The organism is Sphingomonas quercus (assembly GCF_018863195.1).
GTDB classification, from domain to species: Bacteria; Pseudomonadota; Alphaproteobacteria; order Sphingomonadales; family Sphingomonadaceae; genus Solisphingomonas; species Solisphingomonas quercus.
Genome location: NZ_JAHKRT010000003.1, coordinates 402,815 through 459,850, shown reverse-complemented (window position 1 = coordinate 459,850; position 57,036 = coordinate 402,815). Strand labels below are relative to the sequence as shown.

50 protein-coding genes (2 of these 50 only partly in view) are annotated in these 57,036 nt (G+C 69.4%); 35 read left to right on the top strand and 15 right to left on the bottom strand.

What is annotated here, in order from left to right; genetic code table 11:
• Positions 1-629, top strand: the 3' portion of a protein-coding gene (locus KOF26_RS07930; protein WP_216322821.1) for an acyl-CoA dehydrogenase. It extends 583 nt beyond the left edge of the window; only the last 629 of its 1,212 coding nucleotides appear in the window; the start codon falls outside the window, past its left edge; the stop codon is at positions 627-629.
• A 67-nt stretch (positions 630-696) separates the two neighbouring features.
• Here the strand turns inward: KOF26_RS07930 and KOF26_RS07925 are convergent, their stop codons facing one another.
• The 3 genes from KOF26_RS07925 to KOF26_RS07915 are packed head-to-tail and all read right to left on the bottom strand — an operon-like array spanning position 697 to position 4,973.
• Positions 697-2,247, bottom strand: a complete 1,551-nt coding sequence (locus KOF26_RS07925; RefSeq protein ID WP_363182068.1) for a DHA2 family efflux MFS transporter permease subunit — start codon at positions 2,245-2,247, stop codon at positions 697-699.
• Entirely contained in the window at positions 2,244-3,494 is a 1,251-nt protein-coding gene (locus tag KOF26_RS07920; protein WP_216322819.1) for an HlyD family secretion protein, read from the bottom strand. Before KOF26_RS07920 ends, KOF26_RS07925 begins: the two co-directional genes overlap by 4 nt.
• Positions 3,495-3,500: 6 nt before the next feature.
• Positions 3,501-4,973 carry an efflux transporter outer membrane subunit gene (locus KOF26_RS07915; RefSeq protein ID WP_216322817.1) on the bottom strand — a complete coding sequence of 491 codons (1,473 nt, stop codon included), beginning with the start codon at positions 4,971-4,973 and terminating at the stop codon, positions 3,501-3,503.
• Between the two features lie 307 nt (positions 4,974-5,280).
• Here KOF26_RS07915 and KOF26_RS07910 point away from each other — a divergent pair, with 307 nt between their 5' ends.
• Positions 5,281-5,685 (top strand): Ohr family peroxiredoxin, encoded by a 405-nt coding sequence (locus tag KOF26_RS07910; RefSeq protein ID WP_216322815.1) that lies wholly within the window; start codon positions 5,281-5,283, stop codon positions 5,683-5,685.
• Positions 5,686-5,693: 8 nt separating this feature from the next.
• On the opposite strand, the gene KOF26_RS07905 is transcribed toward KOF26_RS07910, so the two are convergent.
• Together KOF26_RS07905 and hmgA are read right to left on the bottom strand one after the other, a co-directional pair.
• A complete protein-coding gene (locus KOF26_RS07905; RefSeq protein ID WP_216322813.1) occupies positions 5,694-6,620 on the bottom strand; it encodes a LysR family transcriptional regulator in 927 nt (308 codons plus the stop codon).
• A gap of 53 nt (positions 6,621-6,673) precedes the next feature.
• Positions 6,674-7,963, bottom strand: coding sequence for a homogentisate 1,2-dioxygenase (hmgA, locus tag KOF26_RS07900; protein ID WP_216322811.1), 1,290 nt, complete (start codon positions 7,961-7,963; stop codon positions 6,674-6,676).
• 117 nt (positions 7,964-8,080) lie between these two features.
• On the opposite strand from hmgA, the gene KOF26_RS07895 reads away from it, so the two are divergent.
• From KOF26_RS07895 to KOF26_RS07775, 25 genes are all read left to right on the top strand, one after another.
• The gene (locus KOF26_RS07895) at positions 8,081-8,569 is read left to right on the top strand and encodes a MarR family winged helix-turn-helix transcriptional regulator (RefSeq protein WP_216322807.1); all 489 of its coding nucleotides are present in this window, start codon (positions 8,081-8,083) and stop codon (positions 8,567-8,569) included.
• Positions 8,570-8,682: 113 nt separating this feature from the next.
• Entirely contained in the window at positions 8,683-9,198 is a 516-nt protein-coding gene (locus KOF26_RS07890; RefSeq protein WP_216322802.1) for an RNA polymerase sigma factor, read from the top strand.
• Between the two features lie 54 nt (positions 9,199-9,252).
• Positions 9,253-10,197, top strand: coding sequence for a FecR family protein (locus tag KOF26_RS07885; RefSeq protein ID WP_253201230.1), 945 nt, complete (start codon positions 9,253-9,255; stop codon positions 10,195-10,197).
• Entirely contained in the window at positions 10,173-12,641 is a 2,469-nt protein-coding gene (locus KOF26_RS07880; protein ID WP_216322800.1) for a TonB-dependent receptor, read from the top strand. Before KOF26_RS07885 ends, KOF26_RS07880 begins: the two co-directional genes overlap by 25 nt.
• Before the next feature lie 72 nt (positions 12,642-12,713).
• Entirely contained in the window at positions 12,714-15,920 is a 3,207-nt protein-coding gene (locus KOF26_RS07875) for an autotransporter outer membrane beta-barrel domain-containing protein (protein WP_216322797.1), read from the top strand.
• 113 nt (positions 15,921-16,033) lie between these two features.
• The gene (locus tag KOF26_RS07870; RefSeq protein WP_253201229.1) at positions 16,034-17,401 is read left to right on the top strand and encodes an L-serine ammonia-lyase; all 1,368 of its coding nucleotides are present in this window, start codon (positions 16,034-16,036) and stop codon (positions 17,399-17,401) included.
• Between the two features lie 124 nt (positions 17,402-17,525).
• Positions 17,526-17,777 carry a hypothetical protein gene (locus tag KOF26_RS07865; protein ID WP_253201228.1) on the top strand — a complete coding sequence of 84 codons (252 nt, stop codon included), beginning with the start codon at positions 17,526-17,528 and terminating at the stop codon, positions 17,775-17,777.
• Positions 17,778-18,301: 524 nt separating this feature from the next.
• On the top strand, positions 18,302-18,772 hold the full coding sequence (locus KOF26_RS17300; protein ID WP_216322794.1) for a division/cell wall cluster transcriptional repressor MraZ: 471 nt from the start codon (positions 18,302-18,304) through the stop codon (positions 18,770-18,772).
• Positions 18,769-19,731: a 16S rRNA (cytosine(1402)-N(4))-methyltransferase RsmH gene (gene rsmH / locus KOF26_RS07855; protein WP_216322791.1), complete on the top strand. Its 963-nt coding sequence runs from the start codon at positions 18,769-18,771 to the stop codon at positions 19,729-19,731. The genes KOF26_RS17300 and rsmH overlap by 4 nt, the downstream gene beginning before the upstream one ends.
• Entirely contained in the window at positions 19,728-20,435 is a 708-nt protein-coding gene (locus tag KOF26_RS07850) for a hypothetical protein (RefSeq protein ID WP_216322788.1), read from the top strand. Before rsmH ends, KOF26_RS07850 begins: the two co-directional genes overlap by 4 nt.
• A 1-nt stretch (position 20,436) precedes the next feature.
• Entirely contained in the window at positions 20,437-22,209 is a 1,773-nt protein-coding gene (locus tag KOF26_RS07845; RefSeq protein ID WP_216322785.1) for a peptidoglycan D,D-transpeptidase FtsI family protein, read from the top strand.
• Entirely contained in the window at positions 22,209-23,624 is a 1,416-nt protein-coding gene (locus KOF26_RS07840) for a UDP-N-acetylmuramoyl-L-alanyl-D-glutamate--2,6-diaminopimelate ligase (protein WP_216322782.1), read from the top strand. The genes KOF26_RS07845 and KOF26_RS07840 overlap by 1 nt, the downstream gene beginning before the upstream one ends.
• Positions 23,621-25,006: a UDP-N-acetylmuramoyl-tripeptide--D-alanyl-D-alanine ligase gene (locus KOF26_RS07835; protein WP_216322779.1), complete on the top strand. Its 1,386-nt coding sequence runs from the start codon at positions 23,621-23,623 to the stop codon at positions 25,004-25,006. Before KOF26_RS07840 ends, KOF26_RS07835 begins: the two co-directional genes overlap by 4 nt.
• Positions 24,994-26,064: a phospho-N-acetylmuramoyl-pentapeptide-transferase gene (mraY, locus tag KOF26_RS07830; protein WP_216322775.1), complete on the top strand. Its 1,071-nt coding sequence runs from the start codon at positions 24,994-24,996 to the stop codon at positions 26,062-26,064. Before KOF26_RS07835 ends, mraY begins: the two co-directional genes overlap by 13 nt.
• Positions 26,061-27,335 carry a UDP-N-acetylmuramoyl-L-alanine--D-glutamate ligase gene (gene murD, locus KOF26_RS07825; protein ID WP_216322773.1) on the top strand — a complete coding sequence of 425 codons (1,275 nt, stop codon included), beginning with the start codon at positions 26,061-26,063 and terminating at the stop codon, positions 27,333-27,335. The genes mraY and murD overlap by 4 nt, the downstream gene beginning before the upstream one ends.
• On the top strand, positions 27,332-28,543 hold the full coding sequence (locus tag KOF26_RS07820; RefSeq protein WP_216322770.1) for an FtsW/RodA/SpoVE family cell cycle protein: 1,212 nt from the start codon (positions 27,332-27,334) through the stop codon (positions 28,541-28,543). The genes murD and KOF26_RS07820 overlap by 4 nt, the downstream gene beginning before the upstream one ends.
• The gene (gene murG, locus KOF26_RS07815; RefSeq protein ID WP_216322768.1) at positions 28,540-29,694 is read left to right on the top strand and encodes an undecaprenyldiphospho-muramoylpentapeptide beta-N-acetylglucosaminyltransferase; all 1,155 of its coding nucleotides are present in this window, start codon (positions 28,540-28,542) and stop codon (positions 29,692-29,694) included. Before KOF26_RS07820 ends, murG begins: the two co-directional genes overlap by 4 nt.
• Positions 29,691-31,094, top strand: a complete 1,404-nt coding sequence (gene murC / locus KOF26_RS07810) for a UDP-N-acetylmuramate--L-alanine ligase (protein ID WP_216322765.1) — start codon at positions 29,691-29,693, stop codon at positions 31,092-31,094. Before murG ends, murC begins: the two co-directional genes overlap by 4 nt.
• Positions 31,052-31,981: a UDP-N-acetylmuramate dehydrogenase gene (gene murB, locus KOF26_RS07805; protein WP_216322763.1), complete on the top strand. Its 930-nt coding sequence runs from the start codon at positions 31,052-31,054 to the stop codon at positions 31,979-31,981. Before murC ends, murB begins: the two co-directional genes overlap by 43 nt.
• Positions 31,978-32,919, top strand: coding sequence for a D-alanine--D-alanine ligase (locus KOF26_RS07800; RefSeq protein ID WP_216322762.1), 942 nt, complete (start codon positions 31,978-31,980; stop codon positions 32,917-32,919). The genes murB and KOF26_RS07800 overlap by 4 nt, the downstream gene beginning before the upstream one ends.
• The gene (locus KOF26_RS07795; protein ID WP_253201227.1) at positions 32,916-33,881 is read left to right on the top strand and encodes a cell division protein FtsQ/DivIB; all 966 of its coding nucleotides are present in this window, start codon (positions 32,916-32,918) and stop codon (positions 33,879-33,881) included. The genes KOF26_RS07800 and KOF26_RS07795 overlap by 4 nt, the downstream gene beginning before the upstream one ends.
• A gap of 23 nt (positions 33,882-33,904) precedes the next feature.
• On the top strand, positions 33,905-35,170 hold the full coding sequence (gene ftsA, locus KOF26_RS07790) for a cell division protein FtsA (protein WP_216322760.1): 1,266 nt from the start codon (positions 33,905-33,907) through the stop codon (positions 35,168-35,170).
• A 108-nt stretch (positions 35,171-35,278) separates the two neighbouring features.
• Positions 35,279-36,727, top strand: a complete 1,449-nt coding sequence (ftsZ, locus tag KOF26_RS07785; RefSeq protein ID WP_216322758.1) for a cell division protein FtsZ — start codon at positions 35,279-35,281, stop codon at positions 36,725-36,727.
• A 97-nt stretch (positions 36,728-36,824) separates the two neighbouring features.
• Entirely contained in the window at positions 36,825-38,321 is a 1,497-nt protein-coding gene (locus KOF26_RS17405) for an SPOR domain-containing protein (RefSeq protein ID WP_216322755.1), read from the top strand.
• The gene (locus KOF26_RS07775) at positions 38,318-39,481 is read left to right on the top strand and encodes a deoxyguanosinetriphosphate triphosphohydrolase (RefSeq protein WP_216322752.1); all 1,164 of its coding nucleotides are present in this window, start codon (positions 38,318-38,320) and stop codon (positions 39,479-39,481) included. Before KOF26_RS17405 ends, KOF26_RS07775 begins: the two co-directional genes overlap by 4 nt.
• Here the strand turns inward: KOF26_RS07775 and KOF26_RS07770 are convergent.
• A complete protein-coding gene (locus tag KOF26_RS07770) occupies positions 39,447-41,006 on the bottom strand; it encodes a spinster family MFS transporter (RefSeq protein WP_216322750.1) in 1,560 nt (519 codons plus the stop codon). The genes KOF26_RS07775 and KOF26_RS07770 overlap by 35 nt on opposite strands.
• Positions 41,007-41,136: 130 nt before the next feature.
• Positions 41,137-41,355, bottom strand: coding sequence for a hypothetical protein (locus KOF26_RS07765; protein WP_216322748.1), 219 nt, complete (start codon positions 41,353-41,355; stop codon positions 41,137-41,139).
• A 79-nt stretch (positions 41,356-41,434) separates the two neighbouring features.
• On the opposite strand from KOF26_RS07765, the gene uvrB reads away from it, so the two are divergent.
• Genes uvrB through KOF26_RS07750 form a run of 3 tightly spaced genes read left to right on the top strand, consistent with a single transcriptional unit; the run spans position 41,435 to position 44,377 of the window.
• The gene (gene uvrB, locus KOF26_RS07760; RefSeq protein ID WP_216322746.1) at positions 41,435-43,636 is read left to right on the top strand and encodes an excinuclease ABC subunit UvrB; all 2,202 of its coding nucleotides are present in this window, start codon (positions 41,435-41,437) and stop codon (positions 43,634-43,636) included.
• Between the two features lie 10 nt (positions 43,637-43,646).
• A complete protein-coding gene (locus tag KOF26_RS07755) occupies positions 43,647-44,177 on the top strand; it encodes a hypothetical protein (RefSeq protein WP_216322744.1) in 531 nt (176 codons plus the stop codon).
• 50 nt (positions 44,178-44,227) lie between these two features.
• Positions 44,228-44,377 carry a hypothetical protein gene (locus tag KOF26_RS07750; protein WP_216322742.1) on the top strand — a complete coding sequence of 50 codons (150 nt, stop codon included), beginning with the start codon at positions 44,228-44,230 and terminating at the stop codon, positions 44,375-44,377.
• A 287-nt stretch (positions 44,378-44,664) separates the two neighbouring features.
• Here KOF26_RS07750 and KOF26_RS07745 read toward each other — a convergent pair whose 3' ends face one another.
• The gene (locus KOF26_RS07745; RefSeq protein WP_216322739.1) at positions 44,665-45,159 is read right to left on the bottom strand and encodes a DUF2721 domain-containing protein; all 495 of its coding nucleotides are present in this window, start codon (positions 45,157-45,159) and stop codon (positions 44,665-44,667) included.
• 169 nt (positions 45,160-45,328) lie between these two features.
• Here KOF26_RS07745 and KOF26_RS07740 point away from each other — a divergent pair, with 169 nt between their 5' ends.
• Entirely contained in the window at positions 45,329-45,607 is a 279-nt protein-coding gene (locus tag KOF26_RS07740) for a hypothetical protein (protein ID WP_216322735.1), read from the top strand.
• Between the two features lie 752 nt (positions 45,608-46,359).
• On the opposite strand, the gene KOF26_RS07735 is transcribed toward KOF26_RS07740, so the two are convergent.
• Both KOF26_RS07735 and uvrA read right to left on the bottom strand, forming a co-directional pair.
• Complete coding sequence (locus tag KOF26_RS07735) at positions 46,360-46,785, bottom strand: OsmC family protein (protein WP_216322732.1); 426 nt, start codon at positions 46,783-46,785, stop codon at positions 46,360-46,362.
• Between the two features lie 269 nt (positions 46,786-47,054).
• Positions 47,055-50,003, bottom strand: coding sequence for an excinuclease ABC subunit UvrA (uvrA, locus tag KOF26_RS07730; protein ID WP_216322729.1), 2,949 nt, complete (start codon positions 50,001-50,003; stop codon positions 47,055-47,057).
• Between the two features lie 189 nt (positions 50,004-50,192).
• On the opposite strand from uvrA, the gene KOF26_RS07725 reads away from it, so the two are divergent.
• The 3 genes from KOF26_RS07725 (at position 50,193) to KOF26_RS07715 (ending at position 52,294) form a co-directional block, all read left to right on the top strand.
• Entirely contained in the window at positions 50,193-50,912 is a 720-nt protein-coding gene (locus KOF26_RS07725) for a hypothetical protein (protein WP_216322726.1), read from the top strand.
• 76 nt (positions 50,913-50,988) lie between these two features.
• On the top strand, positions 50,989-51,768 hold the full coding sequence (locus tag KOF26_RS07720) for a transglutaminase-like domain-containing protein (protein ID WP_216322723.1): 780 nt from the start codon (positions 50,989-50,991) through the stop codon (positions 51,766-51,768).
• A gap of 181 nt (positions 51,769-51,949) precedes the next feature.
• Entirely contained in the window at positions 51,950-52,294 is a 345-nt protein-coding gene (locus tag KOF26_RS07715; protein ID WP_216322720.1) for a UrcA family protein, read from the top strand.
• Between the two features lie 45 nt (positions 52,295-52,339).
• Here the strand turns inward: KOF26_RS07715 and KOF26_RS07710 are convergent, their stop codons facing one another.
• Together KOF26_RS07710 and KOF26_RS07705 are read right to left on the bottom strand one after the other, a co-directional pair.
• Positions 52,340-53,071, bottom strand: coding sequence for a LytR/AlgR family response regulator transcription factor (locus KOF26_RS07710; RefSeq protein WP_216322717.1), 732 nt, complete (start codon positions 53,069-53,071; stop codon positions 52,340-52,342).
• On the bottom strand, positions 53,061-54,248 hold the full coding sequence (locus KOF26_RS07705) for a sensor histidine kinase (RefSeq protein WP_216322714.1): 1,188 nt from the start codon (positions 54,246-54,248) through the stop codon (positions 53,061-53,063). The genes KOF26_RS07710 and KOF26_RS07705 overlap by 11 nt, the downstream gene beginning before the upstream one ends.
• Positions 54,249-54,372: 124 nt before the next feature.
• On the opposite strand from KOF26_RS07705, the gene KOF26_RS17080 reads away from it, so the two are divergent.
• The gene (locus KOF26_RS17080) at positions 54,373-54,708 is read left to right on the top strand and encodes a hypothetical protein (RefSeq protein ID WP_253201226.1); all 336 of its coding nucleotides are present in this window, start codon (positions 54,373-54,375) and stop codon (positions 54,706-54,708) included.
• 153 nt (positions 54,709-54,861) lie between these two features.
• Here KOF26_RS17080 and KOF26_RS07695 read toward each other — a convergent pair whose 3' ends face one another.
• The 3 genes from KOF26_RS07695 to KOF26_RS07685 form a co-directional block, all read right to left on the bottom strand.
• Entirely contained in the window at positions 54,862-55,974 is a 1,113-nt protein-coding gene (locus KOF26_RS07695) for a threonine synthase (protein ID WP_216322711.1), read from the bottom strand.
• Positions 55,975-56,144: 170 nt separating this feature from the next.
• The gene (locus KOF26_RS07690) at positions 56,145-56,849 is read right to left on the bottom strand and encodes a TetR/AcrR family transcriptional regulator (RefSeq protein WP_216322708.1); all 705 of its coding nucleotides are present in this window, start codon (positions 56,847-56,849) and stop codon (positions 56,145-56,147) included.
• A gap of 62 nt (positions 56,850-56,911) precedes the next feature.
• A protein-coding gene (locus KOF26_RS07685) for an NAD(P)-dependent oxidoreductase (protein WP_216322705.1) crosses the window boundary here: on the bottom strand, positions 56,912-57,036 show its 3' end. It continues 757 nt past the right edge of the window; 125 of the gene's 882 nt are visible here — the last part of the coding sequence; its start codon lies beyond the right edge, outside the window; the stop codon is at positions 56,912-56,914.

The following is a 57,036-nucleotide window of genomic DNA, read 5'->3' as shown; positions in this document are numbered from 1 at the left end:
GGCTGGACGGCGTCATCCGCGGCTTCATCGTCGAGGCGGGCACCCCCGGCTTCTCGGCACCGAAGATCGAGGGCAAATTATCGCTGCGCGCGTCGGTCACCGGCGAGCTGGTGATGGACGGGGTCCGCATCGGCGGGGATGCGCTGCTGCCCGGCGCGAAAGGGCTGGCGGGGCCGTTCGGCTGCCTCAACAAGGCGCGCTACGGCATCGCCTGGGGGGCGCTCGGCGCGGCGGAGTTCTGCTGGCACGCGGCGCGGCGCTATGCGCTGGAGCGCCAGCAGTTCGGCCGGCCGCTCGCCGCCAATCAGCTCGTCCAGCGCAAGCTGGTCGACATGCAGACCGAGATCGCGCTCGGCCTGCAGGCATGCCTGCGCGTCGGCCGACTGATCGACGAGGGACGTTGCCCGGTCGCCGACATCTCGCTGATCAAGCGCAACAGTTGCGGCAAGGCGCTGGCCATCGCCCGCGACGCGCGGGACATTCATGGCGGCAACGGCATCTCCGACGAATATCACGTCATGCGCCACATGGTGAACCTGGAGACGGTCAACACCTATGAGGGCACCTACGACATCCACACGCTGATCCTGGGCCGCGCCCAGACCGGGATCGCGGCGTTCGCGAACTGAACGGCATCGGTTCGCTCCGGCGAGGCTGCGGCTCGCTCAGCCTCTGCTCGGGGCGGGCGGAGGCCGCCTAATCGGCCGCGACCGGCCCGGAAGGGGCCGAAGGGCGCCGCGACAGCCAGACCAGCGGCACCATCGCCAGCGACAGCCACGCGCTCGCCGCGAAGATGTCGACCGAGGACAGCAGATAGGCCTGCCCGACCATCTGGCGGGTGATCGCCGCGGCCGCCTGAAGTTCGTTGAGGCCGAGGCCGTGCAGCCCCTCGGTGGCGATGCGATAGCCCTGCGCGAACGGCGTGTGGATGTCGGCCAGCCGGCTCTGGTGCAGCGCCTCGCGCCGGTCCCAGATCGTCGTCACCAGCGAGGCGGCGAAGCTGCCTGCGGTGATCCGCGCGAAGTTGGAGATGCCGGTCGCCGACGGCACCTTGTCCGGCGGGACGCCGTCGAGCGAGATCGTCACCATCGCCACGAAGAAGGTGCTCATCCCCATCCCCTGCACGGCCATGGGCAGCATGAAGTGATAATAATCCGCCTGCATCGTGTAGCCGGCGCGCATGAAGTAGGAGGCGGCGAAGGCGATGAACGAGAAGGTCGCCATCCACCGCGCATCGACCTTTGACGAGATGCGCGCCGCGAACGGCGTGCAGAACACCGCGACGATGCCGCTCGGCGCCGCCACCAGCCCGGCCCAGGTCGCCGTGTAGCCGAGCTGCTGCTGGAGCCACAGCGGCAGCAGCAGCGTGTTGCCGAAGAACACGGCGTAGCCGAGGCAAAGCGCGATCGTGCCGAGCGAGAAGTTGCGGCCCTTGAACAGCTTCAGGTCCACCGCCGGCCGCGCGTCGGTCAGCTCCCAGATCAGCCAGGCGAAGAAACCGATGCCGGAGAGGATCGCCGCAACGGTGATGAACGTCGAGTGGAACCAGTCGTCATTCTTGCCGAGGTCGAGCACCGTCTGCAGCGCACCGACCCAGAAGATGAGCAGCGCGATGCCGACCAGATCGAGCGGGATCTTCATCGTCGGCGTGTCGTGTGCCTTCAGCGCGCGCCACGTGATCGCGGCCGTCAGCAGGCCGACCGGCACGTTGATCAGGAAGATCCAGCCCCAATGGTAATTATCGGAGATATAGCCGCCGAGGATCGGCCCGGCGACCGGCCCGACCAAGGTCGTCATCGACCAGATGGCGAGCGCCGTGCCCCTCTTCTCCGGCGGGAAGACGGCGAGGAGCAGCGCCTGGCTGCCCGGGATCATCGGTCCGGACACTGCGCCCTGGATGATGCGGAACACGATCAGCGACGGCAGGCTCCACGCGATGCCGCAGAGGAACGAGGCGAAGGTGAAGGCGAGCACCGCGGTGACGAAGGTGCGCACGACGCCGAACCGCCGCATCAGCCAGCCGGTGAGCGGCACGGTGACGCCGTTGGCCACGGCAAAGGCGGTGATCACCCAGGTCGAGCTGTCGGTGCTGACGCCGAGATTGCCGGCGATGGTGGTCAGCGAGACGTTGGCGATCGTCGTGTCGAGCACCTGCATGAAGGTGCCCAGCGCCAGCGCGATCGAGGTGACGGCGAGCGCCGGTCCCTTGAGCGTGATCGGCCCGTTCTGGCCGGCGCCGCCACTCACCGCGCGGCCTTCCCGCGATTCTCGGCGATGATCTTGTTGATGCGCGCCTCGACCTCCGGGCCGCCGGTCTGGCTGGCCTGGACGGCGAAGGGCTGGGCGGCGGCCGCGCGGGCGATCGGCGCGCCCGAGTGATCGCGCGTGTCGACCTTTACCGTCACCGACAGGCCGACGCGCAGCGGGTTCTGGCGCAGCTCCCCGGAATCGAGCGCGATGCGCACCGGCAGGCGCTGCACGATCTTGATCCAGTTGCCGCTGGCATTCTGGGGCGGCAGCAGCGCGAAGGCGTTGCCGCTGCCGGCGCCGAGACCGAGCACATGGCCGCGGAACTTCACCTTGCCGCCATAAACGTCGCTTTCGATTGTCGCCGGCTGGCCGACGCGCAGGTCGGCGAGCTGGGTCTCGCGGAAATTGGCATCCACCCACAGCCGGTCGAGCGGCACCACCGCCATCAGCGGCGTGCCCGGCTGCACCTGCTGGCCGAGCTGCACCGTGCGCTGGGCGACGACGCCGTCCACCGGCGCGGTCAGCCGCATATGCCCCTGCACGATCGCCGCGCGGCGCACCGCGGCGATCGCCGCCAGCACGTCGGGATTGGTCTCCACCTTGGTCCCTTGCACCGAGGCCTGTGCCTGCGCGCGTCGGCTGCGCGCGAGCGCCAGCGTGGCGGCCGCGGTGCGCACCTCGTCGGCGGCATGCGCCACCTCCTCGCCGGACACGGCGCCCTCGCGCGCCGCCGACTGGCGGCGACCGAGATCGGCGCGGGCGCGGGCCAGCTCCGCCTCGGCGCGAACGATCTCCGCGCCATATTCGTCCACCTTGGAGAAGTCGGAGCGGACGTTGCGCACGGCGCGCGCCAGCTCGGCCTCGGCCGAAGCCATGGTCGCGTCGGCGGCGGCCGGATCGAGCTCGATCAGCGGCTGGCCGCGCTTCACCGCTTCGGTATTGTCGGCGTGGAGCGCGATGACCGTGGCCGCCTCGCGCGCGGTGATCGCGACCACGTCGCCCGCCACATAGGCGTCGTCGGTGCTCTCGGACGGCGGTTGCATCAATTCATAGGCGCCGAACGCCGCGCCGCCGAGCAGAACGGCCGCGCCCAGCACCAGGAAGCCGCGCTTGCGGGCTCTGGACGCGCCGGCGGGGGCGGCGGGGGCCGGGGGCGGCGCGGCGGGTGCGGAGCGGGTGCTCGCGCCGCCCGCCTCACCGGCGTTGGTGTCGGTGCTGCGATCGCTGGTCTCGTCGAGCTTCATGGAACCTTACCTGTTGCTGACGGCGGCGGAGCCGGCCGATGCGGTCTGCTGGGGTGCTGCCGGCGTGAAGTCGCCGCCGAGCGCGATAAGAAGCTGGATGCGGCGGATCGCGCCGTCGGCGTCGAGATCGACCAGCGACTGGCGGGCCGCCAGCAGCCGGTCGCCCGAGGCGAGCAGGTCGACGCGCGGGGCGAGGCCGGTGCGCAGCCGCACTTCGTTGAGCCGCACGGTCTCGCCGAGGCTGGTGACGACGCCGCGCTGCTCCACAGCCTGGCCGGCGATGCTGTCGATGCTCGACAGGGCATCGGCAGCCTCCTTCACGGCGCCGAGCACGGCGGCGTTATAGTCGGCGATGGCGACGTCGATGCCGGCCACGGCGCCCTGATAGCCCGCCTTCAGCCGTCCGCCCTCGAAGATCGGCAGATGCACCGCCGGCCCGGCGCCGAACGCGGCGGCGCCAGTGCTGAACAGATTGCCGATGCCAAGCGCCTGCAAGCCGATGAACGCCTTGATGTTGACGTCCGGATAGAAATCCGCGCGCGCGACGCGACGATTGGCATCGGCGCTCTCGATCCGCGCGCGGGCGGCGAGGATGTCGGGGCGGCGGCCGATGAGATCGGCGGGCAGCGCGTCCGGCACCGGCAACGCGGCATCGAGCTTCACCTGGGTGGCGGCGATGGTCGGGTAGTAATCGGGGCCGCGTCCGGCCAGCGCGGCCAGCGCATGGACCATCAGCGCCCGCTCGCCATCGGCGCGCACGGCGGCGCGGCGCGCGTCGGCGAGCAGGGTCTCGGCGGTGCGCAGGTCGATGTCGCTGGCCAGCTGGCTGGTGACGCGCGTGCGCGTCAGCCCCAGCGACTGTTCGCGCGAGGCGACGAACTCGTCGGCGATGCGCTTCTGCAGCTCGGCGCGGGCGAGGTTGACATAGGTCTGGGCGATGGCGCCGGTCAGCATCACGCGCGCCGCCTCGACGTCGAGCGCGGCGGCCTGGGCGGTGGCGCGGGCGCCTTCGATCGCCGCCTTCTGCTTGCCGGCCAGGTCGAGCGACCAGCCGAGATTCGCCTGCGCCGTACCCACCCAGCGGCCGGTGCCGCCATAGGGCGGGGGGATGATATATTTCTCGCTCAGCCGCTGCGGCACTTCCTCGGCGTCGATGCCGAGCTGAGGCTGGAGGGCGGCGCGCTCGATGGCGATGCCCGCCTGCGCCTGAGCGACGCGGGCGGCGGCGGCGGCGAGTCGCGGGCTGCCGGCAAGCGCGTCGGCCATGATGCGGTCCAGTTGCGCGTCGCCAAGCGCCGCCCACCAGTTGGTCGCGGGCGGAATGTCCGGTCCCTGCGCGATGCCGAGCTTGTCCGCGCTGAGCGCGGTCAGCCGCGGCCCGTCATCGGGTATCGCGGCGCAACCGGCGAGCAGCAGCGCGGTGATGGCGGCGGCGAAGGCTGGCCGTGCGACGCGCCGGAGCGCCCGGGCATGGGCCATGGATTGTTTCCCCAAATTTGATGCTGCCGCGCCACATAAGCTCTGTTGCGCCGCCGGATTATATAGCGCGCGTGCACAACACTTATGGCGAAGCGGCTCTAATCGGTGGTTTCGCGCCAATTTATATGGGAAGCCTGCCGGAACGCGCCAAGTCCCTGTTCTCGCGCGGATTGGGGCCTTCCGGTCACAAGTGAGTTTTCGGATTGACACTTATCATGGCAGACTTCCTGCCCTATCTGGCACCCGCACCCGTCCGGATATTCCCCTCAACCCTCATTCGGGCGGGTGCACCGGCAGGATCTGAGCCATGACGAAGCTCTATCGTACGCAGGCCACCGCCATTGGTGGCCGCACAGGGTCTGCCGCCAGCGCCGATGGCCGCTTGCGCGTGCGACTCGATCTTCCGCGCTCGCTGGGCGGGCAGGATGGCGAGGGGACCAATCCGGAACAGCTGTTCGCCGCCGGCTTCGCCGCCTGCTTCCTGTCCTCGATCCGCCGCGTCGCCAAGGATGAAGGGCTGGATATCGCCGCCGACGGCAACGTCACCACCAACGTCGAGATCGAGGAAGGCAATCTGCGCGTCGTGCTGCTGGTCGACCTGCCCGGCCTGGATGCGGAAACCGCCCAGCGCGTCGTCGCCGCCGCCGATGCGCGCTGCGTCTATTCGCGTGCGGTGCGCGGCAACGTGCCGGTGGATATCCGGCTGATCTGATTCCCCCCTTAGCGCTCGACGCCGCGCGCCCAGGGCTGGCTCGAGAAATGCTCGCGCAGGAACTCCAGGAACACGCGCACCCGCGCCGGCCGCGCGCGACCCGGCGGCGTCACCACGCAGATCGGCCCGGGCGGCACCGTCCAGTCGGCCAGAACCAGGCTGAGCGCGCCGGCCTCGATCTCCTCCCAGACGAAGAATTCCGGCATCAGCGTGATGCCGAGCCCGGCCTTCAGCGCCGGCAGCATCGCCGCGGCATTATTCACCCTCAGTCCGCCGCCGACATGGACATGGGCCACCTCGCCGGTGATGTTATGGGTGAATTCCCAGTTGCTGCTCCACGGCACATGGGTCGGGATGATCACCCGATACTCGGCGAGCTCGGAAGGATGGCCGGGCACGCCGTGGCGCTGCAGGAAGGAAGGTGCGGCGACCAGCGGCCGGCGCAGCGAGAACAGCCGGCTGATGCGCAGCGAGGAATCGATGTTGCCGCCGATCTGGATGGCGAGATCCCAGCCATCGGCGATGAGATCCACCCGATCCTCGGTCAGGCACAGCTCGAGTTCGATCTCCGGATAGGCTTCCATGAACTCCGGCAGGGCCGGCGCCAGCGCTTCCAGCCCGAAGCCGGTGGTGGAAGCGACGCGAAGCTGGCCGCGCGGCACTGCGGCCTCCTCCAGGATGTCCGCCTCGATCGCAGCGCCGTCGGCGAGGATGCGCAACGCCCGGTCCAGCGACAGCCGGCCGCTCTCCGTCAGCGACAATTTGCGGGTCGTGCGGTGGATCAGCGTCGTGCGCATCTTGGTTTCCAGCCGCGAAATCGACTTGGACACCGTCGTCTTGGCCAGGCCAAGCTCGTCCGCCGCCTGGCTGAACGAGCCGCGCTCGGCCACCTTGGCGAAGATCGCCCAGGCCTCGAAATCCGGCAGATGCGGCATGCGCGTTCCACCTCCCCCTCGCCGCGCGCCTTAGCACGGGGCGGCGCGCGTCTCTAGCCGGGCAGCTTCGCGACCGGGAAATCCGCCCAGCAGGCGTCATAATCGGGCTGGGCGGTCGCGAGCGCGTGGGCGGTCGGGCGATAGGGCCAGCAGCTCTCGACCATGAAGGCAAGCGTTCCCTCCAGCCGGTGCGGGGCGAGGGTTGCCTCGCTGGCCGCGCGCCAGCTCGCCACATCGGGGCCGTGCCCGGCCATCAGATTGTGCAGGCTGAGCCCGCCCGGCGCGAAGCCTTCGGCCTTGGCGTCATAGGTGCCGTGGATCAGGCCCATCGCCTCGCTCATCACATTGCGGTGGAACCAGGGCGGCCGGAACGTGTCCTCGGCGACCATCCAGCGCGGCGGGAAAATCACGAAATCGGCGTTGGCGCGGCCGGGCACGTCGCTGGGCGAGGTCAGCACGGTGAAGATCGAGGGATCGGGATGATCGAAGCTGACGGTGCCCATCGCATTGAAGCGAGCGAGATCATAACGCCATGGCGCCAGATTGCCGTGCCAGGCGACGACGTCGAGCGGCGAGTGGTCGAGCGTCGTCGTCCACAGCGTGCCCATATATTTCTGCACCAGCCCGAACGGCTGGCGCACATCCTCATACCAGGCGACGGGCGTCTCGAAGTCGCGCGCGGCGGCGAGGCCGTTGGCGCCGATCGGACCCAGCTCGGGCAAGCGGAACAGGCTCCCGTGATTCTCCGCGACATAGCCTGCCGCCCGTCCATCCGGCAGCAGCGCGCGGAAGCGCACGCCGCGCGGCACCAGCGCGATCATGCCGGGTCCAACCTCGATCCGCCCCAGCTCGGTAAGCAATGTCAGCCGGCCGGCCTGCGGCACGAACAGCAGCTCCCCATCGGCATCGACGAACGCGCGCGCCGTCATGTCGCGGCTGGCGGCGTAGCGATGCACGGCCACGCCCTCGAGGCTCGCCGGATCGCGATTGGCGAGCATCGTCACCATGCCGTCGATCAGGTCGACACCGTCTTCATCCGGCGGCATCGGATCCCAGCGCAGCCGGTTGGGCGGCAGCGGCGCCTGCTCGGCGCCAGGCGCGAACAGCTGCGCGCCCTCATAACTGCGGAACGGCGGATGTGCCGCACTCGGCCGCAGACGGTACAGCCAGCTGCGCCGGTTCTCGGCCCGCGGCGCGGTGAAGGCGGTGCCGGAAAGCTGCTCGGCATAGAGGCCGAAGGCCGGGCGCTGCGGCGAATTGCGGCCGATCGGCAGGGCGCCCGGAACGGCTTCCGTCGCGACATGGCCGGCAAAGCCGCCGACATAGGCATCGCCCGTGATCATCGTCGCTCTCCTTTTCGTAACAAATGATACTGTCGGCGGGAAGCGTCAACCGCCCCTTTACCCCGGCGGCCTGTTTCGGGCAGGTGGAGGGGTTTAGGGGAGGAAAGAGGGAATGCCATGCAAAGGGCAACCGACGACCAGGACGAACGGCAGCTCATACTCGCGGATTTCATCCCCTATCGTCTTTCGATCGCAACGCATCTTGTGAGCCACGCCATCGCGCGCGCTTACGAAACCCGATTCGGTCTCGGCATCCCGCAATGGCGGGTGGTCGCGGTGCTGGCGGAAAGCGGGCCGTTGATGTCGATCGACGTCGCCCAGCGCACCCGCATGGACAAGATGACGGTGAGCCGCGCGGCGGCGGCGCTCGTCGACCGGCGGCTGCTGGTGCGCGAGGCCAATCCCGGCGATCGCCGCTCGCATTTGCTCAGCCTGTCGCGAGAAGGCGAGGATCTTTATGCCGAGGTCGCGCCGGCAGCGCTCCGTCTTGAGCAGCAGCTCCTCGACGGATGCAGCGACGACGAGGTGGCCGGCTTCGTCGCCATGCTGCATCGGCTGGAGCAAGCTGCCGCGGCGCTCATCAATGCCGGGCTTGAGCCGGTCTGACGCCGCGAGGAGGCGCAGACATGCTCTCGCTTATGGCAATTCGCGTGATTTGCCGCTAACGCGCTCGGCCTGCCCGCGGGCCGTTTGCGGCCGATCGTCTGTTTGGGAAGGATATGGAAGCGAGTGGCCTGGAGGCCGTGTTCCTTGGCAATCGCGCGAGGCTGCTGCGATTCCTCAAGGCGCACGGCGCGGGCGACGCGGCGGAGGACCTGCTGCAGGAATTGTGGCTGAAGCTGCAGGCGAGCCGGCCCGGGCCGGTGGCGCAGCCGCTGTCTTACCTCTATCGCGCCGCCAACAATCTGATGCTCGATCGCCATCGCTCCCTGGCCCAGTCGGCCAAGCGCGAGCGGGATTGGAGCGACGTGACCGGCGGCACCGTGCCGGGCCGATCGGACACGCCGGCCAGCGATCGCGCGATGATCGCGCGCGAGGAACTGGCCCGCGCCCAGGCGGCGCTGAGCGCGCTTGGCCCGCGTGTCGAGGCGGTGTTCCGCCGCCATCGCATCGAGGGCATCGGCCAGAAGCAGATCGCTGCCGAGCAGGGCGTCAGCCTCAGCACGGTCGAGAGCGACCTGCGCAAGGCCTACAAGGCACTGGTCGAGGTCAGGAGGTCTCTTGACGATGGTTGAGCATCCTGTGCCAAGGCACCCGCCCGGCGTCTCCGTCATGTCGATGGAGGCGTGATGATGCAGTTGCAGGGCAATGATCCGATCGGGGAGCAGGCGCTGGGCTGGCTGGTCCGCACCGAAGACCCCGCATTCGAGGATTGGGAGGGCTTCCAGGACTGGCTGGAGGCCGATCCCGCGCATGCCGCGCGCTACCACGCGCTGGCGGGCGATGCCGCGACGATGGCGGAGCTGCTGGCCGAAGCCCCGGCGCCGGCGCGCCCGGTGCCGTCGGCCGCGCCTGCCCGCATCGGCCGGCGCCGCGTCCTCGGCAGCATGGCGGCGGCCATGCTCGCGGTCGCCGGCGGCTGGATGGTGTGGCAGGAACGGCCCGATCGCTATGCGGTCGAGACCCCGTCCGGCGTCCGCCAGACCGTCACCCTCCGCGACGGTACGCGTATCGCGATGAACGGCGGTACCCGCCTGATGCTGGATCGCAGGGATCCGCGCGCAGCCACATTGGAGCATGGCGAAGCGCTGTTCACTGTCGTCCACGACGCCGCTCATCCCTTTCGCGTCGCGGTCGGCCAGGATCGGCTGGTCGATCTCGGCACCGTGTTCGACGTGACGCGGGAGGGTACCGTCACCACCGTTTCCGTCGCCGAGGGCGCGGTGATGTGGAATCCGGAAGCCGAGGCGGTGCGCCTCGATCCGGGCAGGCGGCTGCGCGCTGAGGATGGCGGCGCGCGCGCGGTGGTCGGGGCGGTGCCGCTCGAAGCGGTGGGCGGCTGGTCCCATGGGCGGCTGATCTATGGCGGCGCGGCGCTCGGCGATGTCGCCGCCGATCTGTCGCGGGCGCTGGGCGTGCGCGTGACGGTGGCGCCGGCGCTGGCAGCGCGGCCGTTCCGGGGCACGGTGTTGCTGGATGGGCTGAAGGAGGATCCGGCCCGCATCGGCGCACTGCTCGGCCTCGCCATGCGAAAGCAGGCGGAGGGGGGATGGCTGCTGACCGGCGCGTCCTGAGCCTTTCCTGTGCCGCAGCCCTGCTGACCCTCGCCGCGCCGACCCGGGCCGCGGCGCCTGCCCTTGATGTGCCTGCCGGATCGCTTGGGCAGGCCGTTCTGGCGCTCGGCGCGCAGGCCGGGGTCAGCATCGTCGTCGACGACGCCCGGTTGTGGCGGCGCCCGGTGCCGGCGCTGCGCGGGCGAATGGAGGTGCAGGTGGCGCTGCGCCGGCTGCTCGGCAGCGCGCCGGCCGAAGTGCGCGCCGCTGGCCCGCGCGGCTGGCGGATCGTCGCGCGCGAGGCGCCCGCGCCGATCGCCCGGCCCGCCTCCACCCTCGCCGATCCGGACAAGGCGGAGGCCGAGGTGCCGATCATCGTCACCGCCAGCAAGCGCGACATGCCGCTCCGCGACTTCGCGGGCACGGCGACGCTGATCGAGGGCGCCGATCTGGCGATGGGCGGGGCAGGCGGCACCGACGCGATCCTCGCCCGGCTCGCCACCGTTTCCTCGACCCATCTCGGCGCCGGGCGCAACAAGCTGTTCATCCGCGGCATCGCCGACTCGAGCTTCACCGGCCCCACCCAGTCGACGGTCGGCCAGTATCTCGGCGACATCCGCCTCAGCTACAACGCGCCGGATCCGGATCTGCGCCTCTACGACATCGCCTCGGTGGAGGTGCTGGAAGGGCCGCAGGGCACGCTTTACGGCGCCGGCTCGCTGGGCGGCATCATCCGCACCGTCGGCAACGCGCCGTCCCCCGACCCGGCAGGCGCCATGTGGGCGGGCGCCTCGCTCACCCAGCATGGCGATCCGAGCGGCGATCTCGGCGGCATGGTCAATGTGCCGCTGGCGCAGGGCGTGGCGTTGCGCGCGGTCGGCTACGGCATCGTCGACGGCGGCTATATCGACGATACGCTGACCGGCAAGAAGGACGTCAACCGCACCCGCACCGCCGGCGGCCGCGCCACGCTGCGGCTCGAGCCGGCGGAAGGGTGGACGGTCGATCTGGGCGGCGTCATCCAGGACATTCACGGCGCCGACAGCCAATATGCCGACAAGGGTGCCAGGCGGCTGACCCGGGCCAGCGATGTCGATCAGGGTTTCGATGCGCGCTATCGCCTGGCCCAGCTGGTCATCACCCGGGACTGGGGCGATCTGCGCCTGCGCTCGTCGACCGGCCTTGCCGACCAGCAGCTTTCGGAGCGTTACGACGCCAGTCTGCCGACCGCCCCGGTCATCGCCCAGGTGCGCCTGCTCAATCCGGGCGTGATCTTCTTCCCGCCGACCCTGCCGGCGTCGCCCGGCCAGTCACGGCTGTTCGTCCAGACCAACGACACCCGCTTCTTCAGCACCGAGACACGGCTGTGGCGGCCGATGGCGGACGGGTTCGGCTGGGTGGTGGGGGTCAGCTACATCCACAACCGCACCCGGCTGGGCCGTACCCTCGGGCCGCCCAACCTGCTCATCCCGGTGACCGGCGTGGTCAATCGCATCGGCGAGTTCACCCTCTACGGCGAGGCGAGCTACCAGCCCGCGCCGATGCTGACGGTGACGGCCGGCGCGCGCTACACCCGGGCGCGGCTGGCCGGTGAGGGAATGGACGGCAGCGCGCTGACCCTCAAGCCGGCCGTCGCCTTCAGCCAGGCCGAGATCGTCTCACGCGAGGCGATCGTCGCCGCACGCACCGAGCAGAGTCTGCTGCCCTCACTCGGCATCACCGCCAACGTGCTGCCGCGCGTCACCCTGTACACCCGTTATCAGGAAGGGTTCCGCCCGGGCGGGCTGGCGGTCGAGAGCGACTATGTCACGCGCTTCCGCAACGATCACGTCGCGACGCTGGAGGCGGGCATGCGCCTCGGCGCGACGGGGCGCGACCCGTTCGACCTGACGGCCAGCCTGTCCTATACGCGCTGGAACGATATCCAGGCCGATTTCATCGACTCCTTCGGCCTGCCGACCACTGCCAATATCGGCGACGGACGCATCTGGTCGCTCGCCGCCACCGCCGGCTGGCAGCCCGACGCCAATCTCCATGTCGACCTCGGCTTCGCGATGAACAGCAGCCGCGTCACCGATCCGCAGCCGGCGTTCAGCACGCTGGCGCTGTCGCGGATGAGCCGCGTGCCCAATGTCGCGCGCTATGCCGGCCGCGCCGGCTTTGACTGGCGCCACCCGCTGGACGGGAACGGCACCGACCTCCATGTCAGCGGCTGGGCGCGCTATGTCGGCCGTTCGCGGCTCGGCATCGGGCCGGTGCTGGGCGAGGCGCAGGGAGACTATGTCGACACCGCGCTGAACCTGCGCATCGGGCGGCCGACGCTGGGCGTGACGCTGGGCGTCACCAACCTCGCCGACTCGGTCGGCAACCGCTTCTCGCTCGGCACCCCTTTCCGCGTCGGCCGCAGCCAGATCACCCCCCTGCGCCCGCGCACGCTCCGCCTCGGCGTCGACGCCGCCTTCTAGCTGCCGGCCCCGTCAAGGGCCGTAACGGTCGCCTCCGTCCTATCGCCAGAACATGGCCAAAAGGGACAACGAATGCGCCGTCTGCTCGCTTCCACCTGCTTCCTCGCGATCGCTGCTCCGCTCCATGCCGAGACGACGATCACCACCAAGGTGACGAATGGCGTCCAGACTTCGAAGGCCACCGCCTCCGGCAGCGCCGACGATATCCGCATCACCTCCGACGGATCGGTGATTCCGACCGGCGGCACGCCGGTGCTGATCGATTCCGCCAATAAATTCACCAATCAGGGCACCGTCCAGATCACCAACGTCGACGGCGCCAGTGCCGTGCTCGGCAATGCCGGAACCGGTGGCGACATCCTCAATTCCGCCAAGATCATCGTCAACGAGACCTATACCGCCACCGATACCGACAAGGACGGCGATCTCGACGGCCCTTACGCCGCCGGCACCGGCCGCGCCGGCATCCGCACGCTCGGCGCCTATAACGGCTCGATCACCAACGACAGCGCCGGCAGCATCGCTGTCAACGGCAATGATTCCTACGGCGTGCGGCTCGGCGGCAAGCTCAACGGCAATTTCACCAACAACGGCACGATCACCGTGGTCGGGGATCGCGGCACCGCCATCTCGCTCGGCGAGGTGAGCGGCGCTGTCCGCCTCGCCGGCACCGCCTCGGCGCTGGGCGCGGGGGCGACGGCGGCGCGGATCGGCGGGACGATCGGCGGCGCGCTCGTCGTCCAGGGCACGCTGACCGCGACCGGCTATCGCGACACCACCGGTACGCTCGATGCGACCAAGCTCGATGCGGACGATCTGCTGCAAGGCGGCTCGGCGCTGGTCGTCGCCGGCGACGTCGCCGGCGGCATCATCCTCGCTGTGCCGCCCAAGGACAACAGCACCACCGACAATGACGAGGACAAGGACGGCCTCACCGATTCGACCGAGGGCAGCGCCGCCGTCACCGCCTATGGCGCCGCACCGGCCATAGTGATCGGCGCCGCCGACCGCAGCGTCAGCATCGGGCCGGTCGCCGGCACCGGCACCGGTTTCGGCCTCGTCATCGACGGCGCGGTCACCGGCAGCGGCGTCTATGCGGGCGTCGACGCCACCGGCATTGCCGTGGGCGGGCTCGGCCAGGCCGCGTCGATCGCCGGCGGCATCGGCGTCAACGGCACCGTCACCGCCATCTCCAACGGCGCCAACGCCACCGCGATCAGCATTCGCGCCGGTGGCGCCACCCCAGAGATCCGCATCGCCGGCACTGTCGCGGCGAGTGGCGGAGGGACGGCCGCGACGAAGGCGACTGCCATCGCCGTGGAGGCCGGCGCGGCCGTCCCGACCATTCGGGTCAGCGGCAAGCTGACCGCCACTGCCGGCGCCGGCGGCACGGCGATCGGCATCGTCGACCGCTCCGGCACAGTCAAGCTGATCGAGAATAGCGGCGCCATCGCCGCGACCGGCGCCACCGCCGGCGCCGGCCGCAACCTCGCCATCGATCTCAGCGCCACCACCACCGGCACCATCGTCCGCCAGACCGCCGTCGCCAGCACCGCGACGGCGCCGGCGATCATCGGCGACGTGCGCTTCGGCAGCGGCGACGATGTCTTCGAGCTGGCCGACGGCACGATCACCGGGGACACCAGCTTCGGCGCCGGCAAGGACCGGCTGACGCTGTCCGGCGACGCAGCCTATGCCGGCAGCATCGCCTTCGGTGCGGACGGCGGCGACAGGATGGAGCTGAGCGGCACCTCCGTGTACCAGGGCCGGGCCGATTTCGGCGGCGGCGCCGACACCCTGAGCGTGGGCGGCACCGCCCGCTTCAACGGCCAGCTCGTCAATGCCCAGGCGCTCAACGTCGCGATCACCGGCGGCACGCTGCAACTGACCAACACCGGCAACGTGGCGATCGGCAGCCTCGCCGTCACCGGCGGCGGCACGCTCGCGGTGACGCTCGACCGCAGCAACCAGACCATCGTCAACGTCGCCGGCACCGCCAGCTTCGCCGCCGACTCCAAGGTCGCGGTGAAGCTCACCAGCCTCGACAATGCGGAGGGTCGTTACGTCATCCTGCGTGCCGGCACGCTCACCGGCGCTGCCAATATCGGCTCGACGACGACGTTGCTGCCCTTTCTCTACAAGGGCAATGTCGTGACCTCGGCGGCCAATGAGCTGTCGGTCGACATCATCCGCAAGACCACCGACGAGCTTGGCCTCAATCGCTCGCAGGCGAGTGCCTACAGCGCCATCTACGCCGCGCTCGCCAATGATGGCGATGTCGCCAAGGTCTTCCTCAACCAGACCGACGGCGACGGCTTCCGCGCCCAGCTGCGCCAGATGCTCCCGGAGCATGCCGGCGGCACGTTCGAGGCAGTGACGTCCGGCTCGCGCGCTCTCGCCCGCATGCTCGCTGATCCCAAGGGCCCGTTCAAGGACGAGGGCCGCTGGGGTTACTGGCTCCAGCAGGTCGGCTTCGGCCGCTCCAAGAGCGTCGGCGACACCGCCGGCTACGACGTCACCGGCTGGGGTCTCGCCGGCGGCGCCGAATACAAGACCGGGTTCGGCAATGTCGGCGTGTCGCTCGCCTATCTGTGGGGTCGGGAGGCGGATGCCGGCACCAACAACGAGGTCGATGCCGGTCAGTTCGAGGTGGCCGCCTACTGGCGCGCCAAGTGGAACGGGCTGCAGGCCAATGCCCGCGTCGCGGCGGGGACGATCAACTTCGACAGCGAGCGCGATTTCAACGGCACGGTCGGCTCCGACTCGGTGGCGCGCAATGCCGACGGCAAGTGGAACGGCCGGCTCGTCTCCGCTTCCGGCGCCGTCTCCTATGAGAGCTGGCTGGGCATGATCTCCCTCCGCCCGATCGTGGCCGTCGATTATTATCGGCTGCACGAGGGCGGTTATACCGAGACCGGCGGCGGCAAGGCCTTCGACCTCATCGTCGATTCGCGCAATTCGGACGAGCTGGCCGTCACCGGCAGCGTCGCCGCCGGCCTTGATTTCGGCGGTGCCTATCAGGATGACGGCTGGTTCCGCATCGAGCTGGAGGGCGGCCGGCGCGAGATTGTCGGCGGCGGCCTTGGCGTCACGACCGCCCGGTTCGAGGGCGGCCAGAGCTTCCGCCTGACGCCGGAGGACCGCACCAATGGCTGGGTCGGGCGGGTGCGCGCGATCGGCGGCAATGCCAGCTTCCGCCTCGGCGGCGAGTTCGGCGCCGAACAGCAGCAGGGCCGGCCCGCGCTCTCGCTGCGCGCGACTCTCCAGATCGGGCTCTGACCGGCGGCAGGCGGCTCGCCGGAAAACGAGCCGCCTCGCCGTTTTCGACTCCGATTCCGGCAACTTTGCGCGGACGGGCTGACGAACCCGTCGCGCGCGCCTATTCCACCCGGATGGTGGCCAGCGTTTTCGAGCTCTTCAAGATCGGCGTCGGGCCGTCCAGTTCCCATACCATGGGGCCGATGACGGCGGCGGCGGATTTTGCGGCCGCGCTCGCCGATCTGCCGGTGGCGCGGCTCGGCGTCGCGCTCTACGGCTCGCTGGCGCTGACCGGCCGCGGCCATGCCACCGACCGGGCGATCCTGCTCGGGCTGTCCGGGCACCGGCCGGACACGGTCGACCCGGATGCGATCGAGGCCATCGTCGACGCGATCACGCAGCGGCGCTGCCTCACGCTCGCGGACGGCCGCATGCTCGCCTTCGATCCGGCGACGGATATCGACTGGCGCTATGGCGAGCGGCTCGACTTCCACTCCAACGCGATGCGCTTCTCCGCACTGGACGCGGCCGGGATGCTTCTCGCCGAGAAGACCGCCTATTCGATCGGCGGTGGCGCGGTGCTCGATGCAGACGCGGTGCGCGGCAATGCCGGGCCGGCGATGCTTGTCGATCCGCCGTTTCGCTATTGTTCCGGCGCCGACCTGCTCGCCATCGCGGAGCGCGAGGGGCTGAGTTTCGCCGAGATCCAGCGCGCCAACGAACTGGCGGCGATGGACGACGCCACTCTGGCCGCCCGTCTGGCGGCGATCGCCGCCGCCATGTCCGACTGCATCGACCGCGGCCTGCGCACCGACGGCATCCTGCCCGGCGGCCTGAAGGTGAAGCGGCGCGCGGCCACCGGCCGCCGCCTGATGCAGGAACGCCAGGAGCGCGCGCTTGCCGATCCGCTGTCGGTGGTGGACTGGATCAATCTCTGGGCGCTGGCCGTCAACGAGGAGAATGCCGGCGGTGGCCGGGTGGTCACCGCGCCGACCAACGGCGCGGCTGGCATCGTCCCGGCGGTGCTGCGCTATTATCAGCGGCTGGTGCCTGGCGCCTCGATCCGTGGCGTCGAGGATTTCCTGCTCACCGCCTCAGCGGTCGGCTCGCTGTTCAAGGAGAATGCCTCGATCTCCGGGGCGGAGGTCGGCTGTCAGGGGGAGGTGGGGGTGGCGTGCTCGATGGCCGCGGCCGGGCTCGCCCATGTCCTCGGGGCGACGCCCGCCCAGGTCGAGAATGCCGCCGAGATCGGCATGGAGCATAATCTCGGCCTCACCTGCGATCCGGTCGGCGGCCTCGTCCAGGTGCCGTGCATCGAGCGCAACGCGGTCGGCGCGATCAAGGCGATCGAGGCGGCGCGGCTCGCGCTGCTCGGCGACGGCCACCACCGCGTCAGCCTCGATCAGGTAATCGAGACGATGCGACGCACCGGCCTCGACATGGGCGAAAAATACAAGGAAACCGCGCAGGGCGGGCTCGCCGCCAACGTCGTCGAGTGCTGAATGGTCGCCCGCGAATCGGCGGGGGAGGGCGAGGGCCGGACGCGCCAGTTGCGCGACGGGCCGAGCCGGCGTTACACTGGGGCACATGAACAATCGACGCCGACCCGCCGGAGGCGGAGAAGCGATGATGCAACGGGTCCGGATCGGATTGACCGGACTGGCCTGCGTCTTCCTTCTCGTCGTGCTCGCCGCCTCGCTCTTCGGCCTGGTCGGTGAGGACCGCTTCGCCGACAGCAATGGCAGTGCCGCGGTTTCCGTGAAAAACGAAGCCGCTCCGCCCAAGGAGCCGCTCGCCGAACTGGGCGTCGCCCCTGGTAATATGCCGGACGATACCACCAACTCCGTCCAGCCGCTGGCCCGCGCCGCCCGGCGCTAGGGGACAGCCCCGACACACACCCATAACGTCACGCCGGGCCTGTTCCGGGGTCCGCCTCGCCACGGCCTCCGGCGTGGGGGCCGGTGGATGCGGGAACGAGGTTCGGCATGACGGTGAGGGCGCGCGCGCCGCCCCTGAAGCCCTGAGTCGCCCGGCAACCGTCCCGATTTGCGGCAGGCCATTGTCCCTCACACCCGACACACATCCCCATGCACATCCGCGCACAGAGTTATCCACAGATGTGGAAAGGCGGAACATTCCGTGAATACTGGCTGGTTTCGGGGTTGCCCGGGGCGATAGTCCGCCCCGACATTTAGCTCAGTGGTAAGATTTCCCACTATAGTGGGATTGAGTTCCACGCGTTCCCAGCTTATCCATTGGGCATCCGGGGAAGTCGTATTGGGTGCGCTGCTGGCGTGCCGCCTCACCGGATTGTGCCGGTCCGGGGCGGTCCGCCGGCCCGCGTAACTGGGGTTCCGGGTGTGGAATTGAGGGCATTTTTCCACGGTCGGTTTTTGAACGCGGTGGACGCGAAGGGACGCGTTTCGCTGCCCGCCGACATGCGCGACGTGATCGCCCAACGCGCCCGCCGCATCGCCCAGACCGAGGGTGAATATGTCTCCGACAAGGCGCTCTATGTCGCCGCCCACCGCACGCTGCCCTGCCTGCGCGGGTTCGACATGGGATATCTTCCCACCCTGTTCGCCCAGACCGAGGAAGGCGTCTCCCATCTGACCGGCGCCGAGCGGCTTGCCGCTTCCGAGGCGGAGCAGGCCAGCCTGTTCGCCGATCTGGAGAAGACCAGCTTCGACGATCCCGGCCGCATGGTGCTGCCGCCGCAATCGCGCCGCCTCGCCGGGATCGAAGGCCAGGCGCTGTTCATCGGCGCCGGGCAGACCTTCCAGATCTGGAAGCCGGAGACCTATATCGCCTGCGAGGCGATTCCGGCGATGGATCGCGAGCGCGCCCGCCTGCTCGTCGAGGGCAAGGCATGAGCGCCGCCGCCGCCCCCCACATTCCGGTCCTTCTTGAGGAGGTGATCGCCGGCCTCGCCCCCGCGGCCGGCGAGGTCCATGTCGACGGCACGTTCGGCGCCGGAGGCTATACCCGCGCCATCCTCGCCAGCGGGGCGACGGTCTATGCCTTCGATCGCGATCCCGATGCGATCGCCGAGGGGCGCGCGCTCGAATCGGCAGAGGATCGCCTGACGCTGGTGCCCGAGCGCTTCTCGCGTCTGGACGCGGCATTGGCGGAGCGCGGCGTCGACGCGGTGGACGGCGTGGTGCTGGATATCGGCGTCTCGTCGATGCAGCTCGATCGGGCCGAGCGCGGCTTCTCCTTCCAGTCGGACGGGCCGCTCGACATGCGCATGGAGCAGGCCGGCCCCACCGCCGCCGACTTCCTGAACACCGCCGACGAGGCCGAGATCGCCGACGTCATCTATCGCTATGGCGACGAGCCGAAGAGCCGGCGCATCGCCCGCGCCATCGTCGCCGCGCGCCCACTCAGCCGGACTTCGGAACTGGCCGCGATCGTCCGCAAGGCGCTCGGCCATCGCCCGGGCGCGCCCAAGGATCCGTCGACGCGCACCTTCCAGGCGATCCGCATCCATCTCAACCGCGAGCTTGGCGAGCTGGAGGATGGCCTTGCCGCCGCCGAGCGCGCGCTGAAGCCGGGCGGGCGGCTCGCCGTCGTCACCTTCCATTCCGCCGAGGATCGGCTGGTCAAGCTGTTCTTCCGCACGCGCTCCGGCGCCACCGCCGGCGGCTCGCGCCACCTGCCGGCAGCGCCCGCCAGCGCGCCGGCGCCGAGCTTCGAGGCGGTGGCCAAGCCGGTCCGCGCCGGGGCCGCCGAAACGCACGCCAATCCGCGCGCGCGCTCCGCCACGTTGCGTGTCGCGCGGCGCACCTTTTCGCCCGCTTGGGGCCAGTCCGCAGGAGTATCGCCGTCATGATCGCCAGTCGCTTCCGGGCCGTGGGCTGGGTCGCGGGCGTCGCGGCGGCAGCGCTGTCCTGCTACCTCGTCTCGTTGCAGGTCGCTTCCGAGCGCGCCCAGCTGATGTCGATGGAGCGCAAGACTCTCGGCGCCCGTCAGGACATCCGGCAGCTTCGTACCGAGCTGGACACACGTTCGCGCCTCGTTCAGCTGGAGCGGTGGAACGCCGACGTGCTCGGCTTGCAAGCGCCGCAGGTCAGCCAATATGCGCAGGGCGAGATGCAACTCGCCGCCTATGTCGCGCCGAAGGCGGCGCCGCACGTCATCCAGGCCTCGCTGCAGGCGCGGCCGGCAGCGCCGGTGGTGACGCCGGCCGCCCTCCGGCCCGAAACTGCGCCGGCACCGGCACCGGCACCGCACGTCACGCCGCTGCCTGCGCAGCGCGTCGCGCCGCACGTCGTCCTCGCCTCGGCGAGCATGCCGTCGCGCGGGCTCGCCGAGCTCCAGCCGATGATCCGCCGCGCCACCTACTCGCCGGCCTCGCCGGCGCGCCTCGCCGATCTTGAGCCGCTGGTGCAGAAGGCGGCGCTGGTCGCGCGCGCCGCGCCGCCGGGCTCGGGGGTCGCGAAACTGGCCGGGCAGACCGGCCCCCTGCTCGGGGATGATCTGATGGGTGATATCGGGCGCCGCGCCGCGCTCGAAGCCAAGCCCAAGGGCAGATAATATGGCGTCATTGGCCCAGACCGGTCGGGTGACGCTGGCCGGGCAGCGTCATCAGACGCTGCAGGTCGCGCATTACCGGCTGATGGTGATGATGCTGCTGTTCCTGGGCCTGTCCGGGATCGTGGCGCTGCGCCTGACCTGGCTTGCCGTGTTCACCGATGCCCCGTCGCGCGGCACCGACCCCAACGCGCTGCTGCCCCCGCGCGGCGACATCGTCGATCGCAACGGGGTGCCGCTCGCCGTCACCATCCGCGCCTGGTCGATCGCGCTGCATCCCGACCGTGTCGATCCGGTCAACCGCGTCGAGGTGGCGGAGAAGCTCGCGCGCGTGCTGCCGGAGAAGTCCGCGGCGCAATATCTCGCCATCCTCCAGTCTGGAAAGAGCTTCGTCTATCTGCGCCGCCGCGCGCTGCCGGCCACGGTGGAGCAGGTCAACGCGATCGGCTCGACGGCGATCGAGCTGACGCGCGAGCCCGAGCGCCTCTACCCGCAGACCGGCCTCGCCAGCCACGTGCTCGGCTTCGTTGGCCGTGACGGCATCGGCATGAGCGGCATGGAGCGCGTGCTGGATCATGAGCTGACCGACCCGCTGACCCGCGGCAAGCCGGCGATGCTGTCGATCGACAGCCGCGTGCAGGCCGCCGTCGAGGGTGAGCTTGCCGCCGCCATGGCCAAGCATTCCGCGATCGGCGCTGCCGGTCTGGTGCTGGACGTGCGCACCGGCGAGGTGCTGGCGATGGCCTCGCTGCCCACGTACAATCCCAACGCCGCCGGGCGCGGCGATCCCGAGGCGTTGCGCAACAACGTCACCCAGTCCGTCTATGAGCTTGGCTCGACCTTCAAGGCGATCACCATCGCCAACGCCATCGAGAATGGCGTCGTCACCTCGATGACGCAGAAGTACGACGCCACCGCGCCGCTCCAGATCGGCCGTTACCGCATCAAGGACGACCACCCGGAGAATCGCTGGCTGAACGTGCCGGAAATGATGGTTCATTCGTCGAACATCGTCACCGCCCGCATCTCCGAGCAGATCGGCGAGGAGCGCATCAAGGCGATGTTCACCAAGCTCGGCTTCGACACCCCGCCCGCCATCGAGCTGGTGGAGAAGGGGCGCCCGCTCTGGCCGGTCTATTGGGGTCGGTCCGCGGTGATGACGGTCGGCTATGGCCACGGCATCGCGGTGACGCCGCTGCACCTCGCCTCCGCCTATGCGGCGCTGGTCAATGGCGGCACACTGCGCCCGGCGACGCTGCTGAAGCGCGACGCCGCGCACGTTCCCGAGGGGCGCAAGGTGATCAGCGAGGCGACCAGCTTCCGCGTTCGCCAGCTGCTGCGCATGGTCGTCATTCCGGAGGCGGACGGCACCGGCAAGTCCGCCGACACGCCCGGCTTCCGGCTCGGCGGCAAGACCGGCACCGCAGAGAAGCCGCGTGCCGGCGGCGGCGGTTATGACGGCAGCAACAATGTCGCCACTTTCGCGGGGGTCTTCCCGATGGACGAACCGCGCTATGTCATCATCATGATGCTCGACAGCCCCAAGGGGACCAAGGATACCTACGGCTTCAAGACGGCCGGCTGGACGATCGCGCCGGCGGTGAAGAAGGTGCTCGGCCGGGTCGGACCGATGCTCGGCGTCACCCCCGATCAGGGCCGCGACATCGACCTGACCGAGCTCTTGCCGCTGGTCTGGCATCCCGGCCAGCCGCCGGTGCCGGGGGCCGCCGCCCCGCTCGCCGCGCCGCCCGCCTCGCTTGCCGCCGGGGGGCAGTGATGCGGCTCGGCGATCTTGTCCCCGGCGCCGGTGAGGCGCGCGTCACCGGCTTCGCCATCGATCATCGCAAAGTGGCGCCGGGCACCGTGTTCGGCGCCTTTCGCGGCGCGCGCTTCAATGGCGAGGATTTCGTGTCCGCCGCCGTCGCCGCCGGCGCCGTCGCCATCGTCGCCCGGCCGGAAGTGACGGTGACGGGCGCGCTGCACATCGCCGACGCCGAGCCGCGCCGCGCCTTCGCCGCGCTCGCCGCACGCTTCTTCGCGCCGTTCCCCGCCGTCACCGTCGCCGTCACCGGCACCAACGGCAAGACTTCCACCGTCGAATTGCTCCGCCAGCTGTGGCGGCAGCAAGGCCATCATGCCGCCTCGATCGGCACGCTCGGCGTCACCACCGCCGACGATCAGGTGTCGACCGGCCTGACCACCCCTGACATCGTCACCTTCCTCGCCAACGTCGCCGGCCTGGAGCGGGAAGGGGTCAGCCACCTCGCCTTCGAGGCGTCCAGCCACGGCCTTTCCCAATATCGCACCGAGGGCCTGCCGGTCCGCGCCGCCGCCTTCACCAACCTCAGCCGCGATCATCTCGATTATCACGGCACGATGGAGGCCTATCTCGAGGCCAAGCTGCGGCTGTTCACCGAGGTGCTGGACCGCGACGGCACCGCCGTCGTCTGGGCCGACGATCCCGCCAGCAGCCGCGTCGCCGAGCTTGTCGCCGAGCGCGGCGCGCGGCTGATGACGGTCGGCACAAGGGGCGAGGCACTGCGCCTCGTCCGGCGCGAGCCGACCCAGCTCGGCCAGACGCTGACGGTCGAGGCGGGCGGGCGGACGCATCAGTTGAAGCTGCCGCTGATCGGCGCCTATCAGGCTGCCAACGCGCTCACCGCGGCCGGCCTCGCCATCGCCACCGGCGGTACGGTCGAGCAGGTGTTCCCGTTGCTCGCCCGCGTGCAGCCGGTGCGCGGCCGGCTGGAGCGCGCGGCGATCACTGCCAGAGGCGCGCCGGTCTATGTCGACTATGCCCACACGCCGGATGGGCTGGAGGCCGCGATCGAGGCGCTGCGCCCCCACGCCGCGGGGCGGCTGATCGTCGCCTTCGGCGCGGGCGGGGACCGCGACACCGGCAAGCGGCCGGAAATGGGCGCGGTGGCGCTGCGCCTCGCTGATCAGGTCATCGTCACCGACGACAATCCCCGTACCGAGGATCCCGCCGCCATTCGCCGCGAGGTGCTGGCCGGCGCCCCGGGCGCCATCGAGATCGGCGACCGCCGCGCCGCCATCGCCGCCGCCATCGCCGGGGCGGGCGCGGACGACATCGTGCTCATCGCCGGCAAGGGACATGAGCAGGGCCAGATCGTCGGCGACCGTGTGCTGCCGTTCGACGACGTCACCGTCGCGCGGGAGTGCGCGGCATGACCGCGCTGTGGACCGCCGACGCCATCGCCGCCCAGACCGGTGGCCGCGAGCAGGGTGATTTCGTCGCATCCGGCGTGGCCTTCGATTCGCGCGAGGTTGGTCCCGGCGACCTGTTCGTCGCGCTCAAGGGCGAGACCACTGACGGCCACCGCTTCGTGTCGCAGGCGTTCGCTCAAGGGGCGGCCGGCGCCGTCGTCTCCGAGCCGGTCGACGGCCCGCATGTACTGGTTGACGATACCGATGCCGCCTTGAACGCGCTCGCCCGCGGCGCTCGCCAGCGCATGCGTGGCAAGGTGATCGGGGTGACCGGCTCGGTCGGCAAGACCAGCGTCAAGGAAGCGCTGTTCGCCGCCCTCGAGCGCGCCGCCCCCGGCCACGCCCATCGCTCGGTGAAGAGCTACAATAATCATGTCGGGGTGCCGCTCAGCCTGGCGCGCATGCCGGCGGCCAGCCGCTATGCCGTGCTCGAAATGGGCATGAACCATGCCGGCGAGCTCGCCCAGCTCACCCGCCTCGTCATGCCGCATGTCGCGCTGATCACGGCCATCGCGCCGGCACACGCCGAATTCTTCGCCGACGAGACCGCCATCGCCGATGCCAAGGCGGAAATCTTCCAGGGCCTGGAGCCCGGCGGCACCGCCATCCTGCCCTATGACAGCCCCCACCGCGAGCGGCTGATCGGCATCGCGCGGCGCTATACGGACAGCATCCTCACTTTCGGCACCAGCCGCGAGGCCGACGTCCGCGCTTCGGATACGATGCGGCTGGAGGGCGGCAGCACGCTGATCAGCGCCCGACTGCCCGATACGATGCTGACCTTCACGCTCGGCATGCCCGGCGCCCATTGGCTGGCCAACGCGCTGGCGGTGATCGCGGCGGTGTTCGCGGCCGGCGGGGATCTTGCCGCGGCGGGACTCGCTCTCGCCGAAATGCGCGGGCTCCCCGGCCGGGGCGAGCGCCACACGATCACGCTTGCCGAAGGCGAGGCGAGGCTGATCGACGAAAGCTACAATGCCAATCCCGCCTCGATGGCGGCGACGCTGGCGATGCTCGGCCGCGAGCGGGGCCGGCGCATCGCCGTGCTCGGCGAGATGCGCGAGCTCGGGGCCGGCTCGGCGCGCTTCCACGCCGGGCTCGCCGATCCGATACGGGAAGCCGGCGTGGAATTGGCACTGCTCGTAGGCCCCGCGATGGCGCCGCTGGCCGAAGCACTTGAGGGCGTCACCGAATTCGTCCATGTGGCCGACGCCCGGGCGGCGGAGGACAGGCTGCGCGCCATCCTCGCCCCGGGCGATGTCATCTTGGTCAAGGGGTCGAACGCCGTGGGTCTGGGCCGCATGGTCGAGGCGCTGGCGGGGTCGCGTAAATCATGCTCTATCTGATCGCCGAGCATCTGGGCTTTCCCGGAATCCTCAATCTTATCCGCTACATCACCTTCCGCGCCGGCGCCGCGGCGGTGACCGCCCTGTTCCTCGGCCTGATCATCGGGCCGAAGTTCATCGGCTTTCTGCGGGTGCGCCAGGGCAAGGGCCAGCCGATCCGCGAGGACGGCCCGCAGACCCATCTCGCCAAGCGCGGCACGCCGACCATGGGCGGGCTGATGATCCTGACCTCGGTCACGGTGTCGCTGCTGCTGTGGATGGACTTGCGCTCGGCTTATACCTTCGGCGTGCTGTTCGTGACGCTCGGCTTCGGCGCGATCGGGTTCATGGACGATTACGACAAGGTCAAAAAGCGCAGCAGCGCCGGCGTCTCCGGCAAGGCGCGCCTCGCCATGGAGTTCGTCATCGCCGGCGTGGCCAGCTGGATGATCGTGCGTTCCAACGGCACGCACCTCTATCTGCCCTTCTACAACGGCGCGGTGATCGATCTCGGCGCCTTCTATGTGCTGTTCGCCGCCTTCACCATCGTCGCCTTCGGCAACGCCGTGAACCTGACGGACGGGCTGGACGGGCTTGCCACCATGCCGGTGATCATCGCCGCACTGGCTTTCTTCGTGATCGCCTACATGGTCGGCAACGTGAAGTTCGCCACCTATCTCAACATCCCGCACGTGCCCGGGGCGGGCGACCTCACCATCTTCTGCGCCGGGATCATCGGGGCGGGGCTCGCCTTCCTGTGGTTCAATGCGCCGCCGGCGGCGGTGTTCATGGGAGACACCGGCAGCCTCGCGCTCGGCGGCGCGCTCGGCGCGGTGGCGGTGACGACGCATCACGAGATCGTGCTCGGCATCGTCGGCGGCCTGTTCGTGATCGAGGCGCTGTCGGTCGTCATCCAGGTGTTCTTCTACAAGCGCACCGGGCGGCGCGTGTTCCGCATGGCCCCGATCCACCATCATTTCGAACAGCTCGGCTGGAGCGAGCCGACCGTCGTCATCCGTTTCTGGATCATTTCCTTCATCCTGGCGCTGGCGGGTCTCGCCACGCTCAAACTGCGGTGATCACCAGCCCGATCTTTGCGGGGAGGCGCTTCGCGGTGCTCGGGCTCGCGCGCTCCGGCATCGCGACGGTGGAGGCACTGGCCGCGTTCGGCGCCGAGGTCGTCGCCTGGGACGGCAAGGCGGAGGCGCGCGCCAGGGTTGACGTGCCGCTCGCCGATCCGCTGGAGATCGACCTTGCCGGCTATGCGGGCGTGGTCGTCTCGCCGGGCGTGCCGCTCAACCGCCATCCGATCGCCGCGCGGGCGAAGGCCGCCGGCGTGCCCGTGGTCGGGGATATCGAGCTGTTCGCGCAAGCCCGCCCGGGCCTGCCGGCGCATCGTGTCGTCGGCATCACCGGCACCAACGGCAAGTCCACCACCACCGCGCTCATCCACCATATCGTCGCGGCCGCCGGCATTCCCGCGGCGATGGGTGGCAATATCGGCCTGCCGATCCTCGCCCAGCAGCCGCTGCCGGAGGGTGGCGTCTATGTGCTGGAACTGTCCAGCTACCAGATCGACCTGACCTTCGGGCTCGACTGCGATGTCGCGGTCCTGACCAACATCACCCCCGATCATCTCGACCGCTATGACGGCTTCGCAGGCTATGCCGCCTCCAAGGCGCGGCTGTTCGCGATGCAGTCGCCTGCTCATGCCGCGGTGATCGCCACCGAGGATGATGAGACGCGCGCGATCGCGGCCTCGCTCGCGGGCCGGGCGCTGATCACCGTCGCGTCGACCGACGTCGGCGACCAGTCCGCCTGGCCTTCCCTCCAGGGCCCGCACAACGCCCAGAATGTCGCCGTCGCCCGCGCCACGGCCCGTGCGCTGGGCATCGCCGACGATGTCGTCGAGCGGGCGCTGCGAACCTATCCGGGCTTGCCGCACCGCATGGAGCGGGTGGCGGAGCGTCACGGCGTGCTGTTCGTCAACGACAGCAAGGCGACCAACCCCACCTCGACGGCGCCCGCGCTGATGGCCTATCCGGCGATCCACTGGATCGCGGGCGGGCTGGCCAAGACCGACGATCTCGACGCCTGCGCCCCCGGCTTCGGCCATGTCCGCGCCGCTTATGTCATCGGGGATGCCGCCAATCTGTTCGAGCGGCTCCTGGCGCCTCACATGCCGGTGATCAACGCCGGCACCCTCGACGCCGCCGTGCGCGCCGCTGCCGCTGCCGCCCGGCCGGGCGAGACGGTGCTGCTGTCGCCGGCGTGCGCGTCGTTCGACCAGTTCAGCGACTTCGAGGCGCGGGGCGATGCGTTCCGTGCCGCCGTGGAGGCGTTGCCATGACCGGCACTGTCGTTCCCCAGCCGGCCCGGCGCCGCCGCAGCAAGTTCACCCGCATCGGCGGGCGCGGCGACATGAGCGCGATCGGCCGCTGGTTCTGGGAAATCGACCGCGTCCTGTTGCTGCTCGTCACGGTGCTGATCTCGGTCGGCCTGCTGGCGGTGGCGGCGGCCTCGCCGGCGGCGGGCGCGCGCTATTCGGGCGGGGCCGTACAGTTCGCGCCGCTCCATTATTTCTGGCGGCAGCTGCTGTGGCTGATGATCGGCGTGCCGGTGATGATCGGCATCTCGATGCTACCCAAGGAGACGGCACGCCGCTTCGCGCTGGGCGGCGCGGCGGCGTTCGTCGTGGCATTGATGCTGGTGCCGCTGCTCGGCGTCGAGGTGAACGGCGCCCGGCGCTGGATCGGCGTCGGCCTCGCCCAGTTCCAGCCGTCGGAATTCCTCAAGCCCTTCTACGTCGTCAGCCTCGCCTGGCTGCTGTCGCTTCGCACGCAGGACCGCAAGCTGCCGGTGCTGTGGGTGTCGGCGGGCTTCACCGCGCTGATCGGCGGCCTGCTGATGCTCCAGCCGGATTTCGGCCAGTCGGTGATGTTCGCGCTGATGTGGGGTGCGCTGGTGATGCTGTCGGGCGCGCCGATGCGGCTCATCGCCTGGCTCGGCGGCGGCGCCGTCGGCCTTGTCCTGGCGGCGTATGAATTCTACCCGGTGGCCACGCTGCGCATCAACAACTTCCTCCACGGGCAGGGCGACACCTATCAGGTCGACATGGCCCATGCGACGATCACCGGCGGCGGCCTGTTCGGCACCGGGCCGGGTGCTGGCATCGCCAAATTCCGGCTGCCGGAGGCGCATACCGACTATATCTTCTCGGTGATCGGCGAGGAATTCGGGCTGGTCGCCTGCCTCGCGGTCGCCGCCCTCTATCTCGCCATCGTCGTGCGGGTGTTCGTCAAGCTGCTCGACCAGGAGGATAATTTCCTGCTCTACGCCGGGGCGGGGCTCGCCGTGCAGTTCGGTGCCCAGGCGCTGATCAACATGGCCGTGAATGTCGGCATCGCGCCGTCCAAGGGCATGACCCTGCCGTTCATCAGCTATGGCGGCTCGTCGATGATCGCGCTGTCGATCGGCATGGGGCTGCTGCTCGCCTTCACTCGCCGCAACCCCTATTTGCAGCGTTCACCCTATGTGACGGTGCGGACCCAGGCATGAGGATCACCCAAAGCTTCGTGCTCGTCGCCGGCGGAACCGGCGGCCACATGGTGCCGGCGCATGCGCTGGGGCAGGAGCTTATCGCGCGCGGTCATGGCGTCACCCTGATCACCGACAAGCGGGGCACCCGCTTTCCGGGCCTGTTCGAGGGCGTCGACGTGCAGGTGATGCGCGCCGGCCGCGTGGGCAGCGGCCCGCTCGGCTGGCTGCGCGCGCTGGGCGACATCGTCGCCGGCCGCCGTATGGCCGGCCGTCTCTACAAGCGGGTGAAGCCCGCCGCGGTGATCGGCTTCGGTGGTTATCCCGCGCTGCCGGCGCTGCTCGCCGCCACTGCGCGCGATATCCCCTCGGCGATCCACGAGCAGAACGCCGTGCTCGGCCGCACCAACCGCCTGCTCGCACCCCGCGTCGAGGCGATCGCCACCGCCTATGACATCGTCCAGCGCATCAGGCCGCGCTGGCAGGGCAAGGTCGAGCTGGTCGGCAACCCGGTGCGCGCCGAGGTGCTCGACCTGCGCATGCGGCCGGCGCCGCGCCTTGAGCCGGGCGGCCCGTTTCGCGTGCTGGTGACCGGCGGCAGCCAGGGCGCGACGATCCTGTCGACGGTCGTGCCCGACGGTCTCGCCGCGCTGCCCGAGCCGCTGCGCGCGCACTTGTCGGTCGTGCATCAGGCGCGGCCCGAGGATGCCGATCAGGCCCGGGCGCGCTACGCCGCTCATGGCATCGCCGCCGAGGTCCACACCTATCTCGCCGACATGCCGGAGCGACTTGCCGTGTCGCACCTCGTCATCGCCCGCGCCGGCGCCTCGACGATCGCGGAGCTGACCGCTGCCGGTCGGCCCGCGATCCTGGTACCGCTGCCGAGCGCGATGGATGATCACCAGACGTTCAACGCCCGGGAGATGGCCGAAAGCGGCGGCGCGCGCATGATCGCACAGGCCGACTTCACCCCCGCCAGCCTCGCCGCCGCGATCGCCGACATGGCCGCCACCGCGGACACGCTGGCCGAGGCCGCTGCCTTCGCGCGCGCCGCCGGCCGGCCCGACGCGGTGGAGCGGCTCGCCGATCTCGTCGAGCGGCTCGGCCGCACCACCGATCTCGACCCGCTGCCAGCGGTCCCCATTCCGGTTCGCAAGGAAGCTCTCGCATGAAGGGTGTCGCCACCGACATCGGCACGATCCATTTCATCGGCATTGGCGGCATCGGCATGTCCGGCATCGCCGAGGTGATGCATAATCTCGGCTACAGGGTGCAGGGCTCCGATGTCGCCGAGGGATATGTCGTCGAGGGGCTGCGCGCACGCGGCATCCCGGTGGCGATCGGCCACCGCGCCGAGAATCTCGGCGATGCCGCCGTCGTCGTGACCTCGACCGCGATCAAGCGCGGCAACCCCGAAGTCGAGCTGGCGCTGGAGCGGCGTGTGCCGGTCGTCCGCCGCGCCGAGATGCTGGCCGAGCTGATGCGCCTCAAATCCACCGTCGCGGTGGCCGGCACTCACGGCAAGACCACCACCACGTCGATGGTCGCTGCCCTGCTCGACGCCGGCGGCGTCGATCCGACCGTGATCAACGGCGGCATCATCAACAGCTATGGCTCCAACGCCCGCCTCGGTGCTTCCGACTGGATGGTCGTCGAGGCCGACGAGAGCGACGGCAGCTTCCTCAGGCTCGACGGCACCATCGCGGTCGTCACCAACATCGATCCCGAGCATCTCGACCATTACGGCTCGTTCGATCGGGTGAAGGACGCCTTTGTCGAGTTCGTCGAGAATGTGCCCTTCTATGGTGCGGCGCTCCTCTGCCTCGATCACCCGGAAGTGCAGGCGATCATCCCGCGCGTGCGCGACCGGCGCGTCGTCACCTATGGTTTCAGCGCGCAGGCCGACGTGCGCGGCGTCAACGTCACGCCGGTTCCCGGCGGCAACCGCTTCGAGACGATCATCCGCCATCGCGACGGCACCACCCGCTCGATCGAGGGCATCGAGCTGCCGATGCCGGGACGCCACAACGTCTCCAATGCGCTCGCCGCGATCGGCGTGGCGCTGGAGATGGGCATCCCCGACGAGATCATCCGCACCGGCTTCGCCAAGTTCGGCGGGGTGAAGCGCCGCTTCACCAAGGTCGGCGAGGCGAACGGCGCGGCGATCATCGACGATTATGGCCATCACCCGGTCGAGATCCGTGCCGTGCTCGCCGCTGCGCGGGAGGGCGCCGAGGGGCGCGTCATCGCCGTCGTGCAACCGCATCGCTTCACCCGGCTGCGCGACCTGATGGACGAGTTCCAGTCCGCCTTCAACGATGCCGACATGGTCTATGTCGCCCCGGTCTATCCGGCCGGCGAGCAGCCGATCGAGGGTGTCGACGCCGCCGCCCTCGTGCAGGGCCTGAAGCAGCGCGGCCACCGCTCCGCCAACGTCATCGAGGACGCCGACGCCCTCGCCGGGACGCTGGCGGCCACGCTCCAGCCCAGGGACATGGTGATCTGCCTCGGCGCTGGCGACATTACCAAATGGGCAGCCGGGCTCGCCGCGGCGATCGAGGCGAAGCGGTGACCGGCCTGCCGGCGATCCGGGGCACGGCCGAGCCGGGCGCGTCGCTCGCCGACTTCATCTGGTTCCGCACCGGCGGGCCGGCGGAATGGCTGGTGCGCCCGGCCGACGTCGCCGATCTCGCCGAATTCCTGAAGGCGCTGCCGGCCGCCACGCCGGTGATGGCGGTCGGTGTCGGATCGAACCTGATCGTCCGCGACGGCGGCGTGCCCGGCGTCGTCATCCGCCTGCCGAAGAGCTTCGCCACCGTCGGTATCGAGCCGGGCAACCGCGTCCGCGCCGGCGCCGGCGCGATGGGCATCACCGTCGCCAGCGCGGCGCGAGACGCCGGTATTGCCGGCCTTGAATTCCTGCGCGGCATTCCCGGCACGGTCGGCGGCGCGGTGCGCATGAACGCCGGCGCTTATGGCCGCGACGCCAGCGACATCCTCGTCGAGGCGACGCTCGTCACCCGCGATGGCCGCGTCGAGACCTGGCCCGCCGCCCGCCTCGGCTACACCTATCGCCACTCCGAGGTGCCCGCCGACGCCGTCGTCGTCGAGGCGCTGTTCGAAGGTGGGCCGGGCGATCCGGCCGCGATCGGCGCGGAGATGGACCGCATCGCCGCCGAGCGCGAGGCAAGCCAGCCGCTGCGCAGCCGCACCGGCGGGTCGACCTTCAAGAACCCGGACGGCGACAAGGCGTGGCGGCTGATCGACGCCGCCGGTTGCCGCGGTCTGACCGTCGGCGACGCCCAGGTGTCGGAGAAGCATTGCAACTTCCTCCTCAACCTCGGCGCCGCCCGCTCCGCCGATATCGAGGCGCTGGGAGAGGAGGTGCGCCGCCGCGTGAAGAGCGCCAGCGGCGTCGAGCTGGAATGGGAGATTGCGCGCGTGGGGCTGCCGGCATGACCGAGGCGCTGCACGTCGCCGTGCTGATGGGCGGTTGGTCCGCCGAGCGCGAGGTGTCGCTGACGTCGGGACGCGGGGTCGCTGCGGCGCTGCGCAGCCTCGGCCACCGCGTCACCGAGATCGACATGGATCGCGACGTCGCCGCCCGCCTCGCCGCGGCGAGGCCGGACCTGGTGTTCAACGCGCTGCACGGTTCGCCCGGGGAGGACGGCACGGTGCAGGGCATGCTCGACCTGATGGGCGTCGCCTACACCCATTCCGGGCTGGCGACTTCGGTGATCGCCATCGACAAGCAGCTCACCAAGAACGAGCTGGTGCCGCATGGCATCCGCATGCCCGGCGGCAGGATCGTCGCATCGGACAGCCTCTACGCCGAGGACCCGCTGCCGCGCCCCTATGTGCTGAAGCCGGTCAATGAAGGCTCGTCGGTTGGCGTCGCCATCGTCACCGAAGGGGGCAATTACGGCTATCCGATCGGGCGCGATACCGAGGGGCCGTGGCGGCATTTCGACGCGCTGCTGGCCGAGCCGTTCATCCCCGGTCGCGAGCTCACCGTCGCCGTGCTTGGCGACGCGGCGCTGGCGGTGACGGAGCTCAAGCCCAAGTCCGGTTTCTACGATTACGACAGCAAATATACCGACGGGCTCACCGTTCATGTCTGTCCGGCGGAAATTCCGGCCGCCATCGCCGAGGCGGCAATGGCGATGGCGCTGAAGGCGCATCGCGTGCTCGGCTGCCGCGGCACCAGCCGTTCCGATTTCCGCTGGGACGAGGCACGCGGCGAGGCCGGCCTCTACCTGCTGGAAGTCAACACCCAGCCGGGCATGACCCCCTTGAGCCTCGTCCCGGAACAGGCGAGACATGTCGGCTTGACCTACGAGGCGCTCGTCCAGCGGATCGTGGACGATGCGCTCGATCACCATCGGGGGGCGCGTTGAGCGACAAGGCCACGATCAGGCGCGGGGCGGCGCCCCGCCACAAGCGGCCGGTCACCCAGCCGCCCCGGCGCGGTGCCACTGCGCGGCCCTCGCGGGCGGCGGCTGCTGCTGCCGCGCTGCCGATCACCGTCCCGGTCGAGAAGATGAAAACCGGCCTGCGCTGGCTGGGGGTGGTCGGCGCGGTGGTGCTGGCCGGTGTCGGCCTCGGCTATGCCGGCGTGCCGGCCATGGCCGGTCACGCGCTCGGCGACGCGCTCGGCGCGGCGGGACTGGTGGTGAAGCGGGTCGAGATCACCGGCCTCAAGCATATGGACCGGCTCACCGTCTATTCCGCGGCGCTGGATCAGGAGACCATGGCGATGCCGCTGGTCGACCTGTCGGCGATCCGCGAGAAGCTGCTGCGCTATGGCTGGATCGCCGATGCACGTGTTTCGCGCCGCCTGCCGGACACGCTGCTCGTCGATATCGTCGAGCGCACCCCGGCGGCGATCTGGCAGAACCAGGGCAAGCTGATGCTGGTCGACGGCGGCGGCGTGCCGCTGGAGCCGGTGCGCTTCGATCACATGCCTGACCTGCCGTTGGTCGTCGGCCCCGACGCCAATATGCAGGTGGCGGCGCTCACCCGCCTGATCCAGGCGGCGCCGTCGCTGAAGGCGATGTGGTCCGGGGCGACCTGGGTCGGCGGGCGGCGCTGGGATGTCCATTTCCAGTCCGGCGAGACGCTGGCCCTGCCCGAGGGGGAGGCCGAGGCGCACGCCGCCATCACCAAGTTCGCGCGCATGGATCAGGCCGCATCGCTGCTCGGCCGCGGCTTTCTGCGCTTCGACATGCGCGTGCCGGGCAAGATCTACGCCCGCACCGCCGCCGAGCCGGGCAAGGTCGCGGCGCCGATCGCGCCGCCCGCCAGCGAGGCACCGCCAATTCCGCCGCCGGGCGCCACCGCGCCGCGCGACGCGACATAACATAAGAGGAAAAGGGGCTTTTCGTGGCACAGGCGCATGGCGGCAACCTCATCACCGCTCTGGATATCGGGTCGTCCAAGATCTCGGCGCTGATCGCCGAAGTGGACGAGGCCGGCCAGCTCACCGTGCTCGGCACCGGCCAGCGCGAGAGCCGGGGCGTGTCGCGCGGCTATATCGCCGATATGGGCGCGACCGAGATGGGCATTCGCGAGGCGGTGGAGCAGGCCGAGCGCATCGCCGGGCTCAACATCGAGAACGTCTGGGTCGGCTTCTCGGCCGGCGGGCTGGACAGCGCCATTGCCCAGTTCGAGGTGGATCTCGGCGGCCACCGCGTCGAACAGGCGGACATTGACGATCTGCTTGCCGAGGGCCGCCGCGCCATTCATCCCGACGGCCGCATGGTTCTCCATGCCCAGCCGACGCTCTACACGCTGGACGGCCTGACCGGCGTCAAGAACCCGCTCGGCCTGCACGCCGATCGACTGGCGGTCGATATCCACGTTCTGTCTGCGGATGCCTCGCCGGTGCGCAACCTCGATACCTGCGTGCGTTCGGCCCATCTCGACGTCAAGCTGATCGTCGCCTCGCCGGTCGCCACCGGCATGACCTGCCTGTCCGAGGAGGAGCGCGAACTCGGCGTCGCGCTGGTCGAGCTGGGCGCGGGCGTCACCAACGTCTCGCTGTTCGCCGGTGGCGTCCTGGTCGGCCTCAGCACTATCCCGATCGGCGCCGCCGACGTCACCGACGATGTCGCCTCCGCCTTCGGGACGCGGCGCCACCATGCCGAGCGGATGAAATGCTTCCACGGCTCGGCGACGACCAGCCCGCGCGACAATCACGACATGATCGAGGTCGCGCCGATGGCCGGCCAGGACGAGGCGCAGGGCGAGCCGCACCGTATCACCCGCGCCCAGCTCATCGCCGTCATCCGCCAGCGTCTGGAGCAGCTCACCGCCGAGATCGATCGCGTGCTGAAGATCCACGGCTTCACCGGCCCGGTCGGCCGGCAGGTGGTGCTCACCGGGGGCGGCGCGGAACTGAAGGGCATTGCTGATTATCTGCAGGGCGCGCTCGGCCGCGCCGTACGCATCGGGCGCCCGCGCGGTCTGATCGGCCTGCCTGAAGCACATTCCGGCCCGGCCTTCGCGACATTGGCCGGTCTGGTGCGCTATGCCGCATCGGATGCCACCGACCTGCGGGACCTCACCCTCGGGCCGCAGACGGTGGTGAGGGCGAGCGGTGGCGGGCTGATGGGGCGGCTGATCGCCGCCTTTCGCTCCGGTTATTGAAGAAAACTGGGGGCGAAAGTGATTTTGGGTTGGCGTACCCGAATCACCTGATTCATAGTCAAGTTGGGAAACCCGAAGCTTTTCGGAACGGGATTTGGGAGTGAGCGCATGAGCATCGAGTTCGTCCGTCCGGAAGTCGACGAGCTGCGTCCGCGGATCAGCGTGATCGGCGTCGGCGGCGCGGGCGGCAACGCCATCGCCAACATGATCCATTCCGCGGTCCAGGGTGTCGATTTCATCGTCGCCAACACGGACGCCCAGGCGCTCAACGCCTCGGCGGCGGAACGCCGCATCCAGCTCGGCCTGCGCATCACCCAGGGTCTCGGCGCCGGCTCCCGTCCGGAGATTGGCCGCGCCGCCGCCGAGGAAACGCTGGAGCAGGTGGAGAAGGCGCTGGACGGCGCCCATATGTGCTTCATCGCCGCCGGCATGGGCGGCGGCACCGGCACCGGCGCGGCGCCGGTCATCGCCAAGGCGGCGCGCGATCGCGGGATATTGACGGTGGGCGTCGTCACCAAGCCGTTCAGCTTCGAGGGCAATCGCCGCATGAAGGCGGCGGATGCCGGCATCGAGGAGCTGCAGAAGCATGTCGACACGCTGATCGTCATCCCCAACCAGAATCTGTTCCTGATCGCCAACCCGTCGACCACCTTCAAGGAAGCGTTCGCGATGGCGGATGAGGTGCTGCAGCAGGGCGTGCGCGGCATCACCGACCTGATGGTCATGCCCGGCCTCATCAACCTCGATTTCGCCGACGTCCGCTCGGTGATGAGCGAGATGGGCAAGGCGATGATGGGCACCGGCGAGGCCGAGGGCGACAATCGCGCCATCGAGGCCGCCGAGAAGGCGATCGCCAACCCGCTGCTCGACGGCGTCAGCATGAAGGGCGCCAAGGGCGTCATCGTGTCGATTACCGGCGGCGAGGATATGCGCCTGATGGAGGTCGACGAGGCCGCCAGCCACATCAAGGAACTGGTCGACCCGGACGCCAACATCATCTGGGGCTCGGCGTTCAACAACGATCTGGAAGGCAAGATTCGCGTCTCCGTCGTCGCGACCGGCATCGAGGCCGACCCGGCGGCGATGGCCGAGCCGGCCAAGGTATTCGCTTTCCCGCCGGCCTCGCGCGCACGCACCGACAGCCCGTCCGCACCCCCGGCCGCCCCCGCCGCCCCGCAGGCCACGGCCCCGGTCGCGCCGCCGGTCGCCGAGGCCGCCGCCGCGCCGGAGCCTGCCGCCCGCGTCGAGGAGGACGAGGATGAGCTGGTGCTCGGCGCCGACAGCGTCCTGCCGCCGGCGGCCCCGCAGCCCGCGCCCGCTCCGGTCGCGGCCGCCGAGACCGAAGGCGGCGCCACCCGTCGCTGGCTGAATGAGGAGGCCGCCGCCGAAGGCCCGCGCGCCACCCGCGCCGCCCCGCGCGAGGGCGATACCCTGTTCGAGCGGATGTCGAAAATCGCCCGCGGCGCCGCCAAGGCGCAGGTCGACGAGCAGCCCGGCGCGCGTGCCGGTACCCCGCTCGATCTGCCGGGTTTCCTCAGCCAGCAGAATAACCAGTAACGGCCGGCGGCTCGTCCTTGCGCCGACACGGTTCGGCGCAGGCGGCCGCGGCCCTTCTGGCTGCGTTCAGCTCCGGCGACCATAGCCATTGGACGCCATGATCCGCCAAGCCATTCTCTTCCTGTCGCTCGGCGCCGGGCTCACTGCGCCGGCTGTCGCCCAACCGCCCGCCGCCGATCCATTCGCGAAGATGCGTTTCGATTCCGCGGGCGATCCCGCCGATCGGCTGGCCGGATATCTGCGCACCCTGTCGAATTCGCCGCGGGATGTCGGCGCGCTGATCGGCGCGGGCCATGCCGCGCTCGATGTCGGCGACGCCAATGCCGCGGTCGGCTTCTTCGCCCGCGCCGACAGCCTTTCGCCCAAGACCGGGTCGATCAAGGCCGGCCTCGCCACGGCGCTGTTGCGCATGGACAAGCCGCGCGAGGCGCAGCGTCTGTTCGACACTGCCGTCGATCTCGGCGTGCCGGAGGCGCAGATCGCCAGCGACCGTGGGCTTGCCTGGGATCTGCGCGGCGAACCCAAGCGCGCGCAGAAGGATTATCGCCTCGCCCTCGCCGCCGGCAGCGATGCGGAGACAACCCGTCGCCTGGCGCTGTCGCTCGGCATCGCCGGGGATCGCGCGGCAGCGGTGCAGATGCTCACTCCGTTGCTCTACAAGAACGACGCGGCGGCGTGGCGCGCGCGCGCCTTCGTGCTGGCAATGACGGGGGACGTGCCCGGTGCCAGCGCCATTGCCTCCTCGGTGATGATGCCGGCGCAGGCCGCCGCGATGCAGCCCTTCTTCGCGCGGCTTGGCGCGCTCGATGCGGCGGGCAAGGCGCACGCCGTCCATTTCGGCGAGATGCCGTCGGACGGCACCAGCTACACCGCCGCCGAGCTCGCCGGGCTCGGCGCCTCGGCGCCCGCCGCCACCTATCGGCCGGAAACGGCGCCGGCCAATTCGCGCCGCGCACGCGCCGCCGCGGCGACGATGCTGCGTAACAAGGCGGCGGACGATAATGCCCCGCCGATACCGCCGCCGCTTACCGAGCGCGCCGCCCGCGAAAGCGCCGAGGCAGCGCGCGTCGAGGCCGAGGAGCGCGCCGAGAAGCAGCGCGAGGCCGCCGAGGCCAAGGCTCGCAAGGTCGAGCCCAATCCGTCGCGCATCTGGGTGCAGGTGGCGAGCGGCGCCAACCGTGGCGCCATGCCGAAGGCGTGGTCGGCGGTGAAGGGGAAGAACGCCTCCGCCCTGCGCAATCGCACCCCGGCGCTGGCCCGCGCCGGGGCCACCAACCGCCTGCTCGTCGGCCCGTTCACGTCGGAGAAGGAGGCGCGCGCCGTCGTCAACAAGGTCGCCGGCAGCTTCATGTTCACCAGCAGGAAGGGCGAGGAGATCACCACCCTCGCCGGTGCCAAGATCCAGGTGAAGGCGCCGGCCGAGCCCGGCCGCAAGGCAAGCTCCGGCCGCAAGACGGCGTCCTCCAAAAAAGCCACGTCGCGTAAATCGACCACATCCAAGAAGAGTGCTGCGACGAAGAAGAAGGCGGCCCCCAAGAAGAAGGCCGCCACCACCACCAGCAAGAAAGCGGCGCCGAAGAAGAAAAAGAAGTGAGCGGCCTCGCTTCCTACGCCAGCGATCCGGCGCGGAGCCGCGGTCGCCGCCATGCCGAACAATCCGGCGCCCGTGGCCCACGCGATGCCTTTCAGCGCGATCGCGATCGCATCGTGCATTCGATCGCCTTCCGCCGCCTGCGCCACAAGACGCAGATGTTCGTCGCGCCGGACGGCGATCATTTCCGCGTCCGCCTCACCCATTCGCTGGAAGTGGCGCAGATCGGCCGCACCATCGCGCGCGCCCTCCGCCTCAACGAGGACCTGACCGAGGCATTGTGCCTCGCCCACGATCTCGGCCACCCGCCCTTCGGCCATGCCGGGGAGGATGCGCTGAAGGCGGCGGCGGCGGCCACAGGCGGATTCGATCACAATGCCCATACGCTGCGCATCCTGACCCGGCTGGAGTCGGTCTACCCCTATTGGGACGGCCTCAATCTCAGCTGGGAGATGCTGGAGGGGCTGGCCAAGCATAACGGCCCCGTCGCCAATCCCCCCTGGGCGCTGGCCGAGGTCGATGCCGATTATCCCCTGGAGCTGGATCGCTGGCCGTCGCTGGAGGCGCAGGTGGCCGCCATCGCCGACGACATCGCCTATGACAATCACGATATCGACGACGGCCTGCGCGCCGGCATCCTGCCGCTCGACCGGCTGCTCGTCCAGCCGCTGGTCTCGCACGGCTGGGCCGAGGTCTGCGCGCGCCTCGCCGACGTCGCCGAGGCGCGCCGCCTGCGCGAGCTGATCCGCGACCAGATCGGCGCGATGGTCAACGACGTCATCGCCGAAAGCCGCCGCCGCATCGTCGAGGCCGGCATCAACTCCGCCGACGCGGTGCGGGAGGCGGGCCGGCCGCTGATCGGCTTCTCGGCGCCGATGGCCGCCGAAGAGCGCGCCTTCAAGCGCTTCATGTATGACGAGCTCTATCATTCGCCCCCCCAGCTGGAGGTGGCGGCGGCCGCGGCGCGGGTGGTGTCGGGGCTGTTCGCCGCCTATCGCGACGATCCCGCCCGCCTGCCGCAAGCGTGGCGGGCGTCGATGCCCGCCGACGCGGAGAGCGCCGGCCGCCACATCGCCGATTTCATCGCCGGAATGACCGATCGCTACGCCATCGCCCGCTATGAGGAACTCATCGGCCCGGCCTGCCTGCCGGAAGGCTTCTGACCGCGGAGAGGAACAGCGCCAGGACCACCGGCGCCAGCGCCAGCACCGAAAGCATCGCCACGCGCAGCGATCCGGTCACGTCGCTGGCCAGCCCCACCCAATAGGGGCCGAGGCCGAGCCCGATCAGGTTGATGGCGAGGAACTGCACCGCCACGCCCAGGCCCCGGATGCGCGGACTGACGAGGTCCTGCGCGGTGGCGAAGACGGGTCCCAGCCACATCGTCAGGAACAGCGTGGCGAGGCCGTGCGCGGTCAGGAACACGGCCCAGCTGTGGCTGGTATATTGCACGGCAAGGCACAGCGTCGACAGCATCACCGCCGCGCACGCCACGAACACCCGTCCGCCGGCATGGCGCCGGTGCGCGGCATCAGCGATGACGCCGCCGAGCGCCGTGCCGCAGCCGCCCGCCACCGCGGAGATCGCCCCCAGTACCAGCCCGTCCGCCGGCCCGGCGCCGAGATAACGGGTGGCGTAGAGCATGAGGAACGCCGACAGCCCGTAGCTTCCCAGGCTGAGCACGCCCCCGCCGACCGCCAGCGCCAGGAAGGCCTTGTTGCACAGGATCAGCGCCGTCGCTTGCGGATCGTGGTGGCGGAGCGCGGCGATCCAGCTCAGCGAGGCGTAGAGGCCGAGCGCGATGGCGCTCCACTGGATGAGGTTGGTGGTGATGGCGATGCCGGCGAGGTACGCCACCGCCGGCCGCCGCGCGGGGGAAAGCAGGCCGTCCGTCACCGCCGTCACCGCCCACGCCCCCACCGCGCACAGGAGCAGCAGCGTCAGGTTGCGTGCCAGCCGCGGTCCGCGGAGCCCGAGCAGGCTGAACGGCGGCATCAAGGTCGCCGCCACGCCGAGCGCGGCGCGGAACGGCTCGGCGTCGCCGGGCTGCGGCTCCCCGTCGATGGCCCCGCGCACCGGCTCGCGCACTGTCGCCCAGCAGAGCAGCGCCAGCAGCAAGCCCGGGGCGCCGACCAGCAGATAGGTCGCCTGCCACGCGGCAAGGCCAAAGGGCGGCGCCTCCGGCCAGCGCGCCTGCCACCAGGCGACGATCCGCCCGCCGAGCATCAGCGACGCGCCCATGCCCAAGTAGATGCCGCTCGAATAGATGGCGAGTACGGTCGCGCGCTGCCGCCTGGGGAAATAATCCTGCAGCACCGACATCGCCGCTGGCGACGCCGCCGCCTCACCGATGCCGACGCCGATGCGCGCCAGCCCGAGCTGGGCGAAATTGCCGGCGAGGCCGGACAGCATCGTCATCCCCGACCAGAGAGCGAGGCCCAGGCCGAGCGTCCGCACCCGGTTCCACCCGTCGGCCAGCCGCGCCAGCGATAGCCCGAACAGCGCGTAGAACAGCGCGAAGGCGGTGCCGAACAACAGCCCGATCTGCGCGTCGGCAAGGCCGAGCGCGGCCTTCAGCTCCGGGGCGAGGATCGACACGATCTGCCGATCGATGAAATTGAACGCATAGATCAGCGTGAACAGCCCCAGCACATAAGCGCGCCGGGCAGGCGAGGGGGAGGGTTCCATTCCGCCGCCCTTAGAGGCTTCCCCGGCGATGCTGAACCGCTTTCGACATGATGCGCGACCGCCCGCGCCGCCCGCCACCGTCATGCCCCGGGATTTGATCAGGCCGATCAGGGCGGGCGGTTCGGCCGCCCTATTTACAGGGGCCGACCAGCTTGTCCGTGCCGGTGAATTTCATCGTCATCGCCTGCGCGCCGGACACCTTCATCATGCCGCTGACGTTGTAGGCGGTCGGCGTGAAGCTGCCCGCGCTGGTGGGCAATTCCACATCGGTCACGGTGCTCGTCACCTCCCACAGGCCGGGCTGGATCGCCTGCTGGGCGGCGGCGAGCGTGGGCGCGAGCAGAATCATCGCGGGCAGCATGAGGCGCATTTGCGAACTCTCCCCCCGGTGATTGCAGCGGGGCGGACGGTTTCCCATATCCCGATCAATGGCAATCCAGATTCGCACCACGCTCGACGAGCCCGAGACGGGCCAGACCTTCGTCCCCCACCGGCCGCAGCGGCCGGACAAGGCCGAAGGCGGCAAGCCGTTCAAGCTGGTCTCCGAATACTCCCCCTCCGGCGACCAGCCCACCGCCATCGCGGAACTCGTCGCGCAGGCCGGGCAGGGCGAGCGCGATCAGGTGCTGCTCGGCGTCACCGGCTCGGGCAAGACCTTTACCATGGCCAAGGTGGTCGAGCAGCTGCAGCGCCCGGCGCTGGTGCTCGCGCCGAACAAGATCCTCGCCGCCCAGCTTTACGGCGAGTTCAAGAGCTTCTTCCCGGACAATGCGGTGGAGTTCTTCGTCAGCTATTACGACTATTACCAGCCCGAAGCCTATGTGCCGCGCACCGATACCTATATCGAGAAGGAAAGCTCGATCAACGAGGCGATCGACCGCATGCGCCATTCGGCGACGCGCTCGCTCCTCGAGCGGGACGACGTGCTGATCGTCGCCTCGGTGTCGTGCCTTTACGGTATCGGCTCGGTCGAAACCTATTCGGCGATGATCTTCGACCTGAAGAAGGGCCAGACGGTCGACCAGCGGGAGATCGTGCGCAAGCTCGTCGCGCTCCAGTACAAGCGCAACGATGCCGCCTTCGGTCGCGGCAATTTTCGCGTACGTGGCGACAATCTGGAGATTTTCCCGTCCCACTATGAGGATTCGGCGTGGCGCGTCGTGTTCTTCGGGGACGACATCGAGGAGATCATCGAGTTCGATCCGCTCACCGGCAAGAAGGTGGCGAGCCTCGATCACGTCCGCATCTACGCCAACTCCCACTATGTCACGCCCGGCCCGACGCTGAAGCAGGCGACCGAGGCGATCCGGCACGAGCTGACCGAGCGGCTCAAGGAATTGCAGGCCGAGGGCAAGCTGCTCGAGGCCCAGCGGCTGGAGCAGCGCACCAATTTCGACCTGGAGATGATCGCCGCCACCGGCAGCTGCGCCGGCATCGAGAATTACAGCCGCTTCCTTACCGGCCGCCTGCCCGGCGAGCCGCCGCCGACCCTGTTCGAATATCTGCCGGAGAACGCGCTGCTGTTCGTCGACGAGAGCCACCAGACCGTGCCGCAGATCGGCGGCATGGCGCGTGGCGACCATCGGCGAAAGATCACGCTCGCCGAATATGGCTTCCGCCTGCCGAGCTGCATCGACAACCGGCCGCTGCGCTTCAACGAATGGGACGCGATGCGCCCGCAGACCGTCTATGTCTCGGCGACCCCGGGCAGCTGGGAGATGGAGCGGACCGGCGGGGTCTTCGCTGAGCAGGTGATCCGTCCCACCGGCCTGATCGATCCGCCGGTCGAGGTGCGTCCGATCGAGAGCCAGGTCGACGATCTCGTCCATGAATGCCGGGAGGTGGCGAAGCAGGGCTATCGCGCGCTCGTCACCACGCTGACCAAGCGCATGGCCGAGGACCTCACCGAATATATGCACGAGGCCGGGCTCAAGGTCCGCTACATGCATTCGGACGTCGAGACGCTTGAGAGGATCGAGCTGATCCGCGACCTCCGGCTCGGCGTCTATGACATCCTCGTCGGCATCAACCTGCTGCGCGAGGGGCTGGACATCCCGGAATGCGGGCTCGTCGCGATCCTCGACGCGGACAAGGAGGGCTTCCTGCGCTCCGAGACCTCGCTGATCCAGACCATCGGCCGGGCCGCGCGCAATATCGACGGCCGCGTCATCCTCTATGCCGATCGCATCACCGGCTCGATGGATCGCGCCATGGCGGAAACCTCGCGCCGGCGGGAGAAGCAGCTCGCCTATAATGTGGAACACGGCATCACGCCTGAGTCGGTGAAGCGTAGCGTCGCCGATATCGTCAGCCATCTCGCGTCCAAGGATCAGGTGACGGTCGACACCGGCATCGAGGATGTGAGCCACATGGTCGGCCACAATCTGCGCGCCTATATCGAGGATCTCGAGAAGCGGATGCGCACCGCTGCCGCCGATCTCGAATTCGAGGAGGCCGGGCGGCTGCGCGACGAGATCCGCCGGCTGGAGGCGGACGAACTCGGCCTGCCGTCTGCGGAGCATCGCGCGCCGATCAGGGCGAACTCCATTTCCGGCAAGCCCGGCACGCGGACCACGCGCTACGGCAAGGCGAAGACGGCAAGGGCTGCCAAAAACATGCGGGGCCGCTAAGAGCCCTGCTGTGACAGGTCGCCTCGCTCTCCTCTTCCTGCCGTTGCTCGTTGCCGGCTGCGTCGCCCCCAAGGCGCCGCCGCCAGTGGTCACGCACGCCGCGCCCAAGCCGCCGCCGCCTGCGCCCGTCGCCCGCCCGGCGCCGCCGCCCGCCGCAGCCGAGGATTGGCGCGACGTCGCGCTGACGCCGGGAACGTGGCGCTACACGCTGGGCAAGGACGGCTCGATCGCCGCCTTCGGTGCCGATCCCGGCGCGCCGCTGTTCGTCATCCAGTGCGCCGTGGCGGGGCGCGAGGTGATCCTTTACCGGCCCGGCGTCACGATGGCGGCTGCCGCGACGCTGACGACCTCGTTCGGCACGCAGCCGGTGGCGACGGGGGCGGTGATGGGCGGCGTCGGCTGGCGAATGGCGGCACGCGATCCGGCGCTGGACCGTATCGCCTTCAGCCGCGGCCGCTTCATGGTCGAGGGGATCGGCCCGCGCCTCGTCCTGCCGGCCTGGGCCGAAGTCGCCCGGGTGATCGAGGATTGCCGGGGATAATTGCGTGCTGGCGAAGCGTTGAAGAAGCGGCAGGAAAAGGAGCCGCCGCCATGATCCGCAAGCTGAAATCCGGCGACTATCGCCTCTATTCGCGCAAGAAGGATGAGAAGACCGGTAAGCGCCGCAATCTCGGCACCTTCGACACCAAGGAAGCCGCCCAGCGTCATGAGCGCGACGTGCAATATTTCAAACGGCATTGAACGCTGCGCGGTGAAGCGGGAGCCGCGGCGCACGCACAAGGCTGCTGATTCTGACAGGGAAAAAAATCAAGTTCAAGTCTTGTTCTATCGGCCCCGGCGACTCACATTGGTGGTGTCGTTAACAATGCGAAAGGAGGTGATCCGATGTCTCATGGTTCAGCCGAGAGGTCGGTTCGGTCCGTTCGGGAGATGGCGCGCTAGTCCGCAGCCCTAATTCTTCCGGGCCGGAACCTCCGGCCGCTGACCATGTAAGAGGGTCGCCGGGGTGAAAGCCCCGGCGGCCTTTTTCATTGGCGGCGGCCGAGCAGCCAGCGATTCGCCGCGCCCTGGCGCTCCAGCTGCTCGGTGCGGATCTCCGTCATGTGGATGGCGAGCCGCACTTCGAACAGGAACAGGATCAGCCCGGCTACGAACAGCAGCATCGACAGCACGAAACACAGCGCCAGCACCGTGCCGAAGCCTGCCCCGGCGACCTGGGCCACGAACAGCGCGGCGACCGTCAGGCCGAGCATCGCCCCCGACGCCGTGCAGCAGATGACCGACCAGTTGGCCATCTTCATCCGCCGGTCGATGACCTTCAATTCCCACACCGCGCGCCCGCGTTCCTCGCCGGCGAGGTTGGAGAATACCTCCTCGATCGCCCGCGCCCGATCGACCGAGCGGACCAGCCGGCCGGCCAGCACATTGAGGAAGCTGCCGATCCCGGCGAGCATGAACAAGGGCGCCACCGCCAGCTGGATGGTGTGGGCGATGTTGGCCGGATCGGGTGCCGCTTGAAGCATGGCCGGACGATACCGCCGGAAAAGGCCCGGTCAACGCCGCACGGTTGCGCAGCCTGCAACCGCCGCGACATTTTTTGCGATTGCGATGCTGCAACGCAAAACAAATACTCGATCCCAGAACAGAACAGACCTGAAAAGCATGCCTCATCATCCTTGAATGGAGATTGCCATGCGCTTCCTGATCGCCGCCATCGCCCTGGTTTCCGCCGGCACCGCCCTCGCGGCTCCCGTGCACACTGTGCGCGACGGTACCCATGTGTTTCACTACACCGCAACCCGCAACGCCGACGGCACGGTGACGCTTTCGGGCGAAGAGGCGTTCAGCCGCACGCCGTTCGCCTTCACCGTCACCGGGGCCCGCGTCAGCGGCACCATGGACGGCCAGCGCGTTGCCTTTGCCGTGCCGCGCCGGACGGCGCAGGCGCTGCAGGAGCAGGTCGGCGACTGATCCCGCATCGCGAGTATCCCCGATATCCCCGTTATCCACAGGCGCGACACCTCATTTTCCGCTTGGCGCGACTCGGCCTCCGGCGTGACCATCTGGATGTGGATGAGACGGATAAGCCTCTGGAAACAGGGATGAAATCCTGATCAGAAGCCGGTTCTCGGCGATGTTGGAGCGCAAGCACCGATCATCGCGGCGAACTGGGCGCCGGAAGAGGCGCCGGGTAGCCGGAATGGCGCAAGCCGGACCAGCACCGGCGCCCCAGGAAGGGCCGCTGACCAGCACGAGGCCGCGAGGCCATGCGCGATGCAGCGACGCCTGAGCAGGCGATGCACGCTCCCGTCCGGGAGCAGCGCTGAGCCTCGCTCGGCGCAGTGGGGGCCGATCCTTCGGGACCGGCCCCCATTTACGTTGGAGATGGTGGGGCTCACCGATGCGCCGTTACTGCGCCGCGCCTCAGCCGCTTTCGCCTCTGCCGCCGCTACTGCCGCCTTTGCGCTGCGAGGCGCTATCACCGCAAACAGCGCGTCCGCAGTTGCCGCGCCCCGCCCTCGCTCTTCAGAGGGTCGCGCATCGACGAGTCCCCGGCAAGCCGGTGCTGCGTCGCAAAAATATCGCCACGCACATTGATTTCAGCCCGCCTTGTTTACCTTTCCTTCGCCCGGCCCTGCCATGGTCGGACTGGGTGACGGGCGCCGGTCGTTCTTCCTTGGCGCGAGCCGGCGCCGCCCGGGTTCAGTATGAGTTGCTTTGCGTCACGACAGGTGGTGGGTCAGGCTGATCTCCGCCTTGAGGAGCTTCGACACCGGACAGCCGGCCTTGGCCTCGGCGGCGATCTCGGCGAAGCGATCGGCGTCGATGCCGGGCACGGAGGCGTTCAGTTCCAGGTCCGAGCGGGTGATGGTGAAGCCGGCGCCGTCCTGCTCCAGCGTCACCTTCGCCCTGGTCTCCAGCGTGCCCTCGGTGAAGCCTTCCTTGGCGAGCGCAAAGGACAGCGCCATGGTGAAGCAGCCGGCATGGGCTGCCGCGATCAGCTCTTCCGGATTGGTGCCGGGCTCGTCGCCGAAGCGCGTGCCGAAGCCGTAGACCGTATCGGACAGCACGCCCGACTGGCTGGAGATATGGCCCTTGCCGTCCTTGCCCATGCCTTCGTAGCGGGCGGTAGCGGTGCGCGTGGTCATGACGATGAGCCTCCTTCTGGTGTGGAAGGGCCAGCCTAGCATGGGCCGGCGACACCGGTGCGACGGAATGTGGCCGCCTGTACGAAGGCGTGACGCGCAACCGGAGATCGCGCTGGCCCCCATCCTTTATCGCAATATCGGCGCGTTGATTGTTTCCCGACACCGTCCGCGATGTCTCCTTGTCGGAGAGTCGCCGGTGTTCCGGGGGATCGGCTGAATGGTCGGGACGCGGAGCCTTCGATCGTCGGCGGATTGGCTCCCGCCAGGTCTTACTCCGCCGCCACCCTCACCGCGCTCTTCACCCCCAGCAGCGGCTTCAGATACCGCCCCGTATAGCTCCGCTTCTCCTTGACCACCTGTTCCGGCGTGCCGGCGGCGACGATCTCGCCGCCCTTGTCGCCGCCTTCCGGTCCGAGGTCGATGATCCAGTCGGCGGTCTTGATGACCTCAAGGTTGTGCTCGATCACCACCACCGAATTGCCCTGCTCGACCAGCGCGTGGAGCACCTCCAGCAATTTCCGGACATCCTCGAAATGAAGGCCGGTGGTCGGCTCGTCCAGGATATAGAGCGTGTTGCCGGTGGCGCGGCGCGACAGCTCCTTGGCGAGCTTGACGCGCTGGGCCTCGCCGCCTGACAGCGTCGTCGCCTGCTGGCCGACCTTGACGTAGCCGAGGCCCACCTCGACCAGCATCAGCATCTTGTCGCGGATGCCGGGCACCGCCTTGAAGAATTCGGCGGCGTCTTCCACCGTCATGTCGAGCACGTCGGCGATCGACTTGCCCTTGAAGGTGACTTCCAAGGTCTCGCGATTGTAGCGTTTGCCGTGGCAGACGTCGCAGGTGACGTAGACGTCGGGCAGGAAGTGCATCTCGATCTTGAGCACGCCGTCGCCCTGGCACGCCTCGCAGCGGCCGCCCTTGACGTTGAAGCTGAACCGGCCGGGCTTGTAGCCGCGCGCCTGCGCCTCCGGCAGACCGGCGAACCAGTCGCGGATCTGGGTGAAAGCCCCGGTATAGGTGGCCGGGTTGGAGCGCGGCGTGCGGCCGATCGGCGACTGATCGATGTCGATCACCTTGTCGAGATGCTGGAGCCCCTCGACCTTCTCATGCCGGCCGGCGATGACGCGCGCGCCGTTGAGCTGGCGCGCGGCGGATGCGAACAGCGTGTCGATGGTGAAGGTCGACTTGCCCGAGCCCGACACGCCGGTGACGCAGGTGAAGGTGCCAAGCGGGATCGAGGCGGTGACGTCCTTGAGGTTGTTGGCGGTGGCGCCGCGCACGGTCAGCTTCTTGCCAGTGCCCTTGCGGCGCTTGGCCGGCACCTCGACGGCGCGGCGGCCGGAGAGATAGTCGCCGGTGAGGCTGGCGGGGTTGGCGAGGATGTCGGCAAGGCTGCCCTCGGCGACGACGGCGCCGCCATGCACGCCCGCGCCCGGCCCCATGTCGACGATATGGTCGGCGGTGCGGATGGCGTCCTCGTCATGCTCGACGACGATCACCGTGTTGCCGAGGTCGCGCAGGCGGCGCAGCGTCTCGAGCAGGCGGTCATTGTCGCGCTGGTGGAGGCCGATCGATGGCTCGTCGAGGACGTAGAGCACGCCCGACAGCCCTGAGCCGATCTGGCTGGCGAGGCGGATGCGCTGGCTCTCGCCGCCGGACAGGGTGCCGGAGGTGCGATCGAGGTTGAGATAATCGAGCCCGACATTGTCGAGGAAGCCCAAGCGCTCGACGATTTCCTTGAGGATGCGCTCGGCGATCTGGCGCTGCTGGTCGGTAAGCTTTTCGGGGAGCGAGCGGAAGAAGGCCAGCGCCGGGCCGACGGCGCGGCGCGTGCTCATCGAGATGTCTTCGCCCGCGATCTTCACCGCCAGCGCTTCGGGCTTGAGGCGCGCCCCGTCGCACACCTCGCAGGGCGCGGAGGACTGGTATTTGGACAGCTCGTCCTTCATCCAGGCACTCTCGGTCTGGAGCATGCGGCGTTCGAGATTGCCGATGACGCCCTCGAACGCCTTCTTCACCTCGTAGGATTTGCGGCCGTCGATGAAGCGCAGCGTGATCGCCGCGCCCTTGGTGCCGTGGAGGATGGCGTTCTGATGCTCGGGGGCGAGATCGCTCCACGGCGTGTCGAGCGAGAAGTCGTAATGGCGGGCGAGGCTGGCCAGCACCTGCATGTAATAAGGCGATGGCGGGTTCGACTTGGCCCAGGGGACGACGGCGCCCTTCTTGAGCGAGAGATGCTCGTTGGGGACGACCAGCTCGGGGTCGAAATAAAGCTTCTCGCCGAGGCCGTCGCACGCCGGGCAGGCGCCCTGCGGCGCGTTGAACGAGAAGAGGCGCGGCTCGATCTCGGGAATGGTGAAGCCGGAGACGGGGCAGGCGAACTTCTCGGAGAAGGTGATGCGGTTGCCCGGCACCGAGCCGACGCCGGCCGCGGCCGAGCCCTTGGCGGCACCCTTCTTGCTGGCGCCCTTGGCCTGGGCCTCGCGGCCGGGGACGGTGGCGTCGACGAGATCGACATAGGCGAGGCCCTCGGCCAGCTTCAGCGCCGTCTCGAAGGACTGGGCGAGCCTTGTTTCCTGGCCCTCGCGCACGACGAGGCGATCGACCACCACCTCGATGTCGTGCTTATACTTTTTGTCGAGGGCGGGAGCGGCCTCGATCTCGTATACCTCGCCGTCGATGCGGACGCGGCTGAAGCCCTGCTTCTGCCACTCGGCCAGCTCCTTGCGATACTCGCCCTTGCGGCCGCGCACGACGGGCGCGAGCAGCAGGAAGCGGGTGCCCTCGGGAAGCTGCATCACCCGGTCGACCATCTGGCTGACGGTCTGCGCCGAGATTGGCTCGCCGGTGACCGGCGAATAGGGGATGCCGACGCGCGCCCAGAGCAGGCGCATATAATCGTAAATCTCCGTCACCGTGGCGACGGTGGAGCGGGGATTGCGCGACGTCGTCTTCTGCTCGATCGAAATGGCCGGCGACAGGCCCTCGATATGATCGACGTCGGGCTTCTGCATCAGCTCCAGGAACTGGCGCGCATAGGCCGACAGCGACTCGACGTAACGGCGCTGACCCTCGGCATAGATGGTGTCGAAGGCGAGGCTGGATTTGCCGGAGCCGGACAGGCCCGTGATGACGATCAGCTTGTCCCTCGGCAGATCGAGGTCGACGCCCTTGAGATTATGCTCGCGCGCGCCGCGGACGGAGATGTGGGTCAGCATGACCGGCTTTGTTTCCTATTTGTTCGGTATGGGCAAGCGGGAATCGAGAAGGGGAGATGGGGTGCGCGTGCCCCCGCGAAAAGCCCCTGTGCCATGAGGGGGCAGGCGATCGGAACGGACTTGGCAAGATGCCGCCATTCCGTTCATATCGGATGGTGCTCACCGCCGGGGGGACGGAGAACACCACCGATGAGCGATCCCGTCGCGGCCGTGCCCGCGTCACCCAAGGCCTATCCCGAGGCGCTGGACTGCGTCCAGAAGACCGAGAAGATGATGCAGGTCGTGCCCGGCCTGGTCGTGCTCGTGCTGGTCGGTTTGCCGGTGCTGTCGGAGCTGGCGCATCTGCGCGTCAGCAGCGCGATCACGATCGGCGTGATCATGCTGATCATCGCCGGCTTCGTCGCCAAGGGCGTGACGCGCTTCATCCTCTCGCCGATCCGTACGACGCGGTACAAGGCGGTGGCGAACCAGCTGGCCGAGGGCGTGCGCGCGATCCCGGCTTCCGTGTCGCAATGGCGCTGCTGGTGGGAAGGCGCGCCCGGCGCGCTGGCGGTGACGCAGGCGGGCGATCTCGTGATCGTCGATCGCTCGACCAATTATGAGGAGCTTTGGCTCCGCCCCTCGCAGCTTGCCCATATCAGCGTCGAGCGCGAGGCGGTGCAGATCACCAACACCAAACATGGCGGCCGCTTCACGCTGGGCGGGGCATCGCGCGGCGGGCTGTTCGGCGGCTATACCTTCGGCGGCAAATCCCGCTCCGTCACGCATATGCAGGAAACCGCCTTCCTCGAAATCCGCTATCAGCTGGAGCGCAACGGCATGACCTATACCAGCGTCATTCCGTTCGGCGCCGACCGGCGCGGCGCCGACGCGCTGTGTGCCACGCTGGTGCGGCTGGAACAGGGCTGAGCGGCACGGTACGGCCGATAGCGTCACGAAGCGGGTTCGCGCGTTCCGACACAGGATGCTGGAAGGAGGGCAGGCCATGCGGCTGAACATTCGTGCCGAGCTGGACTATTATTTCGCCGAGGCCGCAGACGTGCTGCTGGCGCTGGAGGTGGCGCCGATGGCGGACCAGCGCATCGTCGAGGATCTGCTGGTGGTAGACGGCGCCAACGGGCCGCTGCTGCCGGTACCGGGCGAGGAGAGCATCGGCCGGCGCACCTGGCTCGAAGCGGAAGGGCGTTTCCTGGCGACCTATACCGCCACGGTCGAGGTGGAGCGGGCGACCGACCCGATCGCCGGCCTGCCCGCGGCGTCGCGGCGGGCGCTGCCGGCGCTGGTCGTGCCCTATCTGTGGCCGAGCCGCTATTGCGAGGCGGACCGCTTTGCGGCTTTCGTCGCCCGGGAATTCCCCGGGCTGGAGGGCGGCGATCTGGTGCTGGCGATGGCGGCGTGGATCGGCGAGCATGTCGATTACCGCCCCGGCACCAGCGACGGCACGACCACCGCCGCCGACACCTTCATCAGCCGGCAGGGCGTGTGCCGCGATTTCGCCCATCTGCTGACCGCCTTCGCGCGGGCGGGCGGCCTGCCGGCGCGGGCGGTGTCGGCCTATGGGCTGGGCGTCGATCCGCCGGATTTCCATGCGGTGGTGGAGGTGTGGCTGGCCGATGGCTGGCGGCTGGTCGACGCCACCGGCCAGTCGCAGGCGGACGGGCTGGGGCGCATCTGCGTCGGGCGGGACGCCACCGACATCAGCTTCATGACCATCTTCGGACAGGCGCAGCTCAACCAGCAGACGGTGACGGTGACGCGCGGCTGAAGGCGTTCGTCGCTACGGGTGGATGGTTCGTCGGCGCGCCATGCCGTCGGGCGACGCCAGCCGCTGCCCGGTCGACGCGCGCAGGCGCGGCGGCTGCTCCCGGCCTATGCGGGAATTGCGGGCGGCCAGCCGTTCGGGCCTGCCGCCGCAACCGCCCATATTTCAGGGAAGGAGCAAGCCGATGCGTGTCACGACCCTTATCCTCGCCATCTCGACGACAGTCACCGCCTTCGTCGGCCAGGCCGATGCCGCCCCGCGCCAGAGCAGTCCGGTCGCGGTCAGCTATCATGATCTCAACCTCGCCACCGACGCCGGCCGCGCCGCGCTCGATCGGCGCATCAGGCGCGCGGCGGACCGCAGCTGCGGCTGGTCCGGCGCGGGCATCGCCGTTCGGGCGATGGACAGGAAGTGCCGGATCGCGGCCATCGCCGGGGCGCAGGCGCCGATGGAGCTGGCGGTTATCGCCGCGGAACGGCGGCAGCAGGTGGCGGCGGTCGCTTTCACCGGCGCACGTCGCAGCCGGTGAGGAAACCACCTTCAGACCCTCTCCCAAGGGGGAGAGGGTCTTTTTCTAGCGCCCTGCCAGCTGCTTGACGTTGGGCAGGTAGGTGCGGCCGATGCGCAGCATGGTGCCATCGGCGAGCGCCATCGACCATGTGCCGAGGCCGTCGTGGAGCAGCCTGGCGACGAGATCCCGGCGGACGATCGCCGAGCGATGGACGCGGATGAAGCGCGCCGGATCGAGCCGGCGTTCCAGCTCGCTGATGGTCTCATGAAGGAGGAAGGAGCGCGCGCCGACGTGCAGGCGCATATAATCGCGCTCCGCCTCGATCCGGTCGATATCGGCGGCGGCGATGCGCACCATCTCGGCGCGCCACGGCACCCAGAATTCCTGAGCGTAATCGGAGGCCGCCCGTTCCGGCGGATCGGCCAGCCTCGCGGTGACGCGATCGACCGCGCGCGCCAGGCGATCGGCCGCCACCGGCTTCAGCAGGTAATCGACCGCTGCGACATCGAAGGCGGACACCGCGAACTGATCGAAGGCGGTGACAAAGATCACCGCCGGCGGCCGCGCCGCCCCTTCAAGGGCGCGGGCGACGTCGAGCCCATCCAGCCCCGGCATCGCGATGTCGAGCAACAGCAGATCGGGCGCCAGTGAGCGAGCGAGGCGCAGCGCCGAATCGCCGTCGCTCGCCGTGCCGACAAGATCGATCGCGGGCAGGCGCGCGCAGAGGATCTGCATGCGCTCGATCGCCAGCGGCTCGTCATCGACGACGAGGGTGCGCAGGCGCTCAGCAGCCATGGTGCACCAGCGGCAGTTCGATGGTCACCGCAAAGCCTTCCACCGGCAACGGCCCCCAGTGGATGCCGGCATCGTCACCGAAGCGGGCGGCGAGGCGGGCGCGCACGTTCCTGAGCCCGGTGCCGGTGCTTTCGACGGCGTGATCGAAAGGCGCCGCGATGGTGTCGGCATTGCCGGTGGCGGGGCCGTCGTCGCTGACGGTGATGGTGAGCCTGCCGGGCAGCACCGAGGTGGCGCGGATCGACAGCGTGACTGGCCGCGTCGCGCGGCTGACGCCATGCTTGATGGCGTTTTCGACCACCGGCTGGAGCAGCAGGCCGGGGATGCAGGCGTCGGCCAGGGCCGGGGGCACGTCGATGGCGATGCGCAGGCGGTCGGGGAAACGCACCGCTTCGATATCGAGATAGAGACGCTGGAGGCGGATTTCCTCGTCAAGGGCGAGATCGTCGGCGGCGTCGGCGGTCAGCGAGGTGCGGAAGAAGGTGGAGAGGTTGAGGATCATGCGCTCGGCCTCTTCCGGGCGATTGCGCATCACCAGGGTCGACAGCGAGTTCAGAGTGTTGAACAGGAAGTGCGGGTTCACCTGATAGCGCAGCGCGCGCAGCTCGGCGTCGCGCGCGGCCGCGCGGAACGCCGCGGCCCGCCGCTCGGCAAGGCGGACATCCTGGGCATAGCCGAGCGCGATGTGCAGCGCGGCCCAGGCGGCAAAGAAGAAATACCAGGTCACCGCGCCATCGGCGATGACGACGTGCGGCTGCATCATCATCTCCGCTTCCTCGCCCCAGCGGGACTGGCCATTGGAGGCGGCGCCGTCCTTCTGCCGCGTGGCCGCGGCCGGCTTCATCGGGTCGAGCGCGTAGAAGGCCGCCCAGTTGAACGTCGCGAACAGGGTGGCGAACGGGACGGTGAGCAGCGCGGCCGCCGCCACCTTGCGCGGCAGGGACTGGCCGGCGAACGGGCGTAGCGCCGCATAGAGGCCGAAGGTGAGCACCGTGCCGACCAGCGCGACGACGAGGCGGCGCCCGACCATGTCGAACTGGCCCTCGAAACCCATCACCGCCGCGCGCAGCGTGACGATGGCGAAATAGAACAGCCAGAAGCCGATGATCGAGATGGTTGCCGTGCGCAGGTCGATCGGCCGGGCCGGCACGGCTGCCGCTGGCAGGGGAGGAGCCATTGCGCTGCCTAGCATGGATGCGCCGGGCAGGCCCGGAGGTTCGTCGCTCGGAATGGCGGTTTCGTCGAAAGGAACGCGGCCGCTCACCGATCGTTTTTTTGCGAGGCGGAAGAGGATCAGTACAATGGACATTCACGAGGACGGACCGGTGGCCGACAGCGCGCTCGACAGGCTGAGCGTGGCGCCGCCGCCGGAGGGCGAAGGGTCGGCCGAGCAAGGCAGCGACGACGCCCGGCCAGCGCCGCCGAAGATCCGCACCGGCCACGATGCCAGCGACATCGCCAAGCTGCGCCGCGACCCGTCGAGCGAGGACGGCAAGCTGGACGTGGCGCTGGACGAGACGTTTCCGACATCGGACCCGCCATCCATCACCCAGCCCAACCGCAACGAGCCGGCGCCCTCCTCGGGCTATGACGAGGAAGCCGAAGGCGAACGCGAGCGGATGAAGGCGGGGGAATAAACCGGATTTCGCCACCTCTCACGCGTGACGAGGACGCCCCCTGGCGGTATCGGTCGGGGGGCGGGTGAAGCGAGGCGATCGGGTGGCTCCCGGTAGGTCGCATTCCGGCGCGCGGAGGTCTCGCGCGCCACCACCACGGGGCAGTTCGGCACGCTATTCCAGCAGCGCCATCGCCGTCGGCATCGCCTTGAGGCCGGTGCCGGTAAGCAGCGCGACCACCGTCTCGCCCGGCGCGATGGCGCCCGTCGCGAGCAACTCATCCAGCGCCGCGACTGCCAGCGCCGCGGTCGGCTCCACGAACAGCCCGGTGCGGGCAAGGTCGAGCATCGCGGCGCCGATCGCCGCATCGGCGATCATCACCCCGGCGCCTCCCGAGCGGCGGACCGCCGCGACGATCTCCGTCGGGCGCACCGGCTGGCGGATCGAGGCGCCCTCCGCGATGGTGGTGGCGAAGGGCGGCGCCGGCGTGCCGGCGATGGCGGCGGCGAGCGGCGCGCAATTGGCCGGCTGAGCGGCGTAGAGGCGGGGCAGCCGGTCGATCTGGCCGGCGGCACGCAACTCGCCGAAACCGATGTCGCAGCCGAGCACGTTGCTGCCGGCGCCGCACGGGATGATCACCGCGTCCGGCGCGCGGAAGCCGAGATCCTCCCATAGCTCGTAGGCGGTGAGCTTGGTGCCCTGGAGGAAGAAGGGCTGCCAATTGTGGCTCGCGTAGAAGCGATCGGTCGACTGGCGGATCGCCTCAGCTTCACAATGCTGGCGCGGGCCGGCGACCGTCCGCACATCGGCACCGTAAAGCCGGATCTGGGCGAGTTTGGCCGGCGAGGCGGCCTCGGGGGCGAGGATGCGGACGTCGAGCCCGCCCGCCGCCCCGTATGCGGCGATCGCGGCGCCGGCATTGCCGGAACTGTCGGCGACGAGCGCGGCGACGCCTTGCTCGCGCAGCACCGACAGCATGATCGCCGCGCCCTTGTCCTTGAAGCTGCCGGTAGGACCGAACCAGTCGAGTTTAAGGAGGACATCGCGGCCGCCACGGCGGTGGGCGACGAGCGGGGTGCGCCCCTCGCCGAGCGTGATCGGGACGGCCACCGCAAGCGGCAGCGCGGCGCGATAGCGCCACAGGCCCGGCGCGGCGGCATCGATGTCGTCGCGGCCGATCCCGGGCAGCGGCGTGATCATCAGCGGGCCGCCGGCATCGCCGCGCCAGCGGGGCAGGTCGATGGGATAGGCGGCGCCGGTGGCGGGCTCGACAAGGCGGGGTGGCAAAGGGTGATCCTGTCAGCTGCGTTGGTCGAGGAGATTATCGCTCCGGTCATCCGCGTCGTCACCCTGAACAGGGTTCAGGGGCCGCTCCGCCGCGAAGTTTCGGGTTCGTGGACGTAGGGATGCTGAAACACGTTCGGCATGACCAGCAAAGACCATGTTTCGGCCCCGGGCTAGTCCTGCGGCGGCTCGAGCGCGCGGAGCTTCTCGCGGGTGATGGTGCTGGCGAGGTGAACCATCGCCTCCACCGCCATCGCCTTGACCCAGTGCATCTGCCGCTCCCACGGCTTGTTCTCGCCAGCGAAGAGGGCGGTGCCCTCGATCGAGGCGGAGATGTACATCGCCACCGCCCGGCTCTCCTCCGCGTCGAGCGCGGGGTTGATGGCGCGGATCGTCTCGCCCATGCGGGTATGGGCGTGGCGATAGAAGCCGAGCACGCGCTCCTCGATCACCGGGTTGCGGTTGGCGAGCGCCCATAGCTCGGGGAACAGGCGGGTGGCGCGGCGCGAGCGGATGTCGTCGAGATTGAGGTGGAGGAGCGCCACCAGCCGCTCCTCCGGCGGCATGTCCAGCCGGTGGACGAGATCGTCGAACATGTCGCGATAGCCGTTGAGCAGCGCGTCGATCATCTCGACGACGAGCATCTCCTTGGTCGCGAAATGATAGCTGAGATTGCCCACCGTCAGCCCGCATTCGGCGGCGATGCGGCGGAGCGTGAAACTGTCCCAGCCTTCATTTTCGAGCACGCTGACGGCAGCGCGCAGGATGTGCTCGATCGTCTCCATGCTGCAGGCATAGCCCTGCGGCCGGGCACGAATGACGAAGGCAGGAATCTCGTTCAAACCGCCGCTCACCCCCTGATTCAGCGCGTATTCCATACACGCGAACAGGGGACCGGCGATAGGTCGGTTCTGAATTAAAACGTTTCAGAAATGCCGGATCACCGATCGAGGCGGCGGATCAGCGACGAGGTGTCCTGACGGCCGCCGCCCATGCGCTGGACCTCGGCGTAGAATTGATCGACCAGCGCCGTGCCGGGCAGCGACAGGCCCTGGCGATGGGCCT

What these genes read in the sequence shown, in the direction of transcription:
- KOF26_RS07910 (WP_216322815.1), top strand. Translation starts at nt 5,281, where the DNA reads ATGACGAAGCTCTATCGTACGCAGGCCACCGCCATTGGTGGCCGCACA.
- mraY (WP_216322775.1), top strand. Translation starts at nt 24,994, where the DNA reads ATGCTCTATCTGATCGCCGAGCATCTGGGCTTTCCCGGAATCCTCAAT.
- hmgA (WP_216322811.1), bottom strand. Translation starts at nt 7,963, where the DNA reads ATGATCACGGGCGATGCCTATGTCGGCGGCTTTGCCGGCCATGTCGCG.
- KOF26_RS07895 (WP_216322807.1), top strand. Translation starts at nt 8,081, where the DNA reads ATGCAAAGGGCAACCGACGACCAGGACGAACGGCAGCTCATACTCGCG.
- KOF26_RS07920 (WP_216322819.1), bottom strand. Translation starts at nt 3,494, where the DNA reads ATGAAGCTCGACGAGACCAGCGATCGCAGCACCGACACCAACGCCGGT.
- KOF26_RS07820 (WP_216322770.1), top strand. Translation starts at nt 27,332, where the DNA reads ATGACCGGCACTGTCGTTCCCCAGCCGGCCCGGCGCCGCCGCAGCAAG.
- KOF26_RS07715 (WP_216322720.1), top strand. Translation starts at nt 51,950, where the DNA reads ATGCGTGTCACGACCCTTATCCTCGCCATCTCGACGACAGTCACCGCC.
- rsmH (WP_216322791.1), top strand. Translation starts at nt 18,769, where the DNA reads ATGAGCGCCGCCGCCGCCCCCCACATTCCGGTCCTTCTTGAGGAGGTG.
- KOF26_RS07905 (WP_216322813.1), bottom strand. Translation starts at nt 6,620, where the DNA reads ATGCCGCATCTGCCGGATTTCGAGGCCTGGGCGATCTTCGCCAAGGTG.
- uvrB (WP_216322746.1), top strand. Translation starts at nt 41,435, where the DNA reads ATGGCAATCCAGATTCGCACCACGCTCGACGAGCCCGAGACGGGCCAG.
- KOF26_RS17080 (WP_253201226.1), top strand. Translation starts at nt 54,373, where the DNA reads ATGGACATTCACGAGGACGGACCGGTGGCCGACAGCGCGCTCGACAGG.
- KOF26_RS07800 (WP_216322762.1), top strand. Translation starts at nt 31,978, where the DNA reads ATGACCGAGGCGCTGCACGTCGCCGTGCTGATGGGCGGTTGGTCCGCC.
- KOF26_RS07915 (WP_216322817.1), bottom strand. Translation starts at nt 4,973, where the DNA reads ATGGCCCATGCCCGGGCGCTCCGGCGCGTCGCACGGCCAGCCTTCGCC.
- KOF26_RS07890 (WP_216322802.1), top strand. Translation starts at nt 8,683, where the DNA reads ATGGAAGCGAGTGGCCTGGAGGCCGTGTTCCTTGGCAATCGCGCGAGG.
- KOF26_RS07845 (WP_216322785.1), top strand. Translation starts at nt 20,437, where the DNA reads ATGGCGTCATTGGCCCAGACCGGTCGGGTGACGCTGGCCGGGCAGCGT.
- murB (WP_216322763.1), top strand. Translation starts at nt 31,052, where the DNA reads ATGGGCAGCCGGGCTCGCCGCGGCGATCGAGGCGAAGCGGTGACCGGC.
- KOF26_RS07740 (WP_216322735.1), top strand. Translation starts at nt 45,329, where the DNA reads ATGCGCTTCCTGATCGCCGCCATCGCCCTGGTTTCCGCCGGCACCGCC.
- KOF26_RS07875 (WP_216322797.1), top strand. Translation starts at nt 12,714, where the DNA reads ATGCGCCGTCTGCTCGCTTCCACCTGCTTCCTCGCGATCGCTGCTCCG.
- KOF26_RS07865 (WP_253201228.1), top strand. Translation starts at nt 17,526, where the DNA reads ATGATGCAACGGGTCCGGATCGGATTGACCGGACTGGCCTGCGTCTTC.
- KOF26_RS07850 (WP_216322788.1), top strand. Translation starts at nt 19,728, where the DNA reads ATGATCGCCAGTCGCTTCCGGGCCGTGGGCTGGGTCGCGGGCGTCGCG.
- KOF26_RS07720 (WP_216322723.1), top strand. Translation starts at nt 50,989, where the DNA reads ATGCGGCTGAACATTCGTGCCGAGCTGGACTATTATTTCGCCGAGGCC.
- uvrA (WP_216322729.1), bottom strand. Translation starts at nt 50,003, where the DNA reads ATGCTGACCCACATCTCCGTCCGCGGCGCGCGCGAGCATAATCTCAAG.
- KOF26_RS17405 (WP_216322755.1), top strand. Translation starts at nt 36,825, where the DNA reads ATGATCCGCCAAGCCATTCTCTTCCTGTCGCTCGGCGCCGGGCTCACT.
- KOF26_RS07770 (WP_216322750.1), bottom strand. Translation starts at nt 41,006, where the DNA reads ATGGAACCCTCCCCCTCGCCTGCCCGGCGCGCTTATGTGCTGGGGCTG.
- KOF26_RS07885 (WP_253201230.1), top strand. Translation starts at nt 9,253, where the DNA reads ATGATGCAGTTGCAGGGCAATGATCCGATCGGGGAGCAGGCGCTGGGC.
- KOF26_RS07725 (WP_216322726.1), top strand. Translation starts at nt 50,193, where the DNA reads ATGAGCGATCCCGTCGCGGCCGTGCCCGCGTCACCCAAGGCCTATCCC.
- murG (WP_216322768.1), top strand. Translation starts at nt 28,540, where the DNA reads ATGAGGATCACCCAAAGCTTCGTGCTCGTCGCCGGCGGAACCGGCGGC.
- ftsZ (WP_216322758.1), top strand. Translation starts at nt 35,279, where the DNA reads ATGAGCATCGAGTTCGTCCGTCCGGAAGTCGACGAGCTGCGTCCGCGG.
- KOF26_RS07710 (WP_216322717.1), bottom strand. Translation starts at nt 53,071, where the DNA reads ATGGCTGCTGAGCGCCTGCGCACCCTCGTCGTCGATGACGAGCCGCTG.
- murC (WP_216322765.1), top strand. Translation starts at nt 29,691, where the DNA reads ATGAAGGGTGTCGCCACCGACATCGGCACGATCCATTTCATCGGCATT.
- KOF26_RS07705 (WP_216322714.1), bottom strand. Translation starts at nt 54,248, where the DNA reads ATGGCTCCTCCCCTGCCAGCGGCAGCCGTGCCGGCCCGGCCGATCGAC.
- KOF26_RS07765 (WP_216322748.1), bottom strand. Translation starts at nt 41,355, where the DNA reads ATGATTCTGCTCGCGCCCACGCTCGCCGCCGCCCAGCAGGCGATCCAG.
- KOF26_RS07840 (WP_216322782.1), top strand. Translation starts at nt 22,209, where the DNA reads ATGCGGCTCGGCGATCTTGTCCCCGGCGCCGGTGAGGCGCGCGTCACC.
- KOF26_RS07690 (WP_216322708.1), bottom strand. Translation starts at nt 56,849, where the DNA reads ATGGAATACGCGCTGAATCAGGGGGTGAGCGGCGGTTTGAACGAGATT.
- KOF26_RS07735 (WP_216322732.1), bottom strand. Translation starts at nt 46,785, where the DNA reads ATGACCACGCGCACCGCTACCGCCCGCTACGAAGGCATGGGCAAGGAC.
- KOF26_RS07745 (WP_216322739.1), bottom strand. Translation starts at nt 45,159, where the DNA reads ATGCTTCAAGCGGCACCCGATCCGGCCAACATCGCCCACACCATCCAG.
- KOF26_RS07835 (WP_216322779.1), top strand. Translation starts at nt 23,621, where the DNA reads ATGACCGCGCTGTGGACCGCCGACGCCATCGCCGCCCAGACCGGTGGC.
- KOF26_RS07880 (WP_216322800.1), top strand. Translation starts at nt 10,173, where the DNA reads ATGGCTGCTGACCGGCGCGTCCTGAGCCTTTCCTGTGCCGCAGCCCTG.
- KOF26_RS07750 (WP_216322742.1), top strand. Translation starts at nt 44,228, where the DNA reads ATGATCCGCAAGCTGAAATCCGGCGACTATCGCCTCTATTCGCGCAAG.
- KOF26_RS07870 (WP_253201229.1), top strand. Translation starts at nt 16,034, where the DNA reads ATGGTGGCCAGCGTTTTCGAGCTCTTCAAGATCGGCGTCGGGCCGTCC.